Below are 57,671 nucleotides of genomic sequence, written 5' to 3'. Positions count from 1 at the left end.
CTTCCTGTGGCCGTGGGCCTGATCCTTGGACATCTTCAGCAAGGTCTGCTGTTTTCTCTCGTGCCCGCCTGCTGCAACATTGCCGGCCTGGACACACCGCATAAACGCTTTTTTAAACGTCTGATTATTGGCGGCTCGCTGTTTGCTGGCTGTAGCCTCGTCGTGCAGCTTTTACTGGCCCGCGATATTCCGCTGCCGTTGATCCTGACCGTGCTGGCGATGACGCTCGGCGTCACTGCTGAAATCAGCGCCCTTCATGCGCGCCTGCTTCCCGCCTCACTGATTGCGGCCATCTTCACGCTGAGCCTTGCGGGGAACATGCCGGTGTGGGAGCCGCTCCTGATCTACGCCCTGGGTACGCTGTGGTATGGGCTGTTTAACTGGTTCTGGTTCTGGCTGTGGCGGGAACAGCCCCTGCGTGAATCATTGAGCCTGCTCTATGTGCAACTTGCGGATTACTGCGAGGCCAAATATACCCTGCTCACCCAGCACACCGATCCGGAAAAATCGTTGCCGCCGCTGCTGACGCGCCAGCAAAAGGTGGTGGATCTGATCAGCCAGTGTTATCAGCAACTGCATATGCTCGCTGCCAACAAGAATCACGAATACAAACGGCTGCTGCGTATCTTCCAGGTGGGGCTGGATCTGCAAGAGCATATTTCCGTGAGCCTGCACCATCCTCAGGAAGTGCAAAAGCTGGTCGAGCGCAGTCATGCCGAAGCGGTGATCCGCTGGAATGCGCAAACCGTCTCCGCGCGTCTGAGAGTGCTGGCTGATGACATTTTATATCACCGCTATCCCACGCGTTTTAACATGGAAAAACAGCTCGGCGCGCTGGAGAAAATTGCCCGCCAGCATGAGGACAACCCGGTGGGTCAGTTTGCCGCCTGGCATTTCAGCCGTATCGCCCGTGTGTTGCGCACGCAACGCCCGCTTTATCCCCGCGATCTCATGGCCGATAAACAAAAACGTCTGCCGTTACTGCCGGCGCTCAGAAGCTACTTGTCGCTTAAATCGTCCGCTCTGCGCAACGCCGCACGGATTAGCGTCATGCTCAGTACCGCCAGCCTGATGGGCATGGCGCTGCATCTGCCAAAACCCTACTGGATCTTAATGACCGTGCTGTTTGTCACCCAGAACGGCTACGGCGCCACGCGCGTGCGTATTCTGCACCGGGCGGGCGGAACGATGGCCGGGCTGATTATCGCAGGCGTCACGCTGCACTTTCACGTGCCGGAAGGTTATACCCTGGCGGGAATGCTGATAATTACGCTGGTGAGCTACCTGATTATCCGCAAAAACTACGGCTGGGCGATGGTGGGCTTTACGGTAACGGCGGTATACACCCTGCAACTGCTCACGCTCAATGGCGAACAGTTTATTGTCGCCAGACTGATCGATACCCTGATTGGCTGTCTGATTGCCTTTGGCGGCATGGTCTGGCTGTGGCCGCAATGGCAGAGCGGATTGCTACGCCAGAACGCCCACGATGCGCTGGAGGCCGATCAGCAGGCCATTCGTCTGATCCTGAGCGACGACCCGCAACCTTCCCCACTGGCGTATCAGCGGATGAAGGTCAACCAGGCGCACAATGCCCTGTTTAACTCGCTCAACCAGGCGATGCAGGAGCCGGGCTTTAACTCGCACTATCTGGCGGATATGAAACTCTGGGTGACACACAGCCAGTTTATCGTCGAGCATATTAACGCCATGACCACGCTGGCGCGTGAACATACAATGCTGACGCCAGACCTGGCGGAGCGTTATTTACAGTCGTGTGAAATTGCCTTACAGCGGTGTCAGCAGCGCCTGGAGTATGACGCACCGGGAGAGTCAGGGGATTCAAATATTCTGGAAGCGCCCGACACGCTGACTCACGGGCCAATGAGCACCCTGGAGCAGCATTTGCAGCGTGTACTCGGGCATCTGAGCACCATGCACACCATTTCGTCGGTGGCATGGCGTCAGCGTCCGCATCACGGGATTTGGTTAACGCGGATATTAAAGCGGACGGAGAATTAACCTTTTACGATTTTCTCGACTGCCGCGGCAAAGCGGGTTAATCCATCTTCAATGTCTTTGTCTTCTACCACCAGCGACGGTGCAAAACGCATCACGTCCGGTCCCGCGTTCAGCACCATCACCCCTTCGCGGGCGGCGGCATGCAGGAAATCGCGCGCGCGACCTTTGTACTGCGGTTTCAGCTCGGCACCGATCAGCAACCCCATCCCGCGGATCTCGCTGAACACATCAAACTGATCGTCAATCTGCTGCAGGTGTTTCACAAACAGCTCGCGCTTCGCGCTGACGCCGTTCAGAACCTCAGGTGTATTGATAATATCAAATGCCGCGCCCGCCACGGCACTCGCCAGCGGGTTGCCGCCATAGGTGGAACCGTGAGAACCAACGTGGAACGCGGAGGCAATCTCCTGAGTCGTCAGTACCGCACTCACCGGGAAACCACCGCCGAGCGCTTTGGCGCTGGTGAGAATATCCGGCGTCACGCCGTAGTGCATATAGGCAAACAAATCGCCGGTACGTCCCATCCCGCACTGTACTTCATCAAACACCAGCAGCGCCTGATGCTCATCGCACAGCGCACGCAGACCTTTCAGGAATTCCGGGGTAGCCGCCGTCACGCCGCCTTCACCCTGGATCGGCTCGACAACAACCGCGCAGGTGTGGTCGTCCATCACCGCTTTCACCGCATGCAGATCGTTAAACGGCACATGGACGATGTCGGCCGGTTTCGGGCCAAATCCGTCGGAATACTTCGGCTGGCCGCCGACGGAGACGGTAAAGAAGGAGCGTCCGTGGAAGGCATTGTGGAAGGCAATAATTTTGGTTTTGTACGGGCTGTGGCGCGTGGTTGCGTAGTAGCGCGCCAGCTTGAAGGCGGTTTCGTTGGCTTCGGTGCCCGAGTTCATGAACAGCACGCGCTCGGCAAACGTCGCATCAATAATCTTGCGGCCGAGGCGTAACGCCGGCTCGTTGGTGAAAACGTTGCTGGTGTGCCAGAGCGTTTCGCCCTGGGTTTTCAGCGCCTCAACCAGGACAGGATGGCAATGGCCCAGCGCCGTTACTGCAATACCGCCCGCGAAATCAACATACTCTTTGCCCTGCTGATCCCAGACGCGGCTGCCTTTTCCTTTTACCGGGATAAACTCAGCCGGTGCATAAATCGGCAGGATTACTTCATCGAATGTTGCGCGGGTAATTGCGGGTTGTTCAGTTGCCATGTCATGACCATCCATTTTTATGCCACATTGATTGTGAAAATATAATCACAAAATATGCATAAAAAATCACAACAAGGCAACAGATATTCAGCGATTAAGGAAATTTGCCAGCAGCGCGTGTCCCTGCTCGCTGAGGATGCTTTCCGGGTGGAATTGCACGCCTTCGAGATCCCATTCGCGATGACGAATCCCCATGATCTCCTGCGTATCGCTCCAGGCGGTCACCTCAAAGCAGTCAGGCAGCGTCGACGGGTCAATCACCAGTGAATGATAGCGCGTCACGGTTAACGGATTATTAAGCCCGGTGAATACCCCAACGCCAGTGTGGGTGACCGGAGAAGTTTTACCGTGCATCACTTTAGCAGCGCGCACGATAGTGGCACCAAACACCTGGGCAATGGCCTGATGGCCAAGACAGACACCGAGGATCGGCAGTTTGCCGGCATACTGCTGGATAACATCCAGAGAAATGCCCGATTCCGACGGCGTACACGGCCCCGGTGAAATCACGATTTTCTGCGGAGCCAGTGTTTCAATATCCGCCAGGCTAATGTCGTCGTTGCGGCGGACAACCACCTCTGCACCCAGCTCACAAAAATACTGGTAAAGGTTCCAGGTGAAGGAATCGTAGTTATCAATCAGCAGAATCATGGCGGCTCCCGAAAAAAATGCCGCCCTATTCTACTCAGTTTCCCGTGCTTCGCTCACTACTTTGGCAAAGATAGCATTCAGGGCCGTCAAATCCCCCATTGCACCGCTCTGGTTGGCCACCACCCACTGATCCGGATCGATATCGCGCCAGTCCAGCGTATAACCGGCGTGGATCGCCAGTTGCTCAAAGAATATGCGCTGCGAAATGCCATTGCCACTCATAAAAGGATGCAGCATGTTGATTTCACAATAGTAATGGCTAACTTTACCTGTAAACGCGTCTTTCTGAAGGCCGACCAGATATTTGTCGTTTTCCAGTGCCTCCATCAGTTCATTCCCCATCTTCTCGATGTACTCGAAATGACAAAAAGGAATGTCGCCCTTAGCAATATCGGCGGTGCGGAACTCGCCTGCCCGTTTCATCTCTCTGCGATACAAATGGCGGTGAATATGGCACAGATGGGGCAAACCGGGGGCAGAAGGCCCCAGTTCCAGCGTCTCAATGTGAGGTTCTGAAGGACCATTACCTTTTTCAAGGAGGCAACTGGCCTGAAAATTGACGTTACGCTGCTGTTCCCAGAGACGGGATTTTCGCTTATCGGTGAGTTTTTTCACTTAACGCCTCCCTGAATAGTCCGTTTGCCACAAGTATAAGCAGCAAAACGCGCTTTCGCAGGGAGGGGCAAAACACGGGCGGGGGACGCCCGTGTCAAAAAACGTTATGGCAGAACTTTTGCGGAGAGGATAACGACAGGTTTTGACGGCACATTCTGGTATGGGCCGACATCATGGGTAGGCACCTGAGAGATCTTGTCCGCCACATCCATCCCTTTCACAATTTTACCGAAGACGGCATAACCGAAGTCACGCTGGCCGTGGTCGAGGAAGGCGTTATCCGCCACGTTGAGGAAGAACTGGCTGGTCGCGCTGTCTTTATCTGCTGTACGCGCCATGGAAATGGTACCGCGCTTGTTCAGCAGACCGTTGTCCGCTTCGTTTTTAATAGGCGGGTTCGGCTGCTTTTGCTGCATTTGCTCATTGAAGCCGCCACCCTGAATCATAAAGCCCGGGATCACGCGGTGGAAAGTGGTGTTGTTATAGAAACCACTGTTCACGTAGTCGAGGAAGTTTTTCACGGAAACAGGGGCTTTCTGGCTATTCAGTTCCAGCTCAATGTTCCCGGCGGAGGTGGTCAGCAGGACGTGAGGATCTCCTTTTGCTGCCAGCGCAGCAGGGGAAACGGCAGAAAGAGCAAACACAGCTGCGACAGCCGCCAGTGTTGATTTGAGCATGAGAATTCCTTAACAAAGCGCAGTATAAAAAGCGAATGGCTTGATTCTAAAGAGCAGTATGAACTGAGACCAGCCTTTTACCTAATTTTACGAAATTGAAACAGTTGTAACCACGCAAACGATTGGTTTAAGCGCCACTTTATGTGATCTGAGTCACATAAAAATATGCAATGAATACTGAATTTCTCTGAAAAGATATGAATAGATCACTTTAATGTCTAAAATCTGCCCGCTCTCAGCGCCCGATGGGCGCTTTTCTTTTTTGAACAGGCCAGACATGACTAACAGCAATCGCATCAAGCTCACATGGATCAGCTTCTTCTCCTACGCCCTGACCGGCGCGTTGGTGATCGTCACCGGGATGGTGATGGGGAACATCGCAGACTACTTCCAGCTGCCCGTATCCAGCATGAGTAACACTTTCACTTTCCTCAACGCGGGGATCCTGATTTCTATCTTCCTGAATGCCTGGCTGATGGAAATTGTTCCGCTGAAAACGCAGCTGCGTTTTGGCTTTGTGCTGATGGTCGCCGCCGTGGCGGGTCTGATGTTGAGCCACAGCATCGCCCTGTTCTCCGCCGCCATGTTCGTGCTCGGTCTGGTGAGCGGGATCACCATGTCGATTGGTACCTTCCTGATTACCCACATGTATGAAGGCCGTCAGCGCGGCGCACGTCTGCTGTTTACTGACTCCTTCTTCAGCATGGCCGGGATGATTTTCCCGATGGTCGCCGCTGTTCTGCTGGCGCGCAGCATTGAGTGGTACTGGGTCTATGCCTGCATTGGGCTGGTCTACGTGGCGATCTTTATTCTGACCTTCGGCTGTGAATTCCCGGTGCTGGGCAAAAAAGCCCAGACCACGGCAGAACCTGTCGCGAAAGAGAAATGGGGCATCGGCGTGCTGTTCCTCTCCATTGCCGCCCTGTGCTACATCCTGGGTCAGTTGGGCTTTATCTCCTGGGTACCGGAATACGCTAAAGGTCTCGGCATGAGCCTGAACGATGCGGGCAAACTGGTGAGTGATTTCTGGATGTCTTACATGTTTGGCATGTGGGCGTTTAGCTTCATCCTGCGCTTCTTCGATCTGCAGCGCATCCTGACCGTGCTGGCTGGTCTGGCAACCGTGCTGATGTATCTGTTCATCAACGGTTCCCCGGAACATATGCCGTGGTTCATTCTGACCCTGGGCTTCTTCTCCAGCGCAATTTACACGTCCATCATTACCCTGGGCTCGCTGCAGACCAAAGTGGCCTCGCCAAAACTGGTTAACTTCGTGCTGACCTGCGGCACCATCGGAACCATGCTGACCTTCGTCGTCACGGGCCCGATTGTTGCGCACAGCGGTCCTCTGGCAGCGCTGCACACCGCGAACGGTCTGTATGCCGTAGTGTTTATCATGTGCCTCGTCCTGGGCTTCGTGACCCGCCACCGCCAGCATAACGTGGCGGCAGCTTCTCACTAATCGCCTTGCCCCTTTGCGTTAAGCAGAGGGGCTGTTTCTGGCAAAACTCACCTCTTCTCCCCCGTTATCCATCTGGATCCACGTCTGCGCCAGCTGCGTGGTGGCAATAATCCGCCCCTGACGAATCGACCAGCGCACCGGCACCTGGCAGCGCACCGCTTCAAATCCGCTCTCTGCCGGCAGGATTATCAGGTTTGCCGGGTTCCCCGTTGCGATACCGTAATCACTCAGACCAAAGGTTCTGGCACTGTTGTGTGTAATCAGGTTCAGCCCGCTGTCGATTTGCGGGTAGCCCATCATCTGGCAAACATGCAGTCCCATATGCAGCACCTGCAACATGTTGCCGGTACCAAGCGGATACCATGGATCAAACACATCGTCATGACCAAAGCAGACGTTAATGCCCGCTTCCTGCAACTCCTTCACCCGGGTGATGCCGCGACGCTTAGGATAATCATCAAAGCGCCCCTGCAGATGAATGTTCACCAGCGGATTCGCCACAAAGTTAATGCCCGACATCTTCAGCAGACGGAACAGCCGCGAGGTGTACGCGCCATTGTATGAGTGCATGGCAGTGGTATGGCTGGCCGTTACCCGCGCGCCAATACCGGCTTCATACGCCAGCATGGCGACAGTCTCCACAAAGCGGGACTGCTCGTCGTCGATTTCATCACAGTGGATATCCAGCGGACGGTCATATTTCTTCGCCAGCTCGAAGGCAATATACAGAGACTGCACGCCATATTCCCGGGTGAATTCGAAGTGCGGGATCGCCCCCACCACGTCAGCCCCCAGTTTTAACGCCTCTTCCAGCAGTGCCGCGCCATTCGGGTACGAAAGAATACCTTCCTGCGGGAAGGCGACAATTTGCAGCGTCACCCACGGGGCAACCTCCTGTTTCACCTCCAGCATCGCCTTAAGAGCAGTAAGCGTCGGGTCGGAGACATCCACATGGGTGCGGACAAACTGAATACCATTGGCAATTTGCCACTTCAGCGTTTTCCAGGCACGCGCTTTGACATCGTCATGGCTGAGCAACGCCTTACGCTCCGCCCAGCGCTCAATACCTTCAAACAGCGTGCCGGACTGGTTCCAGTTCGGCTCACCTGCCGTCTGGGTTGTATCAAGATGAATATGCGGCTCGATAAACGGCGGGATCGCCAGCCCTCCACGGGCATTTAAGACTTCATAACTTTCGTCGTGGGTATCATCCATTGGGGTAATGTCACCAAATCGCCCGTTCTCAATGGCGAGTTGCCATAGCCCTTCCCGACCCGGTAAACGAACATTCTGAACAAGCCATAACGGTGTTGTAGACATACCTTTCCCCTAAAAAATGCAGCTGATATTCAGGCGTACCGATTTTTCAACGATCGTCCCTGAGTTGTACACAAATTCAACGACAACGAAAAGCCTTCGATTTCCGCCACTTATAAAAATCCTGACAAATCAGTCGCATACCACCTAAGGAGTAGGCGAAGACGTATTTGATTTGCATCAATAAGCGCCGTAGCTGAATCGTTAAGGTAGGCAGTAATAGAAAAGAAATCGAGGCAATAATGAGCAAAGTCAGACTCGCTATCATCGGTAACGGCATGGTCGGCCACCGCTTTATTGAGGATCTTCTCGATAAAGCTGACGCTGCCCAGTTCGATATTACCGTGTTCTGTGAAGAACCCCGCAAGGCGTACGACCGTGTGCATCTTTCTTCCTACTTCTCCCATCATACCGCCGAAGAACTCTCTCTGGTGCGTGAAGGTTTCTACGAGAAGCATGGCGTTAACGTGCTGGTGGGCGAACGCGCTATCACCATCAACCGTCAGGAAAAGGTGATCCACTCCAGCGCCGGACGCACAGTTTTTTACGACAAGCTGATCATGGCGACTGGCTCTTATCCGTGGATCCCACCAATCAAAGGCTCGGAAACCCAGGATTGTTTCGTCTACCGTACCATTGAAGACCTCAAGGCCATCGAAAACTGTGCACGTCGCAGCAAACGCGGTGCAGTGGTTGGTGGCGGCCTGCTGGGTCTGGAAGCTGCAGGCGCACTGAAAAACCTCGGCATTGAAACTCACGTCATCGAATTTGCCCCGATGCTGATGGCAGAACAGCTTGACCACATGGGTGGTGACCAGCTGCGCCGTAAAATCGAAAGCATGGGTGTGAAAGTTCACACCAGCAAAAACACCAAAGAGATCGTTCAGGAAGGCACTGAAGCGCGCAAAACTATGCGCTTTGCCGACGGCAGCGAGCTGGAAGTAGACTTTATCGTCTTCTCCACCGGTATTCGCCCTCGCGACAAGCTGGCTAACCAGTGTGGCCTGGCCGTTGCTCAGCGCGGCGGTATCATGATTAACGATACCTGCCAGACCTCTGATCCGGACATCTACGCAATTGGCGAGTGCGCCAGCTGGAACAACCGTGTGTATGGGCTGGTCGCCCCGGGCTACAAAATGGCGCAGGTCGCCGTAGACCATATCCTCGGAACGGAGAACGCCTTCGAAGGCGCAGACATGAGCGCCAAGCTGAAGCTGCTGGGCGTGGACGTTGGCGGTATTGGCGATGCCCACGGTCGTACCCCGAACTCACGCAGCTACGTCTACCTCGACGAAAGCAAAGAAGTCTATAAACGCCTGATCGTCAGCCAGGACAACAAAACCCTGCTCGGCGCGGTGCTGGTGGGTAACACCAGTGATTACGGCAACCTGCTGCAACTGGTGCTGAATGCCATCGAACTGCCGGAAAACCCGGACGCCCTGATCCTGCCTGCTCACGCCTCGAGCGGCAAACCGTCTATCGGCGTTGATAAACTGCCAGACAGCGCGCAGATTTGCTCCTGCTTCGACGTCACCAAAGGCATGTTGATTTCAGCTATCAACAAAGGCTGCCACACTGTTGCAGCGCTGAAAGCCGAAACCAAAGCCGGTACCGGCTGCGGCGGTTGTATTCCACTGGTCACCCAGGTGCTGAACGCCGAACTGGCGAAACAGGGCATCGAAGTGAACAACAATCTGTGCGAACACTTCTCTTACTCTCGCCAGGAGCTTTACCATCTGATCCGCGTGGAGGGCATCAAATCCTTCGACGAACTGCTGGCAAAACACGGCCAGGGTTATGGCTGCGAAGTATGTAAGCCAACCGTTGGTTCTCTGCTGGCCTCCTGCTGGAATGAGTACGTTCTCAAACCTGAACATACGCCACTGCAGGACACCAACGATAACTTCCTGGCAAACATCCAGAAAGACGGTACCTATTCTGTTATTCCACGTTCTGCCGGTGGCGAAATTACCCCGGAAGGGCTGGTCGCCGTAGGTCGCATTGCACGTGAATTTAACCTGTACACCAAAATTACTGGTTCCCAGCGTATCGGCCTGTTTGGTGCGCAGAAAGATGATCTGCCAGAAATCTGGCGTCAGCTGATTGAAGCGGGCTTCGAAACTGGGCATGCGTATGCCAAAGCGCTGCGTATGGCGAAAACCTGCGTAGGCAGCACCTGGTGCCGCTACGGCGTCGGCGACAGCGTGGGCTTCGGCGTGGAGCTGGAAAACCGCTACAAAGGCATCCGTACGCCGCATAAAATGAAGTTTGGCGTCTCCGGCTGTACTCGTGAATGTGCGGAAGCGCAGGGTAAAGACGTGGGTATTATTGCTACTGAGAAAGGCTGGAACTTGTACGTGTGCGGTAACGGCGGGATGAAACCACGCCACGCAGACCTGCTGGCGGCAGATCTCGACCACGATACGCTGATTCAGTATCTCGACCGCTTCATGATGTTCTACATCCGTACCGCCGACAAGCTGACCCGTACCGCTTCCTGGCTGGACAACCTGGAAGGCGGCATCGACTACCTGAAGTCAGTCATCATCGACGACAAACTGGGCCTTAACGAACAGCTTGAAGCCGAGATGGCTCGCCTGCGCGAAGCGGTGATTTGCGAATGGACCGAAACCGTGAACACCCCGGCGGCACAAACGCGCTTCAAACACTTTATCAACAGCACCCAGCGCGACCCGAACGTACAGGTTGTGGCAGAGCGCGAACAGCATCGTCCGGCGACACCGTATGAACGAATTCCGGTCACGCTGGTGGAGGAAAACGCATGAGCCAGTGGGTAAACATCTGCAATATTAACGACATCCTGCCTGCCACCGGCGTTTGCGCGCTGCTGGGTAAAGAGCAGGTCGCGATTTTCCGTCCCCGCCACGATGAACAGGTTTTTGCCATCAGCAATATCGACCCGTTCTTTGAGGCCAGCGTCCTCTCACGCGGCTTGATTGCGGAGCATCAAGGCGAACTGTGGGTTGCCAGTCCGCTGAAAAAACAACGTTTCCGCCTGACCGACGGACACTGTATGGAAGATGCCAGCCACTCCGTGAAGCACTACGACGTTCGCGTGAAGGACGGCAAGGTGCAGCTGAAAGGCTAATCCCCTCGCCTTTCCTATAGGAAAGGCTTATGACCCCTTATGGGTAACGGCAGGAAAAACCGTATGTTCTGTACGATTCCTGCTGTTATCCTGACGTCAATTCTTACCCCCTCCATGAATGCTGCGAGGTAACGTCGTGGATCACCTGCCGATTTTTTGTCAATTACGCAACCGCGACTGCCTGCTCGTGGGCGGCGGCGATGTGGCTGAACGCAAAGCGCGCCTGCTGTTAGAAGCAGGTGCCCGTTTGACTGTTAACGCCCTCGACTTTGCGCCACAGTTTGAGGTCTGGGCCCAGGAAGGAATGCTCACGCTGGAGCGGGGGGCGTTTAATGAATCCCTGCTGGATACCTGCTGGCTGACTATTGCCGCGACGGACGATGATACCGTGAACCAGCGCGTCAGCGATGCCTGCGAAGCCCGCCGTATCTTCTGTAACGTGGTGGATGCGCCACAGGAAGCCAGCTTTATCATGCCGTCGATTATCGACCGTTCACCGCTGATGATTGCAGTGTCGGCCGGTGGCCGCTCGCCGGTACTTGCTCGCCTGCTGCGGGAAAAACTGGAGGCCGTGCTGCCACAGCATCTTGGTCAGATTGCGCATTACGCCGGACAGCTCCGCTCCCGTGTGAAGCAAACCTTCGCAACCGTAGGTGAGCGACGTCGGTTCTGGGAAAAATTCTTTGTGAACGACAGGCTGGCGCAGTCGCTGGCGAATCAGGACAGCAAAGCCGTTGAAGAGACGACCGAACAACTGCTGCGCGAACCGCTGGATCACCGCGGTGAAGTGGTTCTGGTGGGGGCTGGGCCGGGAGATGCGGGCTTGCTGACGCTGAAAGGTCTCCAGCAGATCCAGCAGGCCGATATCGTGGTTTACGATCGCCTGGTCTCCGATGACATCATGAACCTGGTGCGTCGCGATGCTGACCGTATTTTTGTGGGCAAACGCGCGGGCTACCATTGCGTGCCGCAGGAAGAGATTAACCAGATCCTGCTGCGCGAGGCGCAAAAGGGAAAACGCGTGGTGCGTCTGAAAGGTGGTGATCCGTTTATCTTTGGCCGTGGCGGTGAAGAGCTGGAAACCCTGTGCAACGCGGGTATTCCGTTCTCTGTCGTGCCGGGCATTACGGCGGCATCCGGTTGCTCAGCCTACTCAGGCATTCCGCTGACACACCGGGACTACGCCCAGAGCGTGCGTCTGGTGACGGGCCACCTGAAAACCGGCAGCGAGCTGGACTGGCATAACCTGGCCGCAGAAAAACAGACGCTGGTGTTCTATATGGGGCTAAACCAGGCCGCCACAATTCAGGCGAAACTGCTGGAACACGGCATGGATGCAGATATGCCTGTCGCACTGGTGGAAAACGGTACCGCCATTACGCAGCGCGTGGTAAATGGCGTGCTGACACAGCTCGGTGAACTGGCGCAACAGGTTGAAAGCCCGGCGCTGATTGTCGTGGGCCGTGTGGTGGAACTGCGCGATAAACTTAACTGGTTCTCGAATCACTAACGCATATTCGTCCTTCCCTGAGTAGTCCTTATGCGGACTACTCCCCTCTTACTGCTGTCGATAACATACCGCCCCGAAGTGGAACTTTTCCCCTTTATTCCCTTGAGTTACATCTTATTTTCGTTTTCAGACAAGGAATGCGTATGTTTAAACTGGCAAAAGCCGCCGTTCTGGTCGGCCTGTTATCGACTCTGACGGCCTGCACCGGTCGTGTAGAAAACACGAAAAATAACTGCAGCTACGATTATCTGCTGCACCCGGCGATCTCCATTTCGAAGATCATCGGTGGTTGCGGCCCGGCGGCACAGCAGTAAGCGTTTTTCAGGCGTAAAAAAACCGGGGTTTCCCGGTTTTTTGTTGTCGGGCGGCGGAGTCGCCACCCGGCAAAGCAAGCTTAAGGTTTACCAACAAACCCAATCGCTTCGTACACCGCTTTCAGGGTTTCGGACGCGCGTGCACTGGCTTTTTCCGCGCCGTCTTTCATCACCTTCTGCAGGAAAGCTTCGTCGTTACGATAGCGGTTATAGCGCTCCTGCAGCTCAGTCAGCATGCCAGAAACGGCATCCGCCACTTCACCTTTCAGGTGGCCATACATCTTGCCTTCAAAATGCTGTTCCAGCTCAGGGATGCTCTGACCGGTAACCCCGGAGAGAATATCCAGCAGGTTGGAGACGCCCGCTTTGTTCTGCACGTCGTAGCGCACGACAGGCGGCTCGTCGGAGTCGGTGACCGCGCGCTTGAGCTTTTTGACGACTGATTTCGGATCTTCCAGCAGGCCGATAACGTTGTTGCGGTTATCGTCAGACTTAGACATCTTTTTGGTCGGTTCCAGCAGTGACATCACGCGTGCGCCGGATTTCGGAATGAATGGCTCAGGTACCTTGAACACATCGCCATAAATCGCATTAAAGCGCTGGGCAATATCACGGCTCAGCTCCAGGTGCTGCTTCTGGTCTTCACCAACAGGAACCTGGTTAGTCTGATACAGCAGAATGTCTGCAGCCATCAGAACCGGATAGTCGAACAGACCGGCGTTGATGTTTTCAGAGTAGCGCGCGGATTTATCCTTGAACTGGGTCATGCGGCTCAGCTCGCCGAAGTAGGTGTAGCAGTTCAGCGCCCAGCCCAGCTGTGCGTGCTCTGGTACATGCGACTGAACAAAAATGGTGCTCTTCTCAGGATCAATTCCGCAGGCCAGATACAGCGCCAGGGTGTCCAGCGTGGCTTTACGCAGTTTCTCAGGATCCTGACGCGCGGTAATCGCATGGAGATCGACGATGCAATAAATGCAATGGTAGTCATCCTGCATGCTGACCCACTGACGTAACGCACCCATGTAGTTACCAATGGTCAATTCACCTGAAGGCTGTGCGCCACTAAAAACGATGGGCTTAGTCATTATTCAATTCCTGATGTTCACTGTGTGAAAGCCCGAGTACGGGCAACAAATCTTTGAAGTGGTCGAACACGACGTCCGGCTCACTTAGCGTGATGGCCTCACCGTAGTTGTAGCCGTAGGTTAACCCGACGGAAGGACACCCAGCCGCTCGGGCAGCCAGAATATCATTGCGTGAATCACCAACAAAGAGCAGCTCCGCAGGCGTTAAGGATAATTTTCCTGCCACCAGCAGAAGCGGTTCCGGATGCGGCTTTTTGTTTTGTACGTCATCACCGCCCACAATGACGGTGAAATACTTCGCGATATCCAGCGCTTCTAGCAGAGGTGCAACAAATGGCGTTGGCTTATTGGTTACCAGCCCCAGCGGGATGCCTTTCGCATGCAGTGTGCTCAGCGTTTCCAGGACGTCCGGGAACAGGAAACTCCCCTCCTCGACAGTCTCTTCATAGAAACGATCAAACAGTTTGCGCAGAATACGCAGTTGCTCGTCCTTCGGGATGTCGGCATGATCGACGCTCGGTTTACCCTGTGCCGAACGCTGCGACGCACGCTCCTGGCGAGCCCATGTCAACGCACGCTCCATCAGCACGTCAGCACCGTTGCCGATCCACGTTACCACACGCTCTTCACCCGCAACGGGGAGTTCAAGCGCATACAGCGCCTGGTCAACAGCGCTTGTTAAGCCCGGCGCGCTGTCGACCAGCGTGCCATCGAGGTCGAATGCCACACCCCGAATTGTCTGCAATTTATCCATGACTTACCTTCGCCAGTTCACGGCGCATTTCATCAATGACTTTTTTGTAATCCGGTTGGTCGAAAATTGCCGAACCTGCAACGAACATATCCGCGCCCGCTGCCGCAATTTCACCAATGTTATTCACTTTCACACCTCCATCCACTTCCAGACGAATGTCGTAGCCCGACTCATCAATACGACGACGCACTTCACGCAGCTTATCCAGCGTATGAGGAATGAACGACTGACCGCCAAAGCCTGGGTTAACGGACATCAGCAAAATTACGTCCAGCTTATCCATCACATAATCGAGATAGCTCAGCGGCGTTGCCGGGTTAAACACCAGACCGGCTTTACAGCCGTTCTCTTTGATCAGCTGCAGCGTGCGATCCACATGTTCAGAGGCTTCCGGGTGGAAGGTGATGATGCTGGCTCCCGCCGCGGCAAAATCCGGCACGATGCGGTCAACCGGTTTCACCATCAGGTGTACGTCGATCGGGGCGGTAATACCATAGTTACGCAGCGCCTTGAGCACCATCGGACCGATGGTCAGGTTAGGAACGTAGTGGTTATCCATCACGTCGAAATGGACGACATCTGCGCCAGCCGCGAGAGCTTTAGCGGTGTCTTCACCCAGGCGGGCAAAATCGGCCGACAGAATTGAGGGAGCAATCAAAAACTGTTTCATCCGCATCTCCTTGAAATGTATTTACCGGCGGGCAAAACGGCTCAGGGGCGATAAAGAGCCAGGAGTTCGTCCACCTTTTTACGTGTGCCGCCGTTGCTGCTAATGCTACGCCGCACTTTAACCTGAAAATGCTTCGCGGCTTTGTACCATTCGCGCGTATCAGGGGTATCGTGATTTGAAATTAACACCGGAATTCTTTTACTGACCAGCTTTTCCGCCATCTCTGCCAGACGAGCCTGTTCGGCCGGGCTGAAGCTGTTGGTGTGATAGGCAGTGAAATTTGCCGTCGCAGACAGCGGCGCATAAGGGGGGTCACAGTAAACCACCGAGTTTACGCCTGCCAGTTCCATACACTCTTCATAGGAGAGGCAGTGAAACTCAGCATTCTGTGCTTTTTCAGCAAAGTGATACAGCTCGTCCTGTGGGAAATACGGGCGCTTATAGCGGCCAAAAGGTACGTTGAATTCACCACGAAGATTATACCGACACAGGCCGTTGTAGCCATGTCGGTTAAGATAGAGGAACAACAAGGCCCGGCGGAACGAATCCTCACTCTGATTGAACTCCGCGCGGAACTGGTAGTAAATGTCCGGGTTATTGTTCTCAGGCGTAAACAGTTTACGCGCCTCTGCGACATACTCATCGGTACGCAGTTTGACGATGTTATAGAGGCTGATAAGGTCGCTGTTGATATCCGCCAGGATATAACGAGAAAAATCGGTGTTCAGGAACACCGATCCCGCGCCCACGAAGGGCTCGATAAGACACTCACCTTTCGGCAGGTGCTTTTTAATATCATCGAGCAGGGGGTATTTCCCCCCTGCCCATTTCAGAAAAGCGCGATTTTTTTTCATGCTGACTAACTGATTACACCTTCTCCGGCTGTGGAGAAAGCTCCGACAGCATCCTGCGCTTTAAACATTACTTCAGATCGGCCTGAACCTGATGAATTGGCTTCGCCCACGGGTTTTTCGCCTGAACGTCTGCTGGCAGTGTCGCCACGGCGCGTTTCGCTTCATCTTTGGACGCATACACACCGCTCACCAGCACATACCACGGCTGACCGTTACGGGTCGTCTGATAAACCACGTAGTTTTTCAGATTCGATTTCTTCGCCCAACCGTTGAGGTTGTCATAGTTAGACGAACTGCTCAGCTGCAGCGTGTAATTGCTGGAAGGTGCAGATTTCAGCGAACCTACGTTACCTGCTGTTTTGCCTGCTGCGGCGCTGGAAGCTGTAGCAGACGCTGCAGGTGCTGTCGTGCTCGCCGTTGCTTTCGGCGCAGTCTGTGTGACTGGCGCTTTTGCTGGCTCGCTCACCGCAGCCGTTTCAGTATGTTTTGGCTGTGCTGGTGCGGCTTTCACTTCAGGCGCTTTCACCACTGCCTGAGGTTTAGTTTCGCGTTTAGGCTCAATCACTGCCTGCTTACGTTCAGGACGTGTCGCAGTTTGTGTCTGGCGCGGTTTCGTTTCCGTCGCAGCAGTTTGCGGCTGAGCGTTACCACCGCGAATCGGTGCGACGGTTGCAGGTTCAGTTGGCAGTGTAGAGTTAACTACGGCGTTATCAATCTGCTGCTGGTTTTGCGGCTGCGTCAGTGCATTATTCAGGTCTCCCTGAACTTCTACACGCTGCTGACCTTCAGGCGTAACAGGTGCCTGGCTCTGAGCTGGGTTTGAGGAAACCGGCGGCAGAGAAACATCCTGTGGTGCTGCGGTGTTTCCTGCGGTCTGCTCTGCCGGAGTGGTACCCGGTGCAGGTTGCGCGCCATTTGCCTGATTTGCCGCATCGTTACCGGAGAGATTGATGCTCTTCTCAGCGGAGGCGGTTTGCTCGGTTGAGTTCGTTGATGGTGCTTTAAGTGCGGAACCAATGCCGACAATCAGCAGCACAAGTACCAACACGCCAAGCCCCATCATAAGATACTGGCGGGAAGCCGGTTTTGGTGCAGCGGCTTTCTTACGTTTACGCGGGCGACGCTCTACAGGCTCTTCGTCCATTGAATCTTCTTCGGACTCATAATCCTCTTCTTCTCGCTCATCACGCGCGTTGCGGCTGCGCGAAGGGCGACGATCGTCTGCATCCAGATCAACATCGTCAAAGTTGATCTGCGGCTCGTTATCACGTTCTGAAGATTGACGAGAACGACCAGTACGACGATCGCTGGGATCGGGTTTCAGCTCGTCTTCTGGTTTGAATTCATCCATTTAACACCCCACTCAAAGGCTTATGCCAACGACTTTGCATTTCACCTGAAGCTAAACGACCACCTGCAACAGTGGCCTGACCTTTCTAGTTGTTACGCCTGCTGACAATCAGCGATAGCGCCAAGAACGACATCGTGCGGCACTCCGCCGCGCACTTCACTCTTCCCTATTGCAAGCGGGAGTACAAGACGCATCTCACCTGCCAATACTTTTTTATCGCGCATCATGTGGGGTAAATACGCTTGTGCCGACATCTCTTGCGGCCCGGTCACTGGCAAGCCTGCACGCTCAAGCAGCGCGATGATGCGCGCCGTCTCATCCGGTTTAAACTGCCCCAGACGTTCAGAGGTGCGAGCAGCCATCACCATTCCGGCAGCAACCGCTTCACCGTGAAGCCAGTTACCGTAACCCATTTCGGCTTCAATCGCGTGACCAAACGTATGCCCCAGATTCAGTAAAGCACGTAAGCCCGTTTCACGCTCGTCCGCAGCGACAACTTCCGCTTTCAGCTCACAACAACGACGGATGCAATATGCCAGTTTAGCCTCATCCAGGCGCAGCAACGCATCCATATTCTCTTCAAGCCAGTCAAAGAACTCGCCATCCAGAATAATGCCGTATTTGATCACTTCAGCAAGACCAGACGCCAGCTCACGCTTCGGCAGCGTTTTCAGACAGTCGAGATCCACCACCACCGAAGCGGGCTGGTAGAACGCACCAATCATGTTTTTGCCAAGCGGATGGTTGACCGCAGTTTTGCCGCCAACAGAAGAGTCGACCTGAGACAGTAACGTGGTTGGAATCTGAATAAAACGGACACCACGTTGATAGCTTGCAGCCGCAAAGCCGGTGAGATCGCCCACAACACCGCCGCCCAGGGCAAGCAGTGTTGTATCGCGACCATGCGGTTTTTGCAGCAATGCGGTAAAGACGGTATCCAGTACCGTCAGACTTTTATACTGCTCGCCATCGGGCAGAATGACACTGTCGACTTTTACACCCGCCTGCTCTAGCAGGTGGCGTACACGGTCAAGATAAAGCGGAGCCAGCGTCTCGTTGGTGACCAGCATCGCCTGATCACCCGCTTTCAGTGGTAAAAAGGAAGCTGGGTCGTTAAACAAACCAGCCGCGATGGTGATAGGGTAACTACGTTCCCCGAGAGTAACTGTAATCCTCTCCATGACGCGACATCCACCTTTAATGCTTTTACCCGCAGGCGAGTGTATATAAAGCCAGAATCAGTTGCTTTCCAGCATATGAATAATCTGGTTTGCAACCACTTTAGCGCTCTGATCGTCAGTACGAATGGTCACATCAGCAATCTCTTCGTACAACGGATTGCGTTCATCGGCCAACGCTTCCAGAACTTCGCGTGGTGGCGTTTCAACCTGCAGCAGCGGGCGCTTTTTATCACGCTGCGTACGTGCCAGCTGTTTCTCGATGGTCGTTTCAAGATAGACCACTACGCCACGGGCGGAGAGACGGTTGCGGGTTTCGCGAGATTTTACAGAGCCGCCGCCTGTTGCCAGCACAATGCCCTGTTTTTCCGTGAGTTCGTTGATCACTTTTTCTTCTCGGTCACGGAAACCTTCTTCGCCTTCTACGTCGAAAACCCAGCCCACATCAGCTCCGGTTCGTTTCTCAATCTCTTGATCAGAATCGTAAAATTCCATATTGAGTTGTTGAGCTAACTGACGCCCAATAGTGCTTTTGCCGGCACCCATAGGCCCAACCAGAAAGATATTGCGTTTCTCTGCCATTTTATCGGTACTACTAAGACTATTCGTTAATGGTAATCCCCGCTTCGCAGACACCCAGCGTAGCAGGACATGAACTGAAACCTCATATGCAATAGAGCGAGAGTCAGACTAAAAATTATCTCAATACTCCGGCTTGTTTGGCAACTGATTAAATCACCGCGCCGGGCGCATAAGGTAATAAGACGTAAGTCCAACTCAAATCGGTACTCCTTGTATGCTAATTCATGCCCCACGTCAAACATCTGCAACAAACTGAATGCAAAATCATTGCGGGGATCGTTACCCGTCAGTGAATACCGACCAGACGTGGTGTAATAAACACCACTAACTCACGTCGTTCGTTGTCTTTTCCATCATGACGAAAAAGCTGCCCAATCCAGGGGATGCGACCCAGCCCCGGCACGCTGTCGCTGCCTGTTTTGTTCTTCTGCGAGAAAATTCCACCCAGCGCCAGTGTTTCTCCGCTTTTTACCTCCACCTGTGTTTCGATCTCTTGTTTGTCGATCGCCAGCGTTTCACCATCAGCCTGCTGCAGCACCTGCCCCGGCATATTCTCACTGATGTGTAATTTCAGACGCACACGTCCACCAGGCAATACCACGGGAGTCACCTCCATCCCTAATACCGCCTCTTTGAATTCCACAGAGGTCGCCCCGCTTTCACCGCTTGAGACCTGATACGGGATCTCACTCCCCTGTTTGATGCTGGCCGGTTGCATATGCGAGGCCAGCAGTCGCGGGCTGGCGATGATATCAACCTGCTGTTTTTGCTCCAGTGCAGACAACTCCAGATCCAGCAGCCGACCATTAATTCGCCCGATATTAAAACCCACGTGGCTGGTAGCGCTGGCCACGGAAAGATCGCTGCCAAGCGTCGTGACGTGTCCGACCTTGCCCGCGTCGGTGGCGTCGGCGAGATTCCACTTCACTCCCAGCTCACGCAGGCTTTTTTCATTAATGGTCACGATATGCGCCGCCAGCTCAACCTGCTCGACGGGAATATCCATTTGGGCGGCCCAGCGCTGTAGCATCTCCAGCACCGTCTGATTATCCCGAACCAACAGGCGGTTAGTGCGCTTGTCGAGTGATAAACTCCCCTTTGGGCTCAGGAGTTTTTCGGCTGCTTTTTGTAACTCCCCGGCATCAGCGTAAGAAAAAGAGAGACTCTGTGAGACCAGTGGTGCATCCAGCTGCCGGCGCGTCCGCTCCTGCTCTGAACGCTCCCGCTGTTCGCGCTGCCAGGCCGCGGTATGGACATAAAAAATGCCACCCTCCTCTCGTAAAACGAGCCCGGCGCTGTTGACCACCGTCTGTAGCGCTTGTCGCCAGGGGACGCGCGTCAGGTTAAGTGAAAGCGTGCCGCTAACATCAGGTGATATCACCAGATTACGGTTCTCCTGCGCGAAAAGTGCCTGTAGCACCTGAACCACAGGAACATCATCCACCACCAGCGTGACGGGTTTTGGTACGGTGGCCCACAGCGGATGGCAGAACGCCAGCAGCAACAGCATTATCCTTAAGTTCATTTTTAATCGTTCCTTCTCGTTGCCACGTCCATTGTCCAGGTTCACATGTGTCACCCACATCAACAACCAGTGCTGACTCATTGATGGCTTTTACCTGCCAGCCCACCGGGAAGCGCTGATGCGTTTTCAGGCGATACCAGCGCTTTTGCCCATCCTGTAAGATGCCAACCGTTTCATGACCCGCCACCATACCGCGGTAGTGCCACTGCACCAGTTGACCACTACTGCAAGGATCGTCCGGCGGGCGAAACGGATCGCGCATGCCGGTCAATGTCAGCACCGAACAAACCAGCAAGCAACGCGCACTATTTCTCATGATCCGACTCCAGCTCCAGCCGCAGGCGTAACAACGCATCCTGTGGCGCAATAGCGAAAGCAGCGACCTGCACATCCCGCTGCGCCAGCAGAGAAAAAACGGTCGGGATCGCCGGCCATTCAGCATCCAGCGTCAGTTCTCCTCCCCTTTGCGACGGCTTCCAGTGAACCAATTTCACACCGTTCCCCTGAAAATCGAGCGGTGAAAAGGGCTGCATCTTCTGCAATTCCCTGGGTTCCGGGTTAAAAGGTATCTTACTGGCTGCGGGCCATAGCGATGCATTAGCCCGCGCATCCTGCATCAATTGCCGCTGGAGTTCAGCACACAGCCTGTCTACTGGACGGAGCAAGGTGCTCCATCCAGCCAGCCCGGCAAAGAGAATACTCAGACACCAGCAAAGCACCCGATGCCATGGACGGTTTTCGCACCAGCGTTCCAACAGGGTGTCCACACGTTACCTCTCACTTTTCAGATTAAATGTGAACATCCAGTGTCCCTGGCTATCCTGGCGAATCTCCCCTGCGGGTCCTGTCGTGAACCCGTCGAGTTGTCCAGGTACATCACGCAGCGCAGAAAGGGCTGGCAGAGTAGTGGCATACCCGATAAGCATCAGAGCGGGAGGCTGATAACGCAGTTCTGTCAGCCAGACCTGCGACGGAATGACGCTGGCAAGTGATTCCAGCACCGGTTGCCACGCGTGTCGTTGACGTTTCAGTGCAGGCATCGGCGTCTGGCGAGACATAAGTGCGTGACGCACGGACTGCATTCCCGCCAGTTCAGCTCGCAGAGCGTGCAGTCTCACCTGGTGGTTTATCCTCAGACCGAAAATGACCATCAGCATCACCAGCCATGCGCCGACAAACATCGCGCCCCAGAAACGCAGGCATCGCGCCCTCCTTTGCTGTCGCCACGGCATAAAGTTCGTCATGTTCACTCAGGAACCTCGCTCATGGCTAACGCCAGCGCGACGGTGTAATCAGCACCGCAATCCGGTAGAGGGGCATGGCAGCGATCCAGGGTTTCCCATGGGTCACGTAGGCTATCGAACAGCGCGATATTGCCTGGGCTCAGGGCCAGCAGCGCCGCCAGTTCCGTCGCGTTTGCAGCTTCTGTGGTAAAGCGGCGTCCCCACTGGTGGCGCATAGCCCAAAGCCACTGATGTTCATCTCGCCAGGCGACGCAATGCGCCGGGGCAACTGCGGGAAGAAGGTTCGCCAGTGCGCTGGCATCCGGGGTAATCGTCACCAGCCGCAAACGTAGCGTTTTCGCCAGCGCCAGGAGAGTTTCAACCTCTTTGTTTTGTGCAGCGGTAACATGAAATGTGTTGCTGAACGTGTCCTGCACGTAATCGAAACAGAGCGTTTCTGCTGGCATCTCCAGTTCGCGAGAGAGCGCCGCGCCCAGCCATGAAAGTTGCTCACTGTCGCGCAGCGCAATGCCCGGGCGGGGAAGTGACCGTTGCAGGGTGCGTCCTGCCGGGAAAGAGAGGAACACACGGTGGTGGTGCGGCAACGTCTTCCGCCAGTCGCGCAACGCGTCAACCAGCTGTTCTGGCTGGCAAATTTTACCTTCCCGAATAATGCCTTCGGCCAGAGAGATTGCCCACCAGCGACGCAAGCACCAGCCCGCTCTCTCCCGGGCCAATGCGATAATCAGCACCCTATCCTGTTGAATATGAACGCCCGTTTGCCATGTTTTGAAAGCCATGCTTCACGATCTCCTTATCGCCCGTCACCGTGACGGCTATATCAATGAATCAGGCTTGCCTTTATACTACCGCGCGATTGTTTAGAAACTGCCCAAGTGAAACCAAATGGGAAATCTCCGGTGAAGTTCGTAAAGTATTTATTCATCCTTGCAGTCTGTTGCATTCTGCTGGGAGCAGGCTCGATTTACGGTTTGTACAAATATATTGAGCCACAGCTACCTGATGTCGCCACGCTTCGCGATGTGCGACTCCAGATCCCGATGCAAGTCTATAGCGCCGATGGCGAGTTGATGGCGCAGTATGGCGAGAAGCGCCGTATTCCGCTGACCTTAAACCAAATTCCACCTGTTATGGTGAAAGCCTTTATCGCCACTGAGGACAGCCGTTTTTACGAGCACCATGGTGTCGATCCGATAGGGATTTTCCGTGCCGCAAGCATTGCGTTGTTCTCCGGTCATGCCTCTCAGGGGGCGAGTACCATTACGCAACAGCTGGCACGTAACTTCTTCCTCAGTCCGGAAAAGACGCTGATCCGTAAGATCAAAGAGGTGTTCCTTGCGATCCGTATTGAGCAGTTGTTAAGCAAAGACGAGATCCTTGAGCTGTACCTCAATAAAATCTATCTGGGTTACCGTGCCTATGGCGTGGGCGCTGCTGCACAGGTGTACTTTGGTAAACCAGTTGAGCAACTCAGCTTGAGCGAAATGGCAACCATCGCGGGTCTACCGAAAGCACCTTCCACGTTTAACCCGCTCTACTCGCTCGATCGCGCCACTGCACGTCGTAACGTCGTTCTGTCCCGTATGTTAAGCGAAGGCTATATCAGCCAGAGCGAGTACGACCAGGCGCGTAATGATGTCATTGATGCCAACTACCATGCCCCTGAGATCGCCTTCTCTGCCCCTTATCTGACCGAAATGGTTCGCCAGGAAATGGTGAATCGTTATGGTGACAAGGCCTATGAAGATGGTTATCGCGTTTACACCACTGTTACCCGCAAAGTTCAGCAAGCAGCTCAGGAAGCGGTGCGTAATAACGTGCTGGATTACGATATGCGTCACGGCTATCGCGGCCCGTCAAACGTGCTCTGGAAAGTGGGCGAAAGTGCGTGGGACAGCAAAAAAATCACCGCTACGCTGAAAGCGCTGCCAACCTATGGTCCGCTCCTTCCTGCCGTGGTGACTCAAGCCGATCCTCAGGAAGCCGTTGCAACGCTCGCGGACGGCACCTCCGTCTCCCTGCGTATGGATGGCATCCGTTGGGCGCGTCCATACCGTTCGGATACCCTGCAAGGCGCAACGCCGCGTAAAGTGACCGATGCGGTACAAACCGGACAGCAAATCTGGGTGCGCAAGGTAGGTGAGTCCTGGTGGCTGGCGCAGGTTCCGGACGTTAACTCGGCTCTGGTCTCCATTAATCCTCAGAACGGTGCGGTAATGGCTCTGGTCGGTGGGTTCGATTTTAACCAGAGCAAATTTAACCGTGCTACCCAGGCACTGCGTCAGGTCGGTTCCAATATCAAGCCGTTCCTCTACACTGCCGCGATGGATAAGGGCCTGACCCTCGCCAGCATCCTTAACGACGTGCCCATCTCTCGCTGGGATGCCGGTGCAGGTTCCGACTGGCAGCCGAAGAACTCCCCGGCGGAATATGCCGGCCCAATTCGTCTTCGTCAGGGTCTGGGACAGTCGAAAAACGTGGTGATGGTGCGTGCCATGCGCGCGATGGGCGTCGACTATGCTGCCGAGTATCTGCAGCGCTTCGGTTTCCCGGCGCAGAACATCGTTCGTACCGAATCTCTGGCGTTAGGCTCAGCCTCCTTTACGCCGCTTCAGGTTGCACGTGGATACTCGGTAATGGCCAACGGTGGCTTCCTGATTGATCCGTATTTCATCAGTAAAATCGAGAACGATCAGGGTGGCGTACTGTTTGAAGCGAAGCCGAAAATTGCTTGTCCTGACTGCGATATTCCGGTCATTTACGGCAATACGCCGAAATCTGACGTGCTTGAAAATAAGGACATGGAAGACGTCGCTGTGTCTCAGGAGCAGCAGAACGGCGTAGTACCGCAGCCGCAACTGGAACAGGCGAACCAGGCGCTGGTGGCGCAGACTGGTGCGCAGGAGTATGCCCCGCATGTGATCAACACGCCGCTGTCGTTCCTGATCAAAAGCGCACTGAACACTAACATCTTCGGTGAACCAGGCTGGCAAGGTACCGGCTGGCGTGCAGGACGTGATTTGCAGCGTCATGACATCGGCGGTAAGACAGGGACCACCAACAGCTCGAAAGATGCGTGGTTCTCCGGCTACGGCCCGGGTGTGGTGACCTCAGTCTGGATCGGTTTCGACGATCATCGTCGTGACTTAGGCCGTACAACGGCGTCAGGAGCGATTAAAGATCAGATTTCTGGCTACGAAGGCGGTGCGAAAAGTGCACAACCTGCCTGGGATGCGTATATGAAGTCTGTTCTTGAAGGTGTTCCGGAACAGCCGCTGACGCCACCGCCAGGCGTGGTGACAGTCAATATCGACCGCAGTACAGGCCAGCTCGCCAACGGCGGGAATAGTCGAGAAGAGTATTTCATCGAGGGCACGCAGCCAACCACACAGGCGGTGCACGAGGTGGGTACAGAGATTATTGATAACGGTGAAACGCACGAGTTGTTCTAAATATAAAAATGCCCGATAAAAATCGGGCAAAGCATCGTAGGCCGGGTAAGGCGAAGCCGCCACCCGGCTTTTTTTATGGCCTACAGTCGCCCCTGCCCCTTCAACCACTCACGAACCAGGAACAGCGCACTCACATTACGCGCTTCGTTAAAGTCCGGGTCTTCCAGCAAATCCATCAGGTGTGCTAACGGCCAGCGAACCTGCGGCAGTGGTTCCGGTTCGTCTCCTTCCAGCGATTCTGGATAGAGATCTTCAGCCACCACAATATTCATTTTGCTGGAAAAATAGGACGGTGCCAGGCTCAGTTTTTTCAGGAACGACAGCTCATTTGCACCAAAACCCACCTCTTCTTTCAGCTCACGGTTTGCCGCTTCAAAGACGGTTTCACCCGGGTCGATAAGTCCTTTCGAAAACCCGAGCTCGTAAGATTCCGTTCCCACAGCGTATTCGCGGATCAAAATCAGATGATCGTCGACAATGGGAACAATCATCACCGCTTCGCGCGCAGAGGGGCGCATACGCTCATAAACGCGACGCACACCGTTGCTGAACTCCAGATCCACGCTTTCGACATTAAACAGGCGCGATTTGGCGATAGTTTCAACATTCAGAATGGTGGGTTTTTGTAGTGGTTTGCTCATCTTGATGGGTCTTAGCAGTGAGAACGGGCTTTATTGTGCGATACGCCGCACGGTTTCGGCAATGTCAATCGTTCTTTATTTACATTTATGCAACGTAATAAAGATCAATCCTCAATTCAAAACAAATGTCAAGAGGTTGAAATGTTTCCAGGAATTTGCTGATATCGCGCCATAACAGGCTTTGCTATCATCATCGGTCACTGGGATGCGCTTCAGAATGCTCAAGTTCGACTCCATACTTGCCGATAGCCAACCACAGACTCTCATTCAATATTAAAGGTGCTACAGACTACACCTGTAAGAAGATAAGTAAGATGGGGAAAGCATGAGCACCATTTTGATTGTTCTCGCTGCTATGCTGGCCGGCGCATTGTTTGCAGGGTGGGTGTACAGGCGTCGCATACAACGCCGTTACCGGTTGCCTTTTTTAAATGCGTTCGCTGGCGCAACGACGCGTAAACTCACGCAAGACGAGCGCGATGCAGTTGAAAACTATCTCGAAACGCTGAACCGTTCTCAGTTAACCCCTGGGCCGACGGGAGCTACTACTGCGCCAGTCTCACTTAAGCTTAATGCGCAAAGTGATACCGTGCTGTGCCTGACGCGCTCCATCACGCGCTATGGCATCACCACCGATGATCCCAACAAATGGCGCTATTACCTTGATTCTGTCGAAGTACATCTGCCCCCTTCCTGGGAGCAATACATTACTGACGAAAACAGCGTTGAACTGATCCACACCGATTCACTACCTCTGGTCATCTCGCTTAACGGTCACACGTTAAGTGAATACCTTCAGGAAGCGCCTCGCTTTGCCCTGGAACGTGCAAGTTCAACCCAGGCTTCCATCCGTGGCGAAGAGTCAGAGCAGATCGAGCTGCTGAATATCCGCCAGGAGACGCATGAAGAATACGCCCTGAGCCGTCCGGATGGCATTCGTGAAGCCATCCTGATCGTTGCCGCTTTCCTGCTCTTTTTCTGCTGTCTGCTGACGCCGGATGTGTTTGTCCCCTGGCTGGCTGGCGGAGCGGTGTTACTGTTGGCTGCCGGGCTTTGGGGGCTTTTTGCCCCACCAGCAAAAACCTCGTTGCGAGAGATCCACTGCCTGCGCGGTACGCCGAAGCGCTGGGGTCTGTTCGGTGAAAACGATCAGGAGCATCTCAACAATATCTCACTCGGCATTATCGACCTTATCTACCCGCGCCACTGGCAACCATGGATTGCGCAGGATTTAGGACAGAAAACCGATATTGATATCTACCTTGACCGCCACGTTGTGCGTCAGGGGCGGTTTTTATCTCTGCATGACGAAGTGAAAAATTTCCCGCTCCAGCACTGGCTACGTAGCACGGTTATTGCCGGAGGCGCCGCGCTGGTCTTTGTCATGCTGCTGCTTTTCGTGCCGCTGGATATGCCCATCAAATTCACCCTGTCGTGGATCAAAGGGGCGCAAACCATCGAAGCGTCCAGCGTCAACAAACTGGATGAAGCCGGTGTGCGCGTAGGAGACACGCTGCGCCTGAAGGGAACCGGGATGTGTAATATTCACACCCCAGGGGCGTGGAATACGCGTCAGAATTCACCGTTCATGCCGTTCGATTGCTCGCAAATCATCTGGAACGACGCCCCACCGTTGCCGTTGCCGGAATCCGAAGTGGTGAATAAAGCCACCGCCCTCACTCAGACGGTCAACCGCCAGTTACATCCGAAGCCGGATGATGATTCGCGCGTCAGTCCTGCGCTGCGCTCAGCTATTCAGAAATCAGGCATGGTTCTGCTGGATGATTTTGGCGACATCGTACTGAAAACGAAGGATTTATGCTCCTCGCAAGACGAGTGTGTGCGTCTCAAAAACGCCCTGGTAAACCTGGGGAACAGTAAAGACTGGGACTCGCTGGTGAAACGTGCCGAAGCGGGTCGACTGGATGGCGTCAACGTGCTGCTGCGTCCGGTTAGCGCGGAATCGCTGGATAACCTGGTGGCCACCTCGACAGCACCGTTCATGATGCGTGAAACCACCCGTGCGGCTCAGGCGCTGAACAGCCCGGCACCGGGTGGCTTTGTCATTGTCAGTGATGAAGGTAGCGACCTGGTCGATCAACCTTATCCGCAGGTTGCGCTTTATGATTACCCGGCACAAGAGCAGTGGGGCCAATTTCAGCGCCTGGCGCAGATGCTGATGCAAACACCGTTCAGTGCCGAAGGGATCGTCACGAGTATTTATACTGATGCCAACGGTACCCGTCATATCGGCCTGCACCGGATGCCGGATAGCGCAGGTTTGTGGCGCTACATTGGTACTTCGCTGCTGATGTTAGCCATGTTGTTCTCTATCTTCTGGAACGGTTTTATGGCCCTGCGTCGCTACCAGCGCTCACGCACCCGGCTGGCTGACATCCAGCAGTATTACGAAAATTGCCTCAATCCTAAGCTGCTCCCCTCCTCTGAGAGCCTGATCTGATAACGTCCTCGCGCGACAAGATGTGCTACCCTGTCGCGCACGTTTCTTCTGGCTGGAGTACCCCTTATGCATCTTGATATCGCCTGGCAGGAGGTTGATACCGTTCTGCTGGATATGGACGGCACACTGCTCGATCTCGCCTTTGATAACTATTTCTGGCAAAAGCTGGTTCCGGAAACCTATGGCGAACAGCAGGGGATCTCCCCGGCAGAAGCGCAGGCATTCATTCGTTCGCAATATAGCGCGGTGCAGCATACGCTAAACTGGTACTGTCTTGACTACTGGAGCGAACGCCTCGGTTTGGATATTTGTGCCATGACTACCGCTCAGGGCCCACGCGCCGTGCTGCGTGAAGATACTGTTCCTTTCCTGGATGCACTGAAAGCCAGCGGCAAGCGCCGTATTTTGCTGACCAATGCGCATCCTCATAATCTGGCGGTAAAGCTGGAACATACGGGTCTGGCTTCACACCTTGATTTATTACTTTCTACCCACACATTTGGTTATCCGAAAGAGGATCAGCGGTTGTGGCACGCGGTGAAAGAAGAGACGGGATTGCAGCCCGAACGCACGCTGTTTATTGACGACAGCGAGCCCATTCTGGATTCCGCAGCCACCTTTGGCATTCGCTATTGTCTGGGGGTCACTAATCCTGACTCTGGTCTGGCTGAAAAAAGCTATCTGCGCCATCCTGGGCTGAATGACTATCGCCAGATGATCCCCTCACTCACCGTGAAGGAGACGCCATGAAAGAAAAACCCTCTGACGAGGTAAGACTGGATAAATGGCTGTGGGCAGCCCGTTTTTATAAAACGCGCGCCCTTGCCCGCGAGATGATTGACGGCGGGAAAGTGCATTACAACGGCCAGCGCAGTAAACCGAGCAAACTGGTTGAGTTGAATGCCACCCTGACGCTGCGTCAGGGCAACGATGAACGAACGGTGGTGATTAAAGCCATTACCGAACAACGACGGCCCGCAACCGAAGCCGTACTGCTTTATGAAGAGACGGCTGAAAGCATTGAAAAGCGTGAGAAAACCGCGCTGGCGCGCAAAATGAACGCGCTGACAATGCCACACCCGGACCGGCGGCCGGATAAAAAAGAGCGCCGCGATCTGATGAAATTTAAACACGGTGAGACTGAGTAACCTCACCCGCACGAGAGACTAAAATGGCCCAACACGACCAATTACACCGCTATCTGTTTGAACAATTCGCCGTGCGCGGCGAGCTGGTCACCGTATCCGAAACCTGGAAACAGATTCTGGAAAACCACAACTACCCGCTGCCGGTGAAGACCCTGTTGGGCGAACTGCTGGTTGCCACCAGCTTGCTGACGGCGACGCTGAAATTCGCGGGTGATATCACCGTGCAATTGCAGGGTGATGGCCCGATGACGCTGGCGGTGATCAACGGTAATAACCAGCAGCAGATGCGCGGCGTGGCACGCGTTCAGGGCGATGTACCTGAAAATGCAGATCTGAAAACGCTGGTGGGTAATGGCTACCTGGTGATCACTATCTCTCCAGAGGAAGGTGAACGTTATCAGGGCGTGGTCGGTCTGGAAGGCGATACGCTGGCGGCCTGCCTGGAAGATTACTTTATGCGTTCTGAGCAGCTGCCAACCCGTCTGTTCATTCGCACCGGTGAAGTGGACGGTCAGCCAGCTGCAGGTGGTATGTTGCTGCAGGTTCTGCCGGCTCAGGACGCGCAGACCAATGATTTTGAACACCTGGCGACGCTGACTGAAACCATCAAAGCGGAAGAGTTGTTCAACCTGTCGGCGACCGATGTGCTGTGGCGTCTGTATCACGAAGAAGAAGTGACCGTTTACGACCCGCAGTCAGTGGAGTTTAAGTGCACCTGTTCACGTGAACGCTGTGCTGGCGCACTGAAGACGCTGCCGGACGAAGAGATCGACAGCATCATGGCGGAAGATGGCGAAATTGATATGCACTGTGACTACTGCGGTACGCACTATGTGTTCAATTCGATGGATATCGCTGAGATCCGCAATAACGCCTCCCCGGCTGACCCACAGGTTCACTAGTACTTTCCCCTCTCCCCTTTGGGGGAGGGGTAAAATCCCCGCCCATGCTGAATCGTTTTCATAATGTAACTCTTACGTAATTTTCTTACGTGTATGCGATTACATTCACATTCCTTCCGATAATATCACCAGCCTTTAACCTTTTCGGAACATTTTCCCCAACCAAAAAGCGATTCCTGCGATAATCCGCCTGCCCTGTGACTGGAGTCGCAGCGTTTTCCGTTAGTAAGGGTTTTGTCCAGATGCGTAAATCTATGAGCCCCGTCGCGGTTAACAACCTCAGAAAAACCCTACAATTTCAGGCAGTACATATTGGCTAAGGAGCAGTGATATGCGTGTTACTGGTTTAACCCCGCAAGATCTCAAGGCTTATGGTATTAACGACGTCCAGGAAATCGTCTACAACCCCGACTACGATACGCTGTATCAGGAAGAGCTCAATCCAGCACTGGAAGGATACGAGCGCGGTGTGTTGACGAATCTTGGTGCTATCGCCGTCGATACCGGTATCTTTACCGGTCGTTCGCCGAAAGATAAGTATATCGTCCGCGACGAAACCACCCGCAATACGCTGTGGTGGGCTGACAAGGGCAAAGGGAAGAACGATAACAAACCGCTCTCCCCGGAGACCTGGCAGCATCTGAAAGGGCTCGTCACCCATCAACTTTCCGGCAAGCGTCTGTTCATTGTCGATGCTTTCTGTGGCGCAAACGCCGACACCCGTCTCTCCGTACGTTTTATCACCGAAGTGGCCTGGCAGGCGCATTTCGTGAAAAACATGTTTATTCGTCCAACCGACGAAGAGCTGAAGAATTTCACCCCGGATTTCATCGTGATGAACGGTGCGAAATGCACTAACCCACAGTGGAAAGAGCAGGGTCTGAACTCCGAAAACTTTGTTGCCTTCAACCTGACCGAGCGTATCCAGCTGATCGGTGGTACCTGGTACGGCGGCGAAATGAAGAAAGGGATGTTCTCCGTCATGAACTACCTGCTGCCGCTGCGGGGCATCGCCTCCATGCACTGCTCGGCTAACGTCGGTGAAAAAGGTGACGTGGCGGTGTTCTTCGGACTTTCCGGTACCGGGAAAACCACGCTGTCCACCGATCCGAAACGTCGTCTGATTGGCGATGACGAACACGGCTGGGATGACGACGGTGTATTCAACTTTGAAGGCGGCTGCTACGCGAAGACCATTCGCCTGTCTGAAGAGGCCGAGCCGGATATCTTCCACGCTATTCGTCGCGATGCGCTGCTGGAAAACGTCACCGTGCGTGCCGATGGCTCCATCGACTTCGACGATGCGTCGAAAACGGAAAACACCCGCGTCTCTTACCCGATCTATCACATCGACAATATCGTGAAGCCGGTGTCAAAAGCGGGTCATGCCACGAAGGTCATTTTCCTGACGGCGGATGCGTTCGGCGTGCTGCCTCCGGTGTCTCGCCTGACTGCCAGCCAGACACAGTACCACTTCCTCTCCGGTTTCACCGCCAAGCTGGCGGGTACCGAGCGCGGCGTGACTGAACCCACCCCAACCTTCTCCGCCTGCTTCGGCGCGGCATTCCTGTCGCTGCATCCGACGCAGTACGCTGAGGTGCTGGTAAAACGCATGCAGGCATCCGGTGCGCAGGCATACCTGGTGAACACGGGCTGGAACGGTACCGGCAAGCGTATCTCCATCAAAGATACGCGCGCCATTATCGACGCCATTCTGGATGGTTCTCTGGATAACGCTGAAACCTTCACGCTGCCAATGTTTGATCTGGCGATCCCAACAGAGCTGCCGGGTGTGGATACGCATATCCTCGACCCACGCAACACTTACGGTTCGCCGGAGCAGTGGCGCGAGAAAGCGGAATCGCTGGCGAAGTTGTTTATTGAGAACTTCGAGAAATACACCGATACCCCGGCGGGTGAAGCGCTGGTGAGTTCGGGACCGAAGCTGTAGGTAAAAGCAAAAAGGCAACGAAAGTTGCCTTTTTTAATGTTTTCTCCCTCTCCCTCCGGGAGAGGGCCGGGGTGAGGGCATCAGGCCGCACCCTTTTGTTAACTCTCTTTCACCTGTCCCCGCGTCACCGGCACCGGCAGCCAGGCGCGAATGCTCAACCCACCCCGCTCGCTGGTCCCAATCTCCAGCAACCCGTTATGGTTATCAATGATACGCTGCACAATCGCCAGACCTAAGCCTGTACCGCTGGTGCTGCGCGCGCTGTCACCACGAACAAATGGCTGGAACAGATGCTTACGCTGCTCAGGCTTGATGCCCGGACCATCGTCTTCCACCTGGAACCAGGCGCGGTTGAGTTCAGACCCGCTGCTGACTTTAATCCAGCCATTGCCGTAGCGCGCCGCGTTGACCACCATGTTCGCCACCGCGCGCTTAATGGAGAGCGGGTGCATGCGGACCTGGATCTCACCCGCCTGAAGGTCGGTATCAATCTCGCGCTCGTAGCCGCTTTCCGCCGCCACCACTTCGCCCAGCACCGCGTTCAGATCTGCCATCTCCATTGGCATCTCCTGCCCGGTGCGCAGGTAGTCGATGAACTGCTCAATGATGGCATTACACTCTTCGATGTCCTTGTTGATGGACTCGGCAAGATAGCCGTCCTCTTCCCCCATCATCTCCGTCGCCAGACGAATACGCGTTAGCGGCGTGCGCAGGTCATGGCTCACACCGGCCATCAGCAACGTACGGTCATCCGCCAGTTGCTTCACACCGGCCGCCATATGGTTAAACGCACGCGTCACCGAACGGACCTCAGAGGCACCATACTCACGCAATGGAGGAGGAATAATCCCTTTACCGACCTGCAGCGCAGCGTGCTCCAGGTCGACCAGCGGTCGGTTCTGTATACGGATAAACAACCAGGCTCCGCCTATCGCCAGCAGCATAATCGCCAGGGTATAGCGGAACAGCGGTGAGAAATCGCCCTGATGGATTTCGGTCAGTGGAACGCGCACCCAGATATTGGGTGACAGCCAGGTTTTCAGCCAGACAACAGGTGAGCTTTTGTTGACCTCGACGCGCACTTCCGTCGGGCCTCCGAGCTGCTGCGCCATCTGCTGGCTAAGGAATTCATAATGCTGCGCCCAGCGCAGGCCCGCGTCTTCCGCCGCTTCATTTGAGTAGAGCGAAATGCCCAGCTCACGGTAGATTTCACGACGGAAGGCAGGGGGGACAACCAGCTGCGTGCCATCCTCCAGTTGCAGTTTATCGGTCATCAGCATACGGACTTCGTACGCCAGAACCTTATTAAACTGCTGGAGGCTTGGCAGGATCGCAAAGTTCAGCACCACCAGATAGGTCGTCACCAGGCTGACGAACAGCAAGGTGACGATCAACAGCAGGGTGCGGGCAAACGAGCTTCGCGGTGAGAAGCGCATTCGCCTCATGCTTTAGAACCGTCCGGGACAAATACGTAGCCAAGACCCCAAACGGTCTGAATATAACGAGGATGCGCCGGATCTTCTTCCACCATGCGGCGCAGACGAGAGATCTGTACGTCGATGGAGCGTTCCATTGCGGAGTATTCGCGGCCACGCGCCAGGTTCATCAGCTTGTCACGGGACAGCGGCTCACGTGGGTGGCTAACCAGTGCTTTGAGAACGGCAAACTCGCCGCTGGTGAGTGGCATAGGTTCGTCTTCACGGAACATCTCGCGCGTGCCGAGGTTCAGCTTAAACTTACCGAAGGCAATAACAGCTTCTTCCTGCGATGGTGCACCAGGCAGTTCGTTTGCCTGACGACGCAGCACGGCGCGAATACGTGCCAGCAGTTCACGCGGGTTAAACGGTTTTGGAATGTAGTCGTCAGCACCAATTTCGAGGCCCACGATACGGTCAACTTCTTCACCCTTCGCCGTCACCATGATGATCGGCATCGGGTTGCTCTGGCTACGCAGACGACGGCAGATAGAAAGCCCATCCTCACCTGGCAGCATCAGGTCGAGCACCATCAGGTGGAAAGATTCACGGGTCAGCAGACGATCCATCTGCTCAGCGTTCGCGACGCTACGAACCTGGAAGCCCTGCTCGGTCAGATAACGTTCCAGCAGCGCACGCAGGCGCATGTCGTCATCCACGACCAGAATTTTGTAGTTCTCTTGCATTGTATTTACTCCCAAAGGTTCGGATAGTCTTTGTAACAGCGTATTCTAAAAAAGTGCACGTGTTCGACCAGCTAATTCTGGTATAAATTCTAGTCGAAATTGTTACAAAGCATATTTAACAGCAGCTTATCTGCACATTTCATCACATAAATCATTATTAATGCTGTCTGTTACGCTATGTGATACGTAATGTGCGCAAGGTTTGCAATGATGTCGAGTCTGAAGGTCACCCCATGAAAACGCCCCTGATCACCCGCGAAGGGTACGAAAAACTCAAAAAAGAGATGGATTACCTGTGGCGCGAAGAGCGTCCAGAAGTGACGAAAAAAGTCACCTGGGCTGCGAGCCTCGGCGATCGCAGCGAAAATGCTGATTATCAGTACAACAAGAAGCGACTGCGCGAGATCGACCGTCGGGTGCGCTATCTGACGAAATGCCTTGAGAACCTCAAAATTGTCGATTACTCCCCACAGCAGGAGGGCAAAGTGTTCTTCGGCGCATGGGTGGAAATTGAAAACGATAACGGCGATACCCTGCGTTTTCGCATCGTCGGCTATGATGAAATTTTTGGTCGTAAGGATTACATCTCTATTGACTCCCCTATGGCCCGCGCGCTGTTGAAAAAAGAAGTGGGCGATTTAGCCGTCGTTCAGACACCTGCCGGTGAAGCCAGCTGGTACGTCAATGAGATCGAGTACGTAAAATAGTCCGAGAGCGCCCTCCCCGGCTGGCATTTTGCCGTGTCAGCCCGTATAACTATCCCCTGATTTTTGACCCACAAGATGATAAAGCCATGATGAAAGATTCGCTCTGCCGCATTATTGCGGGTGAACTTCAGGCCAGGGCCGAACAGGTAGAAGCTGCCGTTCGCCTGCTTGATGAAGGGAACACCGTGCCGTTTATTGCACGTTATCGTAAGGAAGTCACCGGCGGTCTGGATGACACACAGCTGCGTAACCTGGAGACCCGTCTGGGTTATCTGCGCGAACTGGAAGAACGTCGTCAGGCGATACTCAAATCCATCGGCGAACAGGGTAAACTGAGCACCGAGCTGGAAAGCGCCATTAACGGCACCCTGAGCAAAACTGAACTCGAAGACCTCTATCTGCCGTACAAACCAAAGCGCCGCACGCGCGGGCAGATTGCGATTGAAGCGGGTCTTGAGCCACTGGCCGACCTGCTGTGGAACGAACCTTCCCACGATCCAGATACCGAAGCGGCGAAATTCATCGACGCTGACAAAGGCGTCGCGGACACCAAGGCTGCCCTCGACGGCGCGCGTTATATTCTGATGGAGCGCTTCGCCGAAGACGCCGCCCTGCTCGCCAAAGTGCGTGATTATCTGTGGAAAAACGCCCACCTTGTCTCGACCGTCGTCGCGGGTAAAGAGGAAGAAGGCGCGAAATTCCGCGACTACTTCGATCACCACGAACCCATTTCAACGACCCCGTCTCACCGTGCGCTGGCGATGTTCCGCGGCCGCAACGAAGGCGTGCTGCAGCTCTCCCTGAATGCCGACCCGCAGTTTGACGAGCCGCCGAAAGAGAGCCACTGCGAGCAGATCATTATCGATCACCTCGGCCTGCGCCTGAACAACGCCCCGGCGGACAGCTGGCGTAAAGGTGTGGTGAGCTGGACGTGGCGTATCAAAGTGCTGATGCACCTCGAAACCGAGCTGATGGGCACCGTGCGCGAGCGCGCCGAAGATGAAGCGATCAATGTGTTTGCCCGCAACCTGCACGATCTGCTGATGGCCGCCCCGGCTGGCCTTCGCGCCACCATGGGTCTCGATCCGGGTCTGCGTACGGGCGTAAAAGTGGCGGTAGTTGACGGCACCGGTAAGCTGGTGGCAACCGACACTATCTATCCACACACTGGCCAGGCAGCGAAAGCGGCTGTCGCTGTGGCGGCACTGTGCGAGAAGTACAACGTGGAGCTGGTTGCTATCGGCAACGGTACGGCGTCCCGCGAAACCGAACGTTTCTACCTCGACGTGCAGAAACAATTCCCGAAAGTAACGGCGCAGAAAGTGATCGTCAGTGAAGCGGGGGCATCCGTCTATTCCGCATCTGAACTGGCGGCGCAGGAGTTCCCGGACCTGGACGTTTCTCTGCGTGGCGCGGTCTCTATCGCTCGTCGTTTACAGGATCCGCTGGCAGAGCTGGTGAAGATTGACCCGAAATCCATCGGTGTGGGCCAGTATCAGCACGACGTAAGCCAGACTCAGCTCGCACGTAAGCTGGATGCGGTGGTGGAAGACTGCGTAAACGCCGTCGGTGTAGATCTGAACACCGCCTCCGTTCCCCTGTTGACCCGTGTTGCAGGCTTAACCCGCATGATGGCGCAGAACATCGTCGCCTGGCGTGATGAGAACGGTCAGTTCCAGAACCGTCAGCAGCTGCTGAAGGTGAGCCGTCTGGGACCAAAAGCTTTTGAGCAGTGTGCGGGCTTCCTGCGCATCAACCACGGTGATAACCCGCTGGATGCCTCAACCGTTCACCCGGAAGCTTACCCGGTGGTGGAACGCATTCTGGCCGCTACCCAACAGGCACTGAAAGACCTGATGGGAGATAACAGTGCGCTACGCAACCTGAAAGCCGCGGATTTCACCGATGATAAATTTGGTGTGCCAACCGTCACTGACATCATCAAAGAGCTGGAAAAACCGGGCCGCGATCCACGTCCTGAGTTCAAAACAGCGACCTTTGCCGACGGTATCGAGACCATGAACGACCTGCTGCCAGGCATGGTGCTGGAAGGTGCGGTGACCAACGTCACCAACTTTGGCGCGTTTGTGGATATCGGTGTGCATCAGGATGGTCTGGTGCATATCTCGTCCCTCGCTGACAAGTTCGTGGAAGACCCGCATACCGTGGTCAAAGCGGGCGATATCGTGAAGGTCAAAGTGCTGGAAGTGGATTTACAGCGCAAACGTATCGCCCTGACCATGCGTCTGGATGAACAACCAGGCGAAACCAACGCGCGCCGTGGCGGCAATGGTGGTGGTCGCGAGCAGCAGCGCCCGGCCGCTAAAGCCGCGAAACCGCGTGGACGTGATACGCAGCCTGCAGGCAACAGCGCGATGATGGATGCGCTGGCGGCCGCGATGGGTAAAAAACGCTAACCTCTCACCCTCTCCCCACAGGGGAGAGGGGATCTCGCAGTACGGTTTATTCTCTCACTCCTTTATTTAAACCAATAATTAGCACGCCATTAACAAATAGGCCGCTTCTCTCGTCGCCGCATATTCAGCAAATATTGAGCAAGGTCAAACAGGCCGTAAATTAATCCCGCAAACAACATTCCGTCACAGTTTTATTATTGCTGATACAAACTATTCTCATTATCATCGCATAGTAGATTATTTAACCTTCGTGGGATCAGGCATTATGCAATTCACTCCAGACAGTGCATGGAAAATTACCGGTTTTACCCGTGAAATTAGCCCAGCCTATCGGCAAAAGCTGCTGTCGCTGGGCATGCTACCCGGCTCGTCTTTCCAGGTCGTGCGCGTTGCCCCGTTAGGTGATCCCGTTCATATCGAAACCCGCCGCGTGAATTTGGTGCTGCGTAAGAAAGACCTCGCATTAATAGAAGTCGAAGCCTTATCTCAATAACAAGCCAGCGGTTTCAGTGAGTCTACTAAAATGAAAAAATTAACTATTGGCTTAATTGGTAATCCGAATTCCGGCAAGACCACGTTATTTAACCAGTTAACCGGAGCACGTCAGCGCGTGGGTAACTGGGCAGGCGTGACGGTTGAGCGTAAAGAAGGCCAGTTCACGACAACAGACAACCAGGTCACACTGGTTGACCTTCCGGGCACCTATTCCTTAACCACGATTTCGTCGCAAACTTCGCTCGATGAGCAGATTGCCTGTCACTATATTCTTGGCGGCGACGCGGATCTGCTGATCAACGTGGTCGACGCTTCCAATCTTGAGCGTAACCTCTATCTGACGCTGCAACTGCTGGAACTGGGTATTCCCTGTATCGTGGCGCTTAACATGCTCGACATTGCCGAGAAACAGAAGCTGCGCATCGACGTCGATGCTCTCTCCGCGCGTCTGGGTTGCCCGGTGGTTCCGCTGGTGTCGACGCGTGCTCGCGGGATTGATGCCCTGAAGCTGGCGATTGACCGTCATGCGGGAAATCGCGACGTTGAGCTGGTGCATTACGCACAACCACTTCTGCGCGAAGCCGGTCTGCTGGCAGAGGAAATGGACAAAAGCATGCCCGCAAAACAGCGTCTGTGGCTCGGCCTGCAAATGCTGGAAGGGGATATCTACAGCCGCGCATACGCCGGGCATGCAGCAGATAAACTGGATGTCACAATCGCCCGTCTTAGCGACGAGCTGGATGACCCGGCCCTGCACATCGCAGATGCACGTTATCAGGCTATCGCCTCGATTTGCGACGTTGTCAGTAACGCCCTCACGGCGGAACCGAGCCGTTTTACCGCTGCGGTAGACAAGATTGTGCTTAACCGTTTCCTGGGTTTGCCGATCTTCCTGCTGGTGATGTACGTGATGTTCCTGCTCGCCATTAACATCGGTGGCGCGCTGCAGCCTATTTTCGATGCGGGTTCCGTCGCGGTCTTCGTACACGGTATTCAGTGGGTGGGTTACACCCTGCACTTCCCGGAATGGCTAACCATTTTCCTGGCCCAGGGGATCGGTGGCGGTATCAATACCGTTCTGCCACTGGTGCCGCAAATCGGCATGATGTATCTGTTCCTCTCCTTCCTGGAGGATTCCGGTTACATGGCACGCGCGGCGTTTGTCATGGACCGTCTGATGCAGGCTCTTGGTCTGCCGGGCAAATCCTTCGTCCCGCTGATTGTTGGCTTCGGCTGTAACGTACCGTCGGTGATGGGCGCACGTACCCTGGATGCACCGCGTGAACGTCTGATGACCATCATGATGGCGCCGTTTATGTCCTGCGGTGCGCGCCTGGCCATCTTTGCGGTCTTTGCGGCAGCCTTCTTTGGTCAGCAAGGGGCGCTGGCAGTCTTCTCGCTGTACGTACTGGGCATTGTGATGGCGATCCTGACCGGCTTAATGCTGAAACACACCATTATGCGTGGCGAAGCATCACCCTTTGTCATGGAGCTGCCGGTCTATCACGTACCACATCTTAAGAGCCTGGTGATCCAGACCTGGCAACGCCTGAAAGGCTTTGTGCTGCGCGCGGGTAAAGTGATCGTCATCGTCAGTATTTTCCTGAGTGCACTGAACAGCTTCACCCTGAGTGGACAAGCAGCAGATAACATCAACGACTCTGCTCTTGCCTCTGTCAGCCGCGTCATCACGCCAGTCTTCAAACCGATTGGCGTGCATGAGGACAACTGGCAGGCGACCGTTGGCCTGTTCACCGGTGCGATGGCGAAAGAAGTGGTTGTCGGCACCCTGAACACGCTTTACACCGCTGAGAACATTCAGGAGCAGGAATTTAATCCGGCAGAGTTTCACCTCGGTAACGAACTGTTGGGTGCGGTAGAGGAAACCTGGCAGAGCCTGAAAGACACCTTCAGCCTGAGCGTACTGGCAAACCCCATTGAAGCCAGCAAAGGCGACGGTGAAATGGCGACGGGTGCGATGGGCGTGATGAGTGAGAAGTTTGGCAGCGAGTCCGCAGCTTACAGCTACCTCATCTTTGTCCTGCTCTATATTCCGTGCATCTCCGTGATGGGGGCGATTTCCCGTGAGTCCAGCCGTGGCTGGATGGGATTCTCCATTCTGTGGGGGTTAAACATTGCTTACTCGCTGGCGACGCTCTTTTACCAGACCGTTAACTTTAGCCAGCACCCGCGTTACAGCCTGGTCTGTATCCTGGCAGTTGTCCTGTTTAACGTATTAGTTATCAGTCTGCTACGTCGGGCACGCAGCCGTGTCGATATCGACCTGCTGGCAAACCGTAAAACCGCCGCCACTTGTTGCAGCAGCCCGGCGGGTGACTGTCACTAAGGAGTAAGCCATGGCATCGTTGATTCAGGTTCGTGATCTGCTGGCATTACAAGGGCGGATGGAGGCGAAACAGCTGAGCCTCAGCCTGAATACGCCGCAACCGATGATCGATGCCATGCTGGAAAGACTGGAAGCCATGGGGAAAGCCGTGCGGATTCAGGAAGAAGCGGAAGGTTGTCTCTCTGGCAGTTGTAAAAGCTGCCCGGAAGGTAAGGCCTGCCTCAGGGAGTGGTGGGCTTTGCGTTAATAAAGCCGGGCAGAGATGCCCGGCTTTATCGTATTACTTATAGACGTCCGCCGTTGCGCGCACGTTTTTTGTATCTTTATTTGCACTGGTTATCACGTAGTACGTCCCACCCAGTTCATCCGCTTTCTTCGACAGCTCACTTCTGGCGTCCATCGGCGCGGTAGTGTCAGACGTAGAAATCTCACCAATTTTGGTCAGATTCATCTCGGCAACTTTATCTTTTTCCAGCTCTTTTGCCGCAAAGACGCCAAATGAAAGTGACCCAATAACCAGAGAAGTGACAATACCTGTAACAAGTTTCATAGCCTGACTCTCCTTAGGATTGTTGTTTTGATTGTCGTAGGCAGAACCACCGCAACGACATCTGGAGTATGGTTGCGGTGTATGACTTTTTCCAGGCTGGATAGAAATTAATCAGTCTAAACGTTGACTTAACGCAACGAGCGCTGAACAAAACTCCGCCGGATGAGAGATAAACGGGGCATGCGCCGCTTTGGCAATAACCTGCGATTCACTTTCCGGCCAGAGCGAATCCAGCAATGGAACCACTTTCCGTGGAACCAGTCCGTCGAGGTAGCCATAGATACGCAGATGCGGCATCGTCAGCGCAGACAGCGGTTCACGCAGGTCAACCGTTTTCAGGATCTCAAGACCACCGTTAAGCACCTCAACATCCGGCATCGGCAGGGAAAGCACAGTCTGCTTCAGCGCTCTCGCATCCTGACGAGCGGTTTCGGTTCCCATCGTTTGCAATGCGAGGAACCGTTCAACGGTCCGCTGGAAATCTTCACTCAGTTGTTGCTGGAAGCCCGCCAGCACATCCGGTTTTATACCTGGCCACGACGCTTGTGCACTAAAACACGGCGACGAGGCTACGGTCACCAGCGCGCTCACGCGTTCAGGTCGGGTGAGCGCAATCTGGCTCGCCACCAGCCCGCCCAGGCTCCAGCCCAGCCAGATGGCGTTTTGTGGCGCGGCGGCCAGAACCTGCTGCGCCATCTCATCAAGCGACATAGGGCCAAAACCACGACTGCGACCAAAACCCGGTAAGTCCACCAGATGCAGCGTGAAATGCGAGGACAGTTCCTCGTTTATGCAATTCCATACTTCCGCATTCAGGCCCCATCCGTGCAGCAGCACAAGATGGCAATTTCCTGTCCCGACAGTCTGCCACCACAGCGTCTTCATCAGTTACTGTTCTCTTTATTTCACATGGAGGTTGCACATGCTAACAGTGCCTGGCTTGTGCTGGCTATGCCAAATGCCACTTGCACTCAGCGGGTGGGGGATCTGTTCCGTCTGTACGCGGTCGCTGGAAGGACGTCTCACGGCCTGCCCACAATGTGGTTTACCGGCCACGAGCCGACATATACCCTGCGGCCGCTGCCTGAAAAAATCCCCGCCGTGGAGCGCACTGGTGGCGGTAGATGATTATGTTCCACCGTTGAGCAGGCTTATTCACGCCCTGAAGTTTTCCGGCCAGAGTTCGCTGGCGCAACCCCTCGCCCGCCTCTTATTGCTGGCGGTTTTACAGGCTCGGCGTAGCCGCACACTGCCGAGAATCGACAGGGTGGTGAATGTCCCCTTATACCGACGCCGACACTGGCGGCGCGGCTACAACCAGAGTGACCTGCTCTGTCGACCACTCGCCCGCTGGCTCGGCTGTGAGTATGATGCCTGCGCGATCACGCGTGTCCATGCCACCGCCATCCAGCACCAGCTCAACGCCCGGCTTCGCAAAAGAAACCTCAAAAATGCCTTTCGCCTTGAATTAGCGGTCAAAGGCCTCCATATCGCGATTGTGGATGATGTCGTCACCACAGGCAGTACCGTTGCTGAACTTTCCCGACTGCTTTTGCGAAGCGGCGCCGCGTCGGTTCAGGTATGGTGTCTGTGCCGTACCTTGTAGCCCTTCTTCAATGGGCGTATGATTATACCCAGGTAATTTAGTCAACTATTAGGCCAAAGCTATGATCCGTATTTCCGATTCTGCACAAGCGCACTTTGCCAAACTGCTGGCAAATCAGGAAGAAGGGACGCAGATCCGCGTGTTTGTGATCAATCCAGGCACTCCGAATGCAGAATGTGGTGTCTCTTATTGTCCGCCGGATGCGGTAGAAGCAACTGACACTGCCCTTAAATTTGAACAGCTCACCGCATATGTTGATGAGCTGAGCGCACCGTATCTTGAAGATGCGGAGATCGACTTCGTCACCGACCAGCTGGGTTCTCAGCTGACCCTGAAAGCGCCAAACGCGAAAATGCGTAAAGTGGCAGACGATGCGCCGCTGATGGAGCGCGTAGAGTATCTTCTGCAGTCCCAAATCAACCCACAGCTGGCGGGCCACGGTGGTCGTGTTTCCCTGATGGAAATTACTGACGAAGGCTTCGCCATTCTGCAGTTTGGCGGCGGCTGTAACGGGTGTTCCATGGTCGATGTGACCCTGAAAGAAGGGATCGAAAAGCAACTGCTGAACGAATTCCCGGAACTGAAAGGCGTGCGTGATCTGACCGAACACCAGCGCGGCGAGCACTCTTACTACTGATTCAGTGCCCGTCTGTATCGCCCGGTAGCACTGCGCTTACCGGGCCTACAGAAACAATGTGGGCCTGACACCTTCTCCCCCTCCCCCCATATGTTGACCTGCGTCTCATAATTCAAATTTAGCCTCCCAGGGTGATTCTCAATCACATCATGTTACCCGTATCATTCTCGTGGGCACTAAGCACTCTCATAACAGCCGACTAAACTAATTAGTTTCTAAGGTATCAGTACTAGTGCCGTAATCACTCTGTTCCCAGTTGGGACAAGCGGAATTTGTCGTTGAAACAATGACGTTACCCATAACAATTCAAAGGCCAGGTAAATCATGCCATTAGTCATCGTTGCTATCGGTGTTGTGTTATTACTGCTCTTGATGATCCGTTTCAAAATGAACGGATTTATCGCTTTGGTTCTGGTGGCACTTGCAGTCGGTCTGATGCAAGGGATGCCGCTGGTGAAAGTTATCAGCTCCATTAAAGCCGGTGTCGGCGGGACGCTCGGCAGCCTGGCGTTGATCATGGGCTTCGGTGCCATGCTCGGCAAAATGCTGGCGGACTGCGGTGGTGCTCAACGTATTGCCACCACGCTGATTGCCAAATTTGGTAAGAAGAACATCCAGTGGGCGGTGGTTTTAACCGGTTTTACCGTCGGTTTTGCACTGTTCTATGAAGTGGGCTTTGTGCTGATGCTGCCACTAGTGTTCACCATTGCGGCGGCGGCAAACATTCCCCTGCTGTATGTCGGTGTACCAATGGCTGCGGCGTTGTCCGTCACGCACGGCTTCCTGCCACCGCACCCGGGTCCAACCGCTATCGCGACCATCTTCCACGCCGATATGGGTAAAACGCTGCTGTTCGGCACAATTCTCGCTATCCCAACAGTGATCCTGGCTGGCCCTGTTTATGCCCGTTTCCTGAAAGGAATTGATAAGCCAATCCCGGAAGGTCTGTACAGCGCAAAAACCTTCACTGAAGAAGAGATGCCTGGCTTTGGCGTCAGCGTCTGGACCTCTCTGGTGCCGGTTATCCTGATGGCGATGCGTGCCGTGGCAGAGATGATCCTGCCGAAAGGTCACCCGTTCCTGTCCGTTGCGGAGTTCCTGGGCGACCCGGTGATGGCAACCCTGATTGCGGTATTGATCGCGATGTTCACCTTCGGTCTGAACCGTGGTCGTTCAATGGATCAGATCAACGACACGCTGACCTCCTCCATCAAAATCATTGCCATGATGCTCCTGATCATCGGTGGTGGCGGTGCGTTCAAGCAGGTACTGGTCGACAGCGGCGTGGATAAATACATCGCAGCCATGATGCATGAAACCAACGTGTCTCCGCTCCTGATGGCCTGGTCTATCGCCGCGGTTCTGCGTATTGCTCTCGGTTCTGCGACTGTGGCCGCCATCACCGCCGGTGGTATCGTTGCGCCACTGATTGCCACGACGGGTGTTAGCCCTGAACTGATGGTTATCGCAGTAGGTTCCGGTAGCGTGATTTTCTCTCACGTAAACGATCCGGGCTTCTGGCTGTTCAAGGAGTACTTCAACCTGACCATCGGTGAAACCATCAAGTCCTGGTCTGCGCTGGAAACCATTATTTCAGTGTGTGGTCTGGTCGGGGTTCTGCTGTTGAATATGGTTATCTGATGTAAAAAAAGAACCCGCCAACTGGCGGGTTCTTTTTTATTTATTCTTCACTACTGCTCGTCTGCGCTTATCTAAATCCTTAATCAGCTTGTTCACCCCATCATCAGCAAACATCTTCTCAAGGCTCACGGACAACTTGCGACGCCAGTTCTTGTACTGATAGCTGGTTCCCGGAATGTTCACCGGCCCGGCCATATCAATCCAGTCTTCCGGCTGCAGCCCCAGCAGGGCGCTGTTGCTGTCAGCGATATAGCGCTGCAAGCCACGGTTGAGCGTCGGGGTCATCGCCATCAGCGACGCTTTATGCCCGGCACGTTTCGGCAGACAGCCATGCTTATGCAACGCATCCAGCAAACCCTGTTTCGCCAGCTCACGATCCTGATACAGACCGCGTAACACCTCTTCATCTGGATACAGCCCCAGCGTTTTGCCAAGCGTCAGGTCACCGCTTTCCCAATAACCACGCAGCGTAGGAAGATCATGCGTCGTCGCGACTGCCATTGACTGTTCAGGGTACGCTTTCGGCGCGCGGAAGGTTTTCTCATGGTCGTTTTCAAAATAGAGCACTTTATAGGAATACACACCGCTATCACGCAGTTTACTGACAATCTCCACTGGCACAGTACCCAGATCTTCACCGATCACCATGCACTGATGGCGCTTACTTTCCAGCGCCAGAATTGACAGTAGATCGTCAACCGGATACTGCACATACGCCCCGTGATCCGCCGTTTCACCGTATGGGATCCACCACAGACGCAGCACGGACATCACATGGTCGATACGCAGCGCCCCGCAGTTCTGCATGTTAGCGCGCAGCAGGTCGATAAACGGCTCGTAAGCACGCGCCGCCATCACGTGCGGATCCATCGGCGGTAATCCCCAGTTCTGACCGAGCGGACCAAGGATATCAGGCGGTGCGCCTACAGAGGCCTTCAGGCAGTAAAGCTCACGGTCACACCATGTTTCCGCCCCGCCTTCAGCCACACCCACGGCCAGGTCACGATACAGGCCAATCGGCATCTTGTAGCCCTGGCTTACCTGCCAGCAGGCAGCAAACTGGCTGTACGCCAGCCACTGCAGCCACAGGTAGAAATCCACCTCGTCTGCATGTTTCTTACAGAACGCTTTCACTTCCGGGGTATCAACAGATTGATACGCTTGTGGCCATACCGGCCAGCCCCAGCGCATTTCATCCTCTTTCACCTGATACGCGTGTAAAGCATCAAATGCCGCCTGCCAGTAAAGGCTTTCGCCCTCCTGGATCACAAACTGACGAAAAGCCGCCATCTGCTCATCATCGCGCCGGGCAAAACCTTTCCACGCCAGGCGTAAAGCCGCCATCTTCAGCGAGGTAACCGTCGAGTAATCAACCCATTCTGCGTCACGAGCCTGCTTCAGCATCTGCTGGGTGGTCGGAAGCTTCCACCATGCCTGCGCTTCTTTGTTGTTTTTGAAGTCATCTAACGCGTTAACGTCGATATAGATGACATTCAGCCAGCGACGGGACGACGGGCTATACGGGCTGGCACTTTCCGGGTTGGCCGGATAGAGAGCGTGAATAGGGTTAAGACCAATAAATGCGCCGCCGCGCTCCCCCACCGATGCCAGCATTTTTTTCAGGTCGCCAAAATCACCGATGCCCCAGTTGCTGTCGGAACGCAACGTGTAGAGCTGCACGCAGGCGCCCCACAGCTTTTTACCTTCAAGCAACGCCTGCGGTTCATAGCAACGTTTTGGTGCCACAATCACCCGACAAGGGTATCGCTGGTCGTCCTGGGTGAGCGTTAAGGTGTGATAGCCCTCCGGCAGTTTTGCCGGAAGGTTTAACATTTTGCCGCCGGTAGCATGGCCTTTGTGCTGATGCCCCTCTTCGGTGGTGAGCAGCCAGCTAAATTCACCGCGCCCCTCCACCGCCAGCGACATCTTTTTGCCTGAAGTGAAAACATTCACATTCGGCACCGGAGCAACCGACGCTTTCGCGTCGGTTTTGTGCATGGCATCCAGCAAACGTCTTTTGGTGTCCGCACCAATAGACTGCGGTTTGCCGTGCGCATTGATGTAACTGAGGCTAATTCCCGCCGCCTGTGCGGCACTGTCCAGACGTTTACTCTCCATCGCGCTTCCTTAGCGTTTTGCCTGCCAGATACGGGCCTGATAATCACGAATTGAGCGGTCAGAGCTGAACATGCCGCAGCGGGCGGTATTCAGGATGCACGCCCGGGTCCAGGCTTCCTGGTCGCGATACAGAACATCAACCTGTTTTTGTGCGTCGACATAGGCTGTGAAGTCCGCCATCACCAGATACGGGTCACCGCCATGCTTGTCCATGCTGTGCAGCATCTGGTCAAACGCATGCTTGTCGCCGTCGCTGTATTTACCGCTTTCCAGCTCTTTCAGCACCGCATCGAGCACTTTATCTTTCTTACGCCATTTCACCGGGTCGTAGCCTTTGGCCTTGATGGCTTTCACTTCTTCCACGGTATGACCGAAGATAAAGATATTCTCTTCACCCACTTTCTCGGCGATTTCGACGTTTGCACCGTCCAGTGTGCCAACCGTCAGCGCGCCGTTGAGCGCCAGCTTCATGTTGCCGGTACCGGATGCTTCTTTACCCGCTGTAGAAATCTGCTCGGAGATATCTGCCGCCGGGATCAGCATTTCAGCCGCCGAGACACAGTAATCCGGCAGGAACACCACTTTCAGCTTGTCGCCGACTTTCGGATCGTTGTTGATGGCTTCAGCAACCTTGTTGATTGCCAGAATGATGTTTTTCGCCAGGTAGTAGCCCGGCGCCGCTTTCGCACCGAACAGGAACACGCGTGGAACGCGATCGGCTTTCGGATTCTCGCGGATCTCTTTGTACAGCGCCAGAATATGCAGCAGATTCAGGTGCTGACGTTTGTACTCATGCAGGCGTTTGATCTGAATGTCGAAAATGGCATTCGGGTTGATCTCAATTCCGGTACGCGCTTTGACAAACGCTGCCAGGCGAACTTTGTTTTCCTGCTTGATCGCGCGGTACTGCTCGCGGAATTTCGCGTCGTCGGCGTATTTTTCCAGGTTGATGAGCTGGTCCAGATCGTTGGCCCACTCTTTTTTCAGGGTTTTATCCAGCAGTCCTGCCAGCAGTGGGTTGCACTGCTTGATCCAGCGACGCGGCGTGATGCCGTTAGTCACGTTGTGGAATTTGGTCGGCCACAGTTGGTGATATTCCGGGAACAGATCTTTTACCACCAGCTCCGAGTGCAGCGCTGCCACACCGTTTACGGCAAAGCCGCTTACCACACACATGTTTGCCATGCGGACCTGTTTGTCATGAACTACTGCCAGCTTCGCCCAGACCTCTTTGTCACCAGGCCAGGTCTTTTTCACCAGCACTTTAAAGTTGTCGTTAATCTTGTTGATGATCTGCATATGACGCGGCAGCAGTGTTTTCACCAGCTTCTCGTCCCAGCACTCCAGCGCTTCTGGCATCAGGGTGTGGTTGGTGTAAGCGAAGGTACGACTGGTGATCGCCCATGCATCATCCCAGCTCAGCTGATGCTCATCGATCAGCACGCGCAGCAGTTCCGGGATCGCAATCGTCGGGTGTGTGTCGTTGAGCTGAATCACTTCGAAATCAGGCAGCTGAGCCAGCTTGCGGCCTGCCAGATGATGACGACGCAGGATATCCGCCACGGAACAGGCACACTGGAAGTACTGCTGCATCAAACGCAGTTTTTTACCCGCCAGGTGGTTGTCGTTCGGGTAGAGGACTTTCGTCAGCTTCTCGGCGTCGATACCTTGCTGTTCAGCACGCAGGAAATCGCCATCGTTGAATTTGGTCAGGTTGAACGGATGCGCGTGCTTCGCCTGCCACAGACGCAGAGGCTGCGCCACGCCGTTACGGTAACCCAGTACTGGCAGATCCCAGGCTTCGCCAGTAATGGTGAAGGCCGGTTCCCAGAGACCCTCCTTCGTGACTTTCCCACCAATCCCGACCTGCACATCCAGCTGCGCGTTATGGCGGAACCACGGGTAAGTATTGCGGTGCCAGTCGTCCGGCGCTTCCATCTGATGACCATCGGCAAATGACTGACGGAACAGGCCGTACTGGTAGTTGAGACCATAGCCAATTGCTGACTGGCCGACGGTTGCCATGGAGTCAAGGAAGCAGGCAGCCAGACGTCCCAGTCCACCGTTACCCAGCGCGGGGTCAATCTCTTCTTCCAGCAGATCGGTCAGATTAATGTCATGCTCTTTGAGCACATCACCAACGTCCTGATACCAGCCAAGGTTCAGCAGGTTGTTGCCCGTCAGACGGCCAATCAGGAATTCCATCGAGATGTAGTTCACGTGTCGCTGGTTTTTCACCGGCTTTGCCAAAGGCTGAGCATCCAGCTGTTCCGCGAGCGCACCACTCACCGCCTGCCACCACTGGTGAGGCGTCATTTCGTTTGCCGCATGAAGGCCAAAACGCTGCCACTGACGCGTCAGGGCAGCCTGGAATTGAGCTTTGTTGAAGGTAGGCTGTGACATAGGGGATCGGCATCCTTTAGAAAGAAAACACAAGTTGGCGCTAGTGTGCCTGGCTCATTTCACCTCTTCCTCCTCCTGTGGGGGATTAGACAGGGAGGAGTAGCGGGGATGAGCATAAAAATGTGATCGAGGCCACTCTCAGAGCATAGTTCGAGTGTGCCCTGAAGATAAAAAAGTAACCGGGGAGAATGTCAAAGAAATGAAATGCAGTTTCGTGTGTAATTAAACCTCTCTGAAATGATTACTTACGTAGAATAATATTTCTGCAATCGGGTAATAACTAAGGAGATTATTAATCACTTATAATTTTACCCGAACTTTATTACATTTGACGTCACTATTCCTTTCTGAAACCAGTTTCAGCGTAGCCGCACCAGAACCATACAAGCCAGCATTGACGCGGCGTTAAAGCCCATTCCAGAAAGTTCCATCATCTGTCTGAATGTTTTGTGACAGAGTGCAAATTCAGAGCCACCAAATCCAGACATAACTTGCAATAGTTCTCTTTCTGGCCGACCTTATATCGTATTAATTACGAAGCGCAAAAAAAATAAAATCTCTCGTTCCCCACAGTGAAGTGAAACCTATGTTGATTCCGTCTAAATTAAGTCGCCCGGTTCGCCTTGACCATACAGTGGTCCGCGAGCGCCTGTTGGCTAAACTTTCCGGCGCGCATAATTTCCGACTGGCGCTGGTTACGAGCCCTGCAGGTTATGGAAAAACAACGCTCATTTCGCAATGGGCCGCAGGTAAGAGCGATCTTGGCTGGTACTCCCTTGATGAGGGCGACAACCAGCAAGAGCGTTTTGCCAGCTATTTGATTGCCGCTATTCAACAGGCAACCAATGGACACTGCGTCGCCAGTGAGGTGATGGTGCAAAAGCGCCAGTGCGCCAGCCTGTCCTCCCTTTTCTCCCAGCTATTTATTGAACTGGCCGAATGGCATCGCCCGCTGTATGTGGTGATTGATGATTACCATCTCATCACTAACCCAGTGATCCATGAGTCGATGCGTTTCTTCCTGCGCCATCAACCGGAAAACCTGACCCTGGTGGTATTGTCACGTAACCTGCCGCAGTTGGGCATTGCCAACCTGCGCGTGCGCGATCAACTTCTGGAAGTGGGTAGCCAGCAGTTGGCTTTTACTCATCAGGAAGCGAAACAGTTCTTTGACTGCCGTTTGACCTCCCCCATTGAGGCATCAGAAAGCAGCCGGATGTGCGATGATGTCGCTGGCTGGGCCACTGCATTGCAGTTAATTGCCCTCTCTGCCCGGCAAAACAACAGTCCGGCGCATCAGTCTGCGCGGCGTCTGGCGGGCATCAATGCCAGCCATCTTTCTGACTATCTCGTGGATGAGGTGCTGGACAGCGTCGATCCGTCTACCCGTAATTTCCTGCTGAAAAGCTCGCTGCTGCGTTCCATGAACGACGCGCTGATTGTACGCGTGACGGGCTGCGAAAACGGCCAGTTACAGCTTGAAGAAATTGAACGTCAGGGCCTGTTCCTGACGCGTATGGACGATCCCGGCGAATGGTTCAGCTACCATCCGCTGTTTGGCAGTTTCCTGCGCCAGCGTTGCCAGTGGGAGCTTGCGGTTGAACTGCCGGAAATTCATCGCGCTGCCGCCGAAAGCTGGATGGCACAAGGCTTCCCGAGCGAGGCGATCCACCATGCGCTGGCCGCAGGTGATGCCAACATGCTGCGTGATATTCTCCTCAACCATGCGTGGGGCTTATTCAACCACAGCGAGCTGACGCTACTTGAAGAGTCTCTCAAAGCGCTGCCGTGGGAAAGTCTGCTGGAGAACCCGCGTCTGGTGTTGCTGCAGGCCTGGCTGATGCAGAGCCAACATCGCTATAGCGAAGTGAATACCTTGCTGGCACGTGCGGAACAGGAGATGGAGAGCAACATGGACACGCCCCTGCACGGTGAATTTAACGCCCTGCGGGCCCAGGTCGCGATTAACGACGGCGACCCGGATGAAGCCGAGCGTCTGGCGATGGTCGCACTGGATGAACTGCCGCTGGCCAACTTCTACAGCCGGATCGTTGCCACGTCGGTACACGGTGAAGTGCTGCACTGCAAAGGCGAGCTGACGCGCTCCCTTTCGCTGATGCAGCAAACTGAACAAATGGCACGGCGCCACGATGTCTGGCACTACGCGTTATGGAGCCTGATCCAGCAAAGCGAAATTCTGTTCGCTCAGGGGTTCCTGCAGGCTGCCTGGGAAAATCAGGAAAAAGCCTTCCAGTTAATTCGTGAACAGCACCTGGAACAGCTGCCGATGCACGAGTTCCTGTTGCGTATTCGCGCTCAGCTCCTGTGGGCATGGTCACGTCTGGATGAAGCAGAAAGTTGCGCTCGCCAGGGTGTGGACGTGCTTTCTGGCTTCCAGCCGCAGCAACAATTGCAGTGTCTGGCACTGCTGGTGCAGTGCTCGCTGGCGCGCGGTGATCTCGATAACGCCCGTAACCATCTTAACCGTCTGGAAAACCTGCTCGGCAACGGTCAGTATCATAGCGACTGGGTATCGAACGCCGATAAGGTCCGGGTGATTTACTGGCAAATGACTGGCGACAAAAAATCCGCCGCCAACTGGTTACGTCAGACGCCAAAACCGGAATTTGCTAACAACCATTTCCTGCAGAGCCAGTGGCGCAACATTGCCCGCGCGCAGATCCTGCTCGGTGAATTAGAGCCCGCGGAGATTGTGCTTGAAGAGCTAAATGAGAACGCGCGCGGCCTGCGTCTGATGAGCGATCTCAACCGCAACCTGCTGCTGCTGAACCAGCTCTACTGGCAGGCGGGTCGTAAAAATGATGCTCAGCGTGTACTGCTGGAAGCGCTGCAACTCGCGAACCGCACCGGTTTTATCAGCCACTTTGTGATTGAAGGTGAAGTGATGGCGCAGCAACTGCGTCAATTGATTCAGCTCAATACGCTGCCGGAACTCGATCAGCATCGCGCTCAACGTATTCTGCGTGAAATCAACCAACACCATCGCCATAAGTTTGCGCATTTCGATGAGAACTTTGTCGAACGTCTGTTGAACCACCCGGAAGTACCGGAGCTTATCCGCACCAGCCCGCTCACCCAGCGTGAATGGCAGGTACTGGGGCTGATCTATTCCGGCTACAGCAATGAACAAATTGCGGGTGAACTGGCGGTTGCTGCGACCACCATTAAAACGCATATCCGAAATCTGTATCAGAAACTGGGCGTGGCGCACCGTCAGGATGCAGTGCAGCATGCGCAGCGATTGTTGAAGATGATGGGGTACGGAGTGTAATTCATTGCCCGGCGGCGCTACGCTTGCACGGGCCTACGGAGTTTTGTAGGTCGGGTAAGCGCAGCGCCACCCGACACAATTCCTAGCACAATTCCAGCTGCATATTATTATCTTTAATCACCTGCATAACGCCAGCCGGCGGCATCACGTCGGTATACACCGCATCCACCATGCTGATACTGCCCATGTTCACCATCGCATTACGGCCAAACTTCGAATGGTCTACCACCAGCATTACGTGACGTGAGTTTTCAATAATCGCGCGCTTGGTACGCACCTCATGATAATCAAACTCCAGCAGTGAGCCGTCGCTATCAATGCCACTGATCCCGAGAATGCCAAAATCGAGGCGGAACTGTGAGATAAAGTCGAGGGTCGCTTCACCGATAATCCCGCCATCGCGGCTGCGCAACTCGCCGCCCGCGAGGATGATGCGGAAATCGTCTTTCTGCATCAGGGTGTTGGCGACATTCAGGTTGTTGGTGACCACGCGCAGGTTCTCGTGATCCAGCAGCGCATGGGCGACCGCTTCCGGCGTGGTGCCGATATCAATAAACAGCGTCGCCCCGTTCGGGATCTGACTGGCAACCTTGCGGGCAATGCGTTCTTTCTCTGCCGTCTGTGTGGCTTTACGATCATGCCAGGAGGTGTTGACCGAGCTGGACGGCAACGCCGCCCCGCCGTGGTGGCGCAGAATACGGTTCTGATCGGCCAGCTCGTTCAGGTCACGACGGATGGTTTGCGGGCTGACGGCAAACTGTTCAACCAGCTCTTCAGTACTGACGTATCCCTGTTTTTTTACCAGTTCGATAATGGCGTCATGACGTTGTGTTTGTTTCATCAATTATCCCTGAGAATTATGTTCGTTTTCGCGCATGGAGCGTGTCGGCAAAGGCCATTGCCAACCCGACAACCAGGCCAGTGACGTGTGCACCATTGGCGATAGACATACCAAACAGATCAAACCATCCGGCAATTAGCCATATTAACGCAAAGGTTATGAGTCCGCGTTGTAAATAGATGCCGCTTTCCGGGTCGCGCTCCCCGCGAAGCCAGACGTAGCCCATCAGGGCGTATACCACCCCAGACAGCCCACCGAACCACGGACCGCTGAATTTATGCTGCACATAGCCGCTCAGCAGGGCGCTAATAATGGTGATAACGATCAGCTTGCCGCTGCCGAGCCGCTTCTCAACGATACCGCCGAGATACCACCACCACAGCAGGTTAAAGAGGATGTGCATCACCGAGAAGTGCATCAGCGCGTGGGTAAAGTAGCGCCAGACATCAAACTCCAGAGAGGGGTCGTACGGCCACGCCAGAGCGATCATCACGCTCTGGTCACCCACCACGTTCATAATGATAAAGACGACAATACAGGCCGCCATCAGCAGTAGCGTAAACGGCCCTGCACGTTCACGCACGGTGGCAAAGAAAGGAAAACGACGATAATGCAACCCACTGCCTGTCTGGCCAGATTGCCAGCTGGCTGCCAGATAGCGCGGGTCGCCGGGGTTCTCAAGAAAACGCGCCAACTCCTCGTTTACCCGCCCTGCCTGGCTCTCGTCGGCCAGCCAGACATCGGTCTGAGTATGTTGCTGGATGGTCAGAATAACACCCTGCGTCGCCATGTAGTCGACAAACGCCTGGGCGACACGCGGGTTGGTAAAAGAGGTGATCATCAACATGGGTAGCGGTCGCTTATTTCCACACAAAAGGGGACAGTATAGCGGGATCAGCGCTCAAACGCGTACTCAACTTCTGCCGGGAAATGGCGATGCCATGCATCGAATCCACCGTCGACGCTGTACACCGCGTCGTAGCCTTGCTGAATCAGGTACTGCGCCGCACCTTTACTGCTGTTGCCGTGGTAGCACATCACCATCACCGGTGTTTCGAAGTCGTTATCGCGCATAAACGCGCCCAGCGTATCGTTGGTGAGGTGGAACGCACCCGGCGTGTGGCCCATCGCAAAACTCTGCGGATCGCGGATGTCCACCAGCACCGCCGTTCCCTGGTGCATTTTCTGATGGGCTTCTTCTACGTTAATACATTCAAACTGATCCATGGTGTTCTCTTTACATTGGTCAACGGCACTATTTTACCCCGTAGTGTACGTCCTGGCGGCGGGTAAACGCCATTATGTTATCCATATCACTCTAAATTGTTTTTTTGATGTTACCAAAAGCGCGTTCCTTTGCTATTATGAGCGATATCGAACATTTCTGAGCTTTAACGAAAGTGCATGAGGGTGTTATGGAAACCAAAGATCTGATTGTGATAGGCGGTGGCATCAACGGTGCCGGTATTGCGGTCGATGCCGCAGGACGCGGATTATCCGTACTGATGCTGGAAGCTAACGATCTCGCCTGCGCGACGTCGTCCGCCAGCTCCAAACTGATTCACGGTGGCCTGCGCTACCTGGAACACTACGAATTCCGCCTGGTCAGCGAAGCGCTGGCTGAACGTGAAGTGTTGCTGAAAATGGCACCGCATCTGGCGATTCCGATGCGTTTCCGCCTGCCCCATCGCCCGCATCTGCGTCCGGCCTGGATGATCCGAATCGGTCTGTTTATGTACGATCACCTGGGTAAACGCACCAGTCTGCCGGGTTCGAACGGTTTGCGTTTTGGTTCAGAATCGGTCCTTAAACCTGAAATCGTGCGCGGATTCGAATATTCCGATTGCTGGGTAGACGATGCGCGTCTGGTTCTGGCGAACGCACAGATGGTGGTGAAGAAAGGCGGTGAGGTGAAAACCCGCACCCGCGCGACCTCTGCTCGTCGTGAAAACGGTCTGTGGATTGTCGACGCGGAAGACATTGATACCGGCGAGAAATTCAGCTGGAAAGCACGCGGCCTGGTCAACGCCACCGGTCCGTGGGTGAAACAGTTCTTTGACGAAGGCATGCACCTGCCTTCGCCGTACGGTATTCGTCTGATCAAAGGCAGCCATATTGTGGTGCCGCGCGTACATACTCAGAAGCAGGCTTATATTCTGCAGAACGAAGATAAACGCATCGTGTTTGTGATCCCGTGGATGGACGAGTTTTCCATTATCGGTACCACCGACGTGGAGTACAAAGGCGATCCGAAAAACGTTGAGATCGACGAGAGCGAGGTCAACTACCTGCTGAAAGTGTATAACGCGCACTTTAAGAAACAGCTGTCTCGTCATGATGTAGTCTGGACTTACTCCGGCGTGCGTCCGCTGTGCGATGACGAATCGGATTCACCACAAGCCATCACCCGCGACTATACGCTTGATATTCACGACGTAGATGGCCAGGCACCGCTGCTGTCGGTATTTGGCGGTAAACTCACCACTTATCGTAAGCTGGCTGAGCACGCGCTGGAAAAACTGGTGCCGTACTATAAGGGCATTGGCCCGGCATGGACCAAAGGTGCCGTGCTGCCTGGCGGAGATATCGGGGATAACCGCGATGATTATGCCGCGAAGCTGCGTCGCCGCTACCCGTTCATCACCGAAGGGATGGCACGCCATTATGCCCGTACTTACGGTAGCAACACCGAGTGGATCCTCGGTGAAGCCAAAGAGATTGCTGATCTGGGTGAACATTTCGGCCATGAACTGTACGAAGCCGAGTTGCGTTATCTGGTTGAACACGAATGGGTTCGCCGCCTGGATGACGCCATCTGGCGTCGTACTAAAGAAGGGATGTGGCTGGATGCCGAGCAGCAATCTCGCGTGGCGCAGTGGTTACTGCAAAATGCGGGGAAGCGTGAGCTGTCGTTAGCATCTTGACGTGAAAAAAAGCCCGGTGGCGCTACCGCTTACCGGGCTTACGGGATCGAGTAGGCCGGGTAAGGCGTAGCCGCCACCCGGCTTTGTTTTTACAACCTTACCGGATCAATATGCCAGATCGTCTCGGCATACTCTTTGATGGTCCTGTCTGACGAGAAATACCCCATATTGGCGATGTTGCGCATCGCGGCACAGGTCCACTTCTCCTGATGCCGGTACAGTTCGTCCACTTTATCCTGGCAATCCACATAGCTGCGATAATCCGCCAGCACCTGATAGTGATCGCCAAAATTAATCAGCGAATCCACCAGGTCGCGATAACGGCCAGGCTCCTCAGGGCTAAACACACCGGTGGCGATTTGCGTCAATACCTGGCGTAGCTCTTCATCCTCTTCGTAGTATTTACGCGGTGAGTAACCCTGCTTACGCAGCGCTTCGACCTCTTCCGTTGTGTTACCGAAGATAAAGATGTTATCTGCACCGACATGCTCCAGCATCTCGACATTCGCCCCGTCCAACGTACCAATGGTCAGCGCGCCGTTGAGAGCAAACTTCATATTACTGGTGCCGGACGCTTCCGTACCTGCTGTGGAAATCTGCTCAGAGAGATCCGCCGCCGGGATAATCAACTGCGCCAGGCTTACGCTGTAGTTCGGGATGAACACCACCTTCAGCTTGTCGCCAATTTCCGGATCCAGGTTGACCACCTTCGCCACATCGTTGATTAGGTGAATGATATGCTTTGCCATGTAGTAGGCGGAAGCCGCCTTACCAGCAAAGATCTTCACCCGTGGCACCCACTCGGCCGTAGGATCGGCCTTGATGCGGTTGTAATGGGTG

The 57,671-nt window shown here is 54.6% G+C and carries 50 protein-coding genes (2 of these 50 running past the window's edge); 22 read left to right on the top strand and 28 right to left on the bottom strand.

Annotation, left to right across the window (positions count from 1 at the left end):
* On the top strand, positions 1 to 2,022 hold the 3' portion of the coding sequence (locus tag V6E55_RS09175) for a YccS/YhfK family putative transporter (RefSeq protein WP_316942669.1). It extends 66 nt beyond the left edge of the window; 2,022 of the gene's 2,088 nt are visible here — the last part of the coding sequence; its start codon lies beyond the left edge, outside the window; it ends in the stop codon at positions 2,020 to 2,022.
* Here the strand turns inward: V6E55_RS09175 and argD are convergent.
* The 4 genes from argD to ppiA form a co-directional block, all read right to left on the bottom strand.
* Complete coding sequence (gene argD, locus V6E55_RS09170) at positions 2,019 to 3,239, bottom strand: bifunctional acetylornithine/succinyldiaminopimelate transaminase (protein ID WP_207220712.1); 1,221 nt, start codon at positions 3,237 to 3,239, stop codon at positions 2,019 to 2,021. The genes V6E55_RS09175 and argD overlap by 4 nt on opposite strands.
* An 87-nt stretch (positions 3,240 to 3,326) precedes the next feature.
* Positions 3,327 to 3,890 carry an aminodeoxychorismate synthase component 2 gene (gene pabA, locus V6E55_RS09165; protein WP_129994850.1) on the bottom strand — a complete coding sequence of 188 codons (564 nt, stop codon included), beginning with the start codon at positions 3,888 to 3,890 and terminating at the stop codon, positions 3,327 to 3,329.
* Positions 3,891 to 3,920: 30 nt separating this feature from the next.
* Positions 3,921 to 4,505 carry a putative adenosine monophosphate-protein transferase Fic gene (locus tag V6E55_RS09160; RefSeq protein ID WP_129994849.1) on the bottom strand — a complete coding sequence of 195 codons (585 nt, stop codon included), beginning with the start codon at positions 4,503 to 4,505 and terminating at the stop codon, positions 3,921 to 3,923.
* Positions 4,506 to 4,609: 104 nt separating this feature from the next.
* Positions 4,610 to 5,182 (bottom strand): peptidylprolyl isomerase A, encoded by a 573-nt coding sequence (gene ppiA / locus V6E55_RS09155; protein WP_014885514.1) that lies wholly within the window; start codon positions 5,180 to 5,182, stop codon positions 4,610 to 4,612.
* Between the two features lie 277 nt (positions 5,183 to 5,459).
* Here ppiA and tsgA point away from each other — a divergent pair, with 277 nt between their 5' ends.
* Complete coding sequence (tsgA, locus tag V6E55_RS09150) at positions 5,460 to 6,644, top strand: MFS transporter TsgA (protein ID WP_028018006.1); 1,185 nt, start codon at positions 5,460 to 5,462, stop codon at positions 6,642 to 6,644.
* Between the two features lie 18 nt (positions 6,645 to 6,662).
* Here tsgA and V6E55_RS09145 read toward each other — a convergent pair whose 3' ends face one another.
* Positions 6,663 to 7,964, bottom strand: a complete 1,302-nt coding sequence (locus tag V6E55_RS09145) for a cytosine deaminase (RefSeq protein ID WP_316942658.1) — start codon at positions 7,962 to 7,964, stop codon at positions 6,663 to 6,665.
* A 239-nt stretch (positions 7,965 to 8,203) separates the two neighbouring features.
* On the opposite strand from V6E55_RS09145, the gene nirB reads away from it, so the two are divergent.
* The 4 genes from nirB to V6E55_RS09125 all read left to right on the top strand — a co-directional run bounded on the left by nirB (position 8,204) and on the right by V6E55_RS09125 (position 12,894).
* Positions 8,204 to 10,747: a nitrite reductase large subunit NirB gene (gene nirB, locus V6E55_RS09140; RefSeq protein ID WP_316942657.1), complete on the top strand. Its 2,544-nt coding sequence runs from the start codon at positions 8,204 to 8,206 to the stop codon at positions 10,745 to 10,747.
* The gene (gene nirD, locus V6E55_RS09135) at positions 10,744 to 11,070 is read left to right on the top strand and encodes a nitrite reductase small subunit NirD (RefSeq protein ID WP_129994846.1); all 327 of its coding nucleotides are present in this window, start codon (positions 10,744 to 10,746) and stop codon (positions 11,068 to 11,070) included. Before nirB ends, nirD begins: the two co-directional genes overlap by 4 nt.
* 136 nt (positions 11,071 to 11,206) lie before the next feature.
* A complete protein-coding gene (gene cysG, locus V6E55_RS09130) occupies positions 11,207 to 12,580 on the top strand; it encodes a siroheme synthase CysG (protein ID WP_316942656.1) in 1,374 nt (457 codons plus the stop codon).
* Positions 12,581 to 12,723: 143 nt separating this feature from the next.
* On the top strand, positions 12,724 to 12,894 hold the full coding sequence (locus V6E55_RS09125; protein ID WP_028018011.1) for a YhfL family protein: 171 nt from the start codon (positions 12,724 to 12,726) through the stop codon (positions 12,892 to 12,894).
* 80 nt (positions 12,895 to 12,974) lie between these two features.
* On the opposite strand, the gene trpS is transcribed toward V6E55_RS09125, so the two are convergent.
* The 12 genes from trpS to V6E55_RS09065 form a co-directional block, all read right to left on the bottom strand.
* Complete coding sequence (gene trpS, locus V6E55_RS09120) at positions 12,975 to 13,979, bottom strand: tryptophan--tRNA ligase (RefSeq protein ID WP_028018012.1); 1,005 nt, start codon at positions 13,977 to 13,979, stop codon at positions 12,975 to 12,977.
* A complete protein-coding gene (gene gph / locus V6E55_RS09115; RefSeq protein ID WP_114979359.1) occupies positions 13,972 to 14,733 on the bottom strand; it encodes a phosphoglycolate phosphatase in 762 nt (253 codons plus the stop codon). The genes trpS and gph overlap by 8 nt, the downstream gene beginning before the upstream one ends.
* Positions 14,726 to 15,403 carry a ribulose-phosphate 3-epimerase gene (gene rpe / locus V6E55_RS09110; RefSeq protein WP_024907923.1) on the bottom strand — a complete coding sequence of 226 codons (678 nt, stop codon included), beginning with the start codon at positions 15,401 to 15,403 and terminating at the stop codon, positions 14,726 to 14,728. The genes gph and rpe overlap by 8 nt, the downstream gene beginning before the upstream one ends.
* A 41-nt stretch (positions 15,404 to 15,444) precedes the next feature.
* Positions 15,445 to 16,257: an adenine-specific DNA-methyltransferase gene (dam, locus tag V6E55_RS09105; RefSeq protein ID WP_028018014.1), complete on the bottom strand. Its 813-nt coding sequence runs from the start codon at positions 16,255 to 16,257 to the stop codon at positions 15,445 to 15,447.
* Between the two features lie 67 nt (positions 16,258 to 16,324).
* Positions 16,325 to 17,608, bottom strand: coding sequence for a cell division protein DamX (gene damX / locus V6E55_RS09100; RefSeq protein WP_316942655.1), 1,284 nt, complete (start codon positions 17,606 to 17,608; stop codon positions 16,325 to 16,327).
* A 92-nt stretch (positions 17,609 to 17,700) separates the two neighbouring features.
* Positions 17,701 to 18,789 carry a 3-dehydroquinate synthase gene (gene aroB / locus V6E55_RS09095; protein WP_028018016.1) on the bottom strand — a complete coding sequence of 363 codons (1,089 nt, stop codon included), beginning with the start codon at positions 18,787 to 18,789 and terminating at the stop codon, positions 17,701 to 17,703.
* A 57-nt stretch (positions 18,790 to 18,846) separates the two neighbouring features.
* Complete coding sequence (gene aroK / locus V6E55_RS09090; RefSeq protein WP_003861630.1) at positions 18,847 to 19,368, bottom strand: shikimate kinase AroK; 522 nt, start codon at positions 19,366 to 19,368, stop codon at positions 18,847 to 18,849.
* A 286-nt stretch (positions 19,369 to 19,654) separates the two neighbouring features.
* The gene (gene hofQ / locus V6E55_RS09085) at positions 19,655 to 20,878 is read right to left on the bottom strand and encodes a DNA uptake porin HofQ (protein ID WP_410493443.1); all 1,224 of its coding nucleotides are present in this window, start codon (positions 20,876 to 20,878) and stop codon (positions 19,655 to 19,657) included.
* The gene (locus V6E55_RS09080; protein WP_114979355.1) at positions 20,805 to 21,209 is read right to left on the bottom strand and encodes a HofP DNA utilization family protein; all 405 of its coding nucleotides are present in this window, start codon (positions 21,207 to 21,209) and stop codon (positions 20,805 to 20,807) included. The genes hofQ and V6E55_RS09080 overlap by 74 nt, the downstream gene beginning before the upstream one ends.
* Positions 21,199 to 21,660 carry a HofO family protein gene (locus tag V6E55_RS09075; protein ID WP_316942653.1) on the bottom strand — a complete coding sequence of 154 codons (462 nt, stop codon included), beginning with the start codon at positions 21,658 to 21,660 and terminating at the stop codon, positions 21,199 to 21,201. The genes V6E55_RS09080 and V6E55_RS09075 overlap by 11 nt, the downstream gene beginning before the upstream one ends.
* 3 nt (positions 21,661 to 21,663) lie before the next feature.
* Complete coding sequence (locus tag V6E55_RS09070) at positions 21,664 to 22,143, bottom strand: PilN domain-containing protein (RefSeq protein WP_316942652.1); 480 nt, start codon at positions 22,141 to 22,143, stop codon at positions 21,664 to 21,666.
* Positions 22,140 to 22,916 (bottom strand): DNA utilization protein HofM, encoded by a 777-nt coding sequence (locus V6E55_RS09065; RefSeq protein WP_316942651.1) that lies wholly within the window; start codon positions 22,914 to 22,916, stop codon positions 22,140 to 22,142. Before V6E55_RS09065 ends, V6E55_RS09070 begins: the two co-directional genes overlap by 4 nt.
* Before the next feature lie 120 nt (positions 22,917 to 23,036).
* Here V6E55_RS09065 and mrcA point away from each other — a divergent pair, with 120 nt between their 5' ends.
* Positions 23,037 to 25,589, top strand: a complete 2,553-nt coding sequence (gene mrcA, locus V6E55_RS09060; protein WP_316942650.1) for a peptidoglycan glycosyltransferase/peptidoglycan DD-transpeptidase MrcA — start codon at positions 23,037 to 23,039, stop codon at positions 25,587 to 25,589.
* An 80-nt stretch (positions 25,590 to 25,669) separates the two neighbouring features.
* Here mrcA and nudE read toward each other — a convergent pair whose 3' ends face one another.
* Positions 25,670 to 26,230 (bottom strand): ADP compounds hydrolase NudE, encoded by a 561-nt coding sequence (gene nudE / locus V6E55_RS09055; RefSeq protein ID WP_114979350.1) that lies wholly within the window; start codon positions 26,228 to 26,230, stop codon positions 25,670 to 25,672.
* A gap of 325 nt (positions 26,231 to 26,555) precedes the next feature.
* Here nudE and V6E55_RS09050 point away from each other — a divergent pair, with 325 nt between their 5' ends.
* The 5 genes from V6E55_RS09050 to pckA all read left to right on the top strand — a co-directional run bounded on the left by V6E55_RS09050 (position 26,556) and on the right by pckA (position 32,692).
* Positions 26,556 to 28,691, top strand: a complete 2,136-nt coding sequence (locus V6E55_RS09050; RefSeq protein WP_114979349.1) for an intracellular growth attenuator family protein — start codon at positions 26,556 to 26,558, stop codon at positions 28,689 to 28,691.
* A 66-nt stretch (positions 28,692 to 28,757) separates the two neighbouring features.
* A complete protein-coding gene (gene yrfG, locus V6E55_RS09045; protein WP_049007368.1) occupies positions 28,758 to 29,441 on the top strand; it encodes a GMP/IMP nucleotidase in 684 nt (227 codons plus the stop codon).
* Complete coding sequence (gene hslR / locus V6E55_RS09040; RefSeq protein ID WP_316942648.1) at positions 29,438 to 29,839, top strand: ribosome-associated heat shock protein Hsp15; 402 nt, start codon at positions 29,438 to 29,440, stop codon at positions 29,837 to 29,839. The genes yrfG and hslR overlap by 4 nt, the downstream gene beginning before the upstream one ends.
* Before the next feature lie 23 nt (positions 29,840 to 29,862).
* Positions 29,863 to 30,741, top strand: coding sequence for an Hsp33 family molecular chaperone HslO (hslO, locus tag V6E55_RS09035; protein WP_023309492.1), 879 nt, complete (start codon positions 29,863 to 29,865; stop codon positions 30,739 to 30,741).
* 331 nt (positions 30,742 to 31,072) lie between these two features.
* A complete protein-coding gene (gene pckA / locus V6E55_RS09030) occupies positions 31,073 to 32,692 on the top strand; it encodes a phosphoenolpyruvate carboxykinase (ATP) (protein WP_316942646.1) in 1,620 nt (539 codons plus the stop codon).
* A gap of 98 nt (positions 32,693 to 32,790) precedes the next feature.
* Here the strand turns inward: pckA and envZ are convergent, their stop codons facing one another.
* Together envZ and ompR are read right to left on the bottom strand one after the other, a co-directional pair.
* On the bottom strand, positions 32,791 to 34,137 hold the full coding sequence (envZ, locus tag V6E55_RS09025) for a two-component system sensor histidine kinase EnvZ (RefSeq protein WP_023309494.1): 1,347 nt from the start codon (positions 34,135 to 34,137) through the stop codon (positions 32,791 to 32,793).
* A complete protein-coding gene (gene ompR, locus V6E55_RS09020) occupies positions 34,134 to 34,853 on the bottom strand; it encodes an osmolarity response regulator transcription factor OmpR (protein ID WP_001157751.1) in 720 nt (239 codons plus the stop codon). The genes envZ and ompR overlap by 4 nt, the downstream gene beginning before the upstream one ends.
* Positions 34,854 to 35,086: 233 nt before the next feature.
* Here ompR and greB point away from each other — a divergent pair, with 233 nt between their 5' ends.
* The 5 genes from greB to feoC all read left to right on the top strand — a co-directional run bounded on the left by greB (position 35,087) and on the right by feoC (position 41,066).
* Positions 35,087 to 35,560, top strand: a complete 474-nt coding sequence (greB, locus tag V6E55_RS09015) for a transcription elongation factor GreB (protein WP_022649631.1) — start codon at positions 35,087 to 35,089, stop codon at positions 35,558 to 35,560.
* Between the two features lie 86 nt (positions 35,561 to 35,646).
* Entirely contained in the window at positions 35,647 to 37,977 is a 2,331-nt protein-coding gene (locus V6E55_RS09010; RefSeq protein ID WP_316942645.1) for a Tex family protein, read from the top strand.
* Between the two features lie 265 nt (positions 37,978 to 38,242).
* Positions 38,243 to 38,470: a ferrous iron transporter A gene (feoA, locus tag V6E55_RS09005; RefSeq protein WP_010436417.1), complete on the top strand. Its 228-nt coding sequence runs from the start codon at positions 38,243 to 38,245 to the stop codon at positions 38,468 to 38,470.
* A 30-nt stretch (positions 38,471 to 38,500) separates the two neighbouring features.
* A complete protein-coding gene (feoB, locus tag V6E55_RS09000; protein ID WP_316942644.1) occupies positions 38,501 to 40,819 on the top strand; it encodes a Fe(2+) transporter permease subunit FeoB in 2,319 nt (772 codons plus the stop codon).
* Positions 40,820 to 40,829: 10 nt separating this feature from the next.
* On the top strand, positions 40,830 to 41,066 hold the full coding sequence (feoC, locus tag V6E55_RS08995; protein ID WP_114979343.1) for a [Fe-S]-dependent transcriptional repressor FeoC: 237 nt from the start codon (positions 40,830 to 40,832) through the stop codon (positions 41,064 to 41,066).
* A gap of 33 nt (positions 41,067 to 41,099) precedes the next feature.
* On the opposite strand, the gene V6E55_RS08990 is transcribed toward feoC, so the two are convergent.
* The gene (locus V6E55_RS08990; RefSeq protein WP_316942642.1) at positions 41,100 to 41,369 is read right to left on the bottom strand and encodes a YdgH/BhsA/McbA-like domain containing protein; all 270 of its coding nucleotides are present in this window, start codon (positions 41,367 to 41,369) and stop codon (positions 41,100 to 41,102) included.
* 111 nt (positions 41,370 to 41,480) lie between these two features.
* Positions 41,481 to 42,254 carry a pimeloyl-ACP methyl ester esterase BioH gene (gene bioH / locus V6E55_RS08985; RefSeq protein WP_316942641.1) on the bottom strand — a complete coding sequence of 258 codons (774 nt, stop codon included), beginning with the start codon at positions 42,252 to 42,254 and terminating at the stop codon, positions 41,481 to 41,483.
* A gap of 37 nt (positions 42,255 to 42,291) precedes the next feature.
* Between bioH and gntX the strand changes: the two genes are divergently transcribed.
* From gntX to gntT, 3 genes are all read left to right on the top strand, one after another.
* Complete coding sequence (gene gntX, locus V6E55_RS08980; protein WP_129994832.1) at positions 42,292 to 42,975, top strand: DNA utilization protein GntX; 684 nt, start codon at positions 42,292 to 42,294, stop codon at positions 42,973 to 42,975.
* 61 nt (positions 42,976 to 43,036) lie between these two features.
* A complete protein-coding gene (nfuA, locus tag V6E55_RS08975) occupies positions 43,037 to 43,612 on the top strand; it encodes a Fe-S biogenesis protein NfuA (protein WP_028018035.1) in 576 nt (191 codons plus the stop codon).
* A gap of 324 nt (positions 43,613 to 43,936) precedes the next feature.
* Complete coding sequence (gene gntT / locus V6E55_RS08970) at positions 43,937 to 45,253, top strand: gluconate transporter (protein WP_014171973.1); 1,317 nt, start codon at positions 43,937 to 43,939, stop codon at positions 45,251 to 45,253.
* A 36-nt stretch (positions 45,254 to 45,289) separates the two neighbouring features.
* On the opposite strand, the gene malQ is transcribed toward gntT, so the two are convergent.
* Together malQ and malP are read right to left on the bottom strand one after the other, a co-directional pair.
* The gene (gene malQ, locus V6E55_RS08965) at positions 45,290 to 47,371 is read right to left on the bottom strand and encodes a 4-alpha-glucanotransferase (protein ID WP_316942639.1); all 2,082 of its coding nucleotides are present in this window, start codon (positions 47,369 to 47,371) and stop codon (positions 45,290 to 45,292) included.
* Positions 47,372 to 47,380: 9 nt separating this feature from the next.
* The gene (malP, locus tag V6E55_RS08960) at positions 47,381 to 49,774 is read right to left on the bottom strand and encodes a maltodextrin phosphorylase (protein WP_316942637.1); all 2,394 of its coding nucleotides are present in this window, start codon (positions 49,772 to 49,774) and stop codon (positions 47,381 to 47,383) included.
* Positions 49,775 to 50,360: 586 nt separating this feature from the next.
* Between malP and malT the strand changes: the two genes are divergently transcribed.
* Positions 50,361 to 53,066 carry an HTH-type transcriptional regulator MalT gene (gene malT, locus V6E55_RS08955; RefSeq protein WP_316942636.1) on the top strand — a complete coding sequence of 902 codons (2,706 nt, stop codon included), beginning with the start codon at positions 50,361 to 50,363 and terminating at the stop codon, positions 53,064 to 53,066.
* 82 nt (positions 53,067 to 53,148) lie between these two features.
* Here the strand turns inward: malT and V6E55_RS08950 are convergent, their stop codons facing one another.
* From V6E55_RS08950 to glpE, 3 genes are read right to left on the bottom strand one after another with little or no spacing between them, the layout of a single operon-like run.
* Positions 53,149 to 53,907: a DeoR/GlpR family transcriptional regulator gene (locus V6E55_RS08950; protein ID WP_316942634.1), complete on the bottom strand. Its 759-nt coding sequence runs from the start codon at positions 53,905 to 53,907 to the stop codon at positions 53,149 to 53,151.
* A 16-nt stretch (positions 53,908 to 53,923) separates the two neighbouring features.
* Positions 53,924 to 54,754 (bottom strand): rhomboid family intramembrane serine protease GlpG, encoded by an 831-nt coding sequence (gene glpG / locus V6E55_RS08945; RefSeq protein WP_028018039.1) that lies wholly within the window; start codon positions 54,752 to 54,754, stop codon positions 53,924 to 53,926.
* Positions 54,755 to 54,801: 47 nt separating this feature from the next.
* The gene (gene glpE / locus V6E55_RS08940; protein WP_114979336.1) at positions 54,802 to 55,134 is read right to left on the bottom strand and encodes a thiosulfate sulfurtransferase GlpE; all 333 of its coding nucleotides are present in this window, start codon (positions 55,132 to 55,134) and stop codon (positions 54,802 to 54,804) included.
* 188 nt (positions 55,135 to 55,322) lie between these two features.
* On the opposite strand from glpE, the gene glpD reads away from it, so the two are divergent.
* Positions 55,323 to 56,831: a glycerol-3-phosphate dehydrogenase gene (gene glpD, locus V6E55_RS08935; RefSeq protein WP_114979334.1), complete on the top strand. Its 1,509-nt coding sequence runs from the start codon at positions 55,323 to 55,325 to the stop codon at positions 56,829 to 56,831.
* A gap of 89 nt (positions 56,832 to 56,920) precedes the next feature.
* Here glpD and glgP read toward each other — a convergent pair whose 3' ends face one another.
* Positions 56,921 to 57,671, bottom strand: partial view of a glycogen phosphorylase gene (glgP, locus tag V6E55_RS08930; protein ID WP_114979333.1) — the 3' end only. 1,697 nt of this gene lie beyond the right edge of the window; only the last 751 of its 2,448 coding nucleotides appear in the window; its start codon lies off the right edge, out of view — the gene reads right to left on this strand; the stop codon is at positions 56,921 to 56,923.

The organism is Enterobacter sp. 342 (assembly GCF_036663495.1).
In the GTDB taxonomy this organism is placed as follows: Bacteria; Pseudomonadota; Gammaproteobacteria; order Enterobacterales; family Enterobacteriaceae; genus Enterobacter.
The sequence above is the reverse complement of the archived record's forward strand: the minus strand, read 5'-3'. Positions and strand labels throughout refer to the sequence as shown.

Excerpts from the sequence above, each read along its gene's own strand:
- ppiA (WP_014885514.1), bottom strand. The coding sequence starts at position 5,182 with ATGCTCAAATCAACACTGGCGGCTGTCGCAGCTGTGTTTGCTCTTTCT.
- hofQ (WP_410493443.1), bottom strand. The coding sequence starts at position 20,878 with ATGCTGTTGCTGCTGGCGTTCTGCCATCCGCTGTGGGCCACCGTACCA.
- damX (WP_316942655.1), bottom strand. The coding sequence starts at position 17,608 with ATGGATGAATTCAAACCAGAAGACGAGCTGAAACCCGATCCCAGCGAT.
- nirB (WP_316942657.1), top strand. The coding sequence starts at position 8,204 with ATGAGCAAAGTCAGACTCGCTATCATCGGTAACGGCATGGTCGGCCAC.
- aroB (WP_028018016.1), bottom strand. The coding sequence starts at position 18,789 with ATGGAGAGGATTACAGTTACTCTCGGGGAACGTAGTTACCCTATCACC.
- malP (WP_316942637.1), bottom strand. The coding sequence starts at position 49,774 with ATGTCACAGCCTACCTTCAACAAAGCTCAATTCCAGGCTGCCCTGACG.
- aroK (WP_003861630.1), bottom strand. The coding sequence starts at position 19,368 with ATGGCAGAGAAACGCAATATCTTTCTGGTTGGGCCTATGGGTGCCGGC.
- V6E55_RS08950 (WP_316942634.1), bottom strand. The coding sequence starts at position 53,907 with ATGAAACAAACACAACGTCATGACGCCATTATCGAACTGGTAAAAAAA.
- glpG (WP_028018039.1), bottom strand. The coding sequence starts at position 54,754 with ATGTTGATGATCACCTCTTTTACCAACCCGCGTGTCGCCCAGGCGTTT.
- argD (WP_207220712.1), bottom strand. The coding sequence starts at position 3,239 with ATGGCAACTGAACAACCCGCAATTACCCGCGCAACATTCGATGAAGTA.
- V6E55_RS08990 (WP_316942642.1), bottom strand. The coding sequence starts at position 41,369 with ATGAAACTTGTTACAGGTATTGTCACTTCTCTGGTTATTGGGTCACTT.
- feoA (WP_010436417.1), top strand. The coding sequence starts at position 38,243 with ATGCAATTCACTCCAGACAGTGCATGGAAAATTACCGGTTTTACCCGT.
- gntX (WP_129994832.1), top strand. The coding sequence starts at position 42,292 with ATGCTAACAGTGCCTGGCTTGTGCTGGCTATGCCAAATGCCACTTGCA.
- gntT (WP_014171973.1), top strand. The coding sequence starts at position 43,937 with ATGCCATTAGTCATCGTTGCTATCGGTGTTGTGTTATTACTGCTCTTG.
- hslR (WP_316942648.1), top strand. The coding sequence starts at position 29,438 with ATGAAAGAAAAACCCTCTGACGAGGTAAGACTGGATAAATGGCTGTGG.
- nirD (WP_129994846.1), top strand. The coding sequence starts at position 10,744 with ATGAGCCAGTGGGTAAACATCTGCAATATTAACGACATCCTGCCTGCC.
- malT (WP_316942636.1), top strand. The coding sequence starts at position 50,361 with ATGTTGATTCCGTCTAAATTAAGTCGCCCGGTTCGCCTTGACCATACA.
- V6E55_RS09050 (WP_114979349.1), top strand. The coding sequence starts at position 26,556 with ATGAGCACCATTTTGATTGTTCTCGCTGCTATGCTGGCCGGCGCATTG.
- nudE (WP_114979350.1), bottom strand. The coding sequence starts at position 26,230 with ATGAGCAAACCACTACAAAAACCCACCATTCTGAATGTTGAAACTATC.
- V6E55_RS09080 (WP_114979355.1), bottom strand. The coding sequence starts at position 21,209 with ATGAGAAATAGTGCGCGTTGCTTGCTGGTTTGTTCGGTGCTGACATTG.
- greB (WP_022649631.1), top strand. The coding sequence starts at position 35,087 with ATGAAAACGCCCCTGATCACCCGCGAAGGGTACGAAAAACTCAAAAAA.
- tsgA (WP_028018006.1), top strand. The coding sequence starts at position 5,460 with ATGACTAACAGCAATCGCATCAAGCTCACATGGATCAGCTTCTTCTCC.
- bioH (WP_316942641.1), bottom strand. The coding sequence starts at position 42,254 with ATGAAGACGCTGTGGTGGCAGACTGTCGGGACAGGAAATTGCCATCTT.
- rpe (WP_024907923.1), bottom strand. The coding sequence starts at position 15,403 with ATGAAACAGTTTTTGATTGCTCCCTCAATTCTGTCGGCCGATTTTGCC.
- gph (WP_114979359.1), bottom strand. The coding sequence starts at position 14,733 with ATGGATAAATTGCAGACAATTCGGGGTGTGGCATTCGACCTCGATGGC.
- hslO (WP_023309492.1), top strand. The coding sequence starts at position 29,863 with ATGGCCCAACACGACCAATTACACCGCTATCTGTTTGAACAATTCGCC.
- trpS (WP_028018012.1), bottom strand. The coding sequence starts at position 13,979 with ATGACTAAGCCCATCGTTTTTAGTGGCGCACAGCCTTCAGGTGAATTG.
- feoB (WP_316942644.1), top strand. The coding sequence starts at position 38,501 with ATGAAAAAATTAACTATTGGCTTAATTGGTAATCCGAATTCCGGCAAG.
- envZ (WP_023309494.1), bottom strand. The coding sequence starts at position 34,137 with ATGAGGCGAATGCGCTTCTCACCGCGAAGCTCGTTTGCCCGCACCCTG.
- ompR (WP_001157751.1), bottom strand. The coding sequence starts at position 34,853 with ATGCAAGAGAACTACAAAATTCTGGTCGTGGATGACGACATGCGCCTG.
- pckA (WP_316942646.1), top strand. The coding sequence starts at position 31,073 with ATGCGTGTTACTGGTTTAACCCCGCAAGATCTCAAGGCTTATGGTATT.
- V6E55_RS09065 (WP_316942651.1), bottom strand. The coding sequence starts at position 22,916 with ATGGCTTTCAAAACATGGCAAACGGGCGTTCATATTCAACAGGATAGG.
- V6E55_RS09125 (WP_028018011.1), top strand. The coding sequence starts at position 12,724 with ATGTTTAAACTGGCAAAAGCCGCCGTTCTGGTCGGCCTGTTATCGACT.
- glpD (WP_114979334.1), top strand. The coding sequence starts at position 55,323 with ATGGAAACCAAAGATCTGATTGTGATAGGCGGTGGCATCAACGGTGCC.
- V6E55_RS09010 (WP_316942645.1), top strand. The coding sequence starts at position 35,647 with ATGATGAAAGATTCGCTCTGCCGCATTATTGCGGGTGAACTTCAGGCC.
- V6E55_RS09145 (WP_316942658.1), bottom strand. The coding sequence starts at position 7,964 with ATGTCTACAACACCGTTATGGCTTGTTCAGAATGTTCGTTTACCGGGT.
- malQ (WP_316942639.1), bottom strand. The coding sequence starts at position 47,371 with ATGGAGAGTAAACGTCTGGACAGTGCCGCACAGGCGGCGGGAATTAGC.
- feoC (WP_114979343.1), top strand. The coding sequence starts at position 40,830 with ATGGCATCGTTGATTCAGGTTCGTGATCTGCTGGCATTACAAGGGCGG.
- nfuA (WP_028018035.1), top strand. The coding sequence starts at position 43,037 with ATGATCCGTATTTCCGATTCTGCACAAGCGCACTTTGCCAAACTGCTG.
- glpE (WP_114979336.1), bottom strand. The coding sequence starts at position 55,134 with ATGGATCAGTTTGAATGTATTAACGTAGAAGAAGCCCATCAGAAAATG.
- pabA (WP_129994850.1), bottom strand. The coding sequence starts at position 3,890 with ATGATTCTGCTGATTGATAACTACGATTCCTTCACCTGGAACCTTTAC.
- dam (WP_028018014.1), bottom strand. The coding sequence starts at position 16,257 with ATGAAAAAAAATCGCGCTTTTCTGAAATGGGCAGGGGGGAAATACCCC.
- yrfG (WP_049007368.1), top strand. The coding sequence starts at position 28,758 with ATGCATCTTGATATCGCCTGGCAGGAGGTTGATACCGTTCTGCTGGAT.